47 protein-coding genes and 2 tRNA genes are annotated in these 46,949 nt (G+C 72.1%); 25 read left to right on the top strand and 24 right to left on the bottom strand.

Translation table 11 applies throughout. The annotated features are described in order from the left end of the window. Nucleotides 1-1,181, top strand: a 1,181-nt coding sequence (locus HCN08_RS32995) for an FUSC family protein (RefSeq protein WP_167987004.1), incomplete at its 5' end; no start/stop codon positions are given. A gap of 132 nt (nucleotides 1,182-1,313) precedes the next feature. Continuing rightward, nucleotides 1,314-1,748 carry an aspartate 1-decarboxylase gene (panD, locus tag HCN08_RS32990; RefSeq protein WP_167987003.1) on the top strand — a complete coding sequence of 145 codons (435 nt, stop codon included), beginning with the start codon at nucleotides 1,314-1,316 and terminating at the stop codon, nucleotides 1,746-1,748. A gap of 62 nt (nucleotides 1,749-1,810) precedes the next feature. On the opposite strand, the gene HCN08_RS32985 is transcribed toward panD, so the two are convergent. Continuing rightward, nucleotides 1,811-2,014, bottom strand: coding sequence for a hypothetical protein (locus tag HCN08_RS32985; protein WP_167987002.1), 204 nt, complete (start codon nucleotides 2,012-2,014; stop codon nucleotides 1,811-1,813). A 250-nt stretch (nucleotides 2,015-2,264) separates the two neighbouring features. Here HCN08_RS32985 and HCN08_RS32980 point away from each other — a divergent pair, with 250 nt between their 5' ends. Beyond that, nucleotides 2,265-3,056: a VOC family protein gene (locus HCN08_RS32980; RefSeq protein ID WP_167987001.1), complete on the top strand. Its 792-nt coding sequence runs from the start codon at nucleotides 2,265-2,267 to the stop codon at nucleotides 3,054-3,056. A 15-nt stretch (nucleotides 3,057-3,071) separates the two neighbouring features. Here the strand turns inward: HCN08_RS32980 and HCN08_RS32975 are convergent, their stop codons facing one another. After that, a complete protein-coding gene (locus HCN08_RS32975) occupies nucleotides 3,072-4,031 on the bottom strand; it encodes a pseudouridine synthase (RefSeq protein WP_167987000.1) in 960 nt (319 codons plus the stop codon). Between the two features lie 44 nt (nucleotides 4,032-4,075). Continuing rightward, nucleotides 4,076-4,630, bottom strand: coding sequence for an RBBP9/YdeN family alpha/beta hydrolase (locus HCN08_RS32970; protein WP_167986999.1), 555 nt, complete (start codon nucleotides 4,628-4,630; stop codon nucleotides 4,076-4,078). A gap of 126 nt (nucleotides 4,631-4,756) precedes the next feature. On the opposite strand from HCN08_RS32970, the gene HCN08_RS32965 reads away from it, so the two are divergent. Continuing rightward, the gene (locus HCN08_RS32965; protein ID WP_167986998.1) at nucleotides 4,757-5,203 is read left to right on the top strand and encodes an Lrp/AsnC family transcriptional regulator; all 447 of its coding nucleotides are present in this window, start codon (nucleotides 4,757-4,759) and stop codon (nucleotides 5,201-5,203) included. 60 nt (nucleotides 5,204-5,263) lie between these two features. Here HCN08_RS32965 and HCN08_RS32960 read toward each other — a convergent pair. From HCN08_RS32960 to HCN08_RS32950, 3 genes are all read right to left on the bottom strand, one after another. Beyond that, nucleotides 5,264-5,336, bottom strand: a tRNA-Arg gene (locus tag HCN08_RS32960). Between the two features lie 247 nt (nucleotides 5,337-5,583). Beyond that, complete coding sequence (locus HCN08_RS32955; protein WP_322974827.1) at nucleotides 5,584-6,468, bottom strand: NAD-dependent epimerase/dehydratase family protein; 885 nt, start codon at nucleotides 6,466-6,468, stop codon at nucleotides 5,584-5,586. Continuing rightward, complete coding sequence (locus HCN08_RS32950; protein ID WP_167986997.1) at nucleotides 6,465-7,769, bottom strand: enolase C-terminal domain-like protein; 1,305 nt, start codon at nucleotides 7,767-7,769, stop codon at nucleotides 6,465-6,467. The genes HCN08_RS32955 and HCN08_RS32950 overlap by 4 nt, the downstream gene beginning before the upstream one ends. Before the next feature lie 180 nt (nucleotides 7,770-7,949). Between HCN08_RS32950 and HCN08_RS32945 the strand changes: the two genes are divergently transcribed. Genes HCN08_RS32945 through HCN08_RS32935 form a run of 3 tightly spaced genes read left to right on the top strand, consistent with a single transcriptional unit; the run spans nucleotide 7,950 to nucleotide 10,227 of the window. Next, nucleotides 7,950-8,447 carry a hypothetical protein gene (locus HCN08_RS32945; protein WP_167986996.1) on the top strand — a complete coding sequence of 166 codons (498 nt, stop codon included), beginning with the start codon at nucleotides 7,950-7,952 and terminating at the stop codon, nucleotides 8,445-8,447. A 59-nt stretch (nucleotides 8,448-8,506) separates the two neighbouring features. Continuing rightward, the gene (locus tag HCN08_RS32940; protein ID WP_167986995.1) at nucleotides 8,507-9,601 is read left to right on the top strand and encodes an LLM class flavin-dependent oxidoreductase; all 1,095 of its coding nucleotides are present in this window, start codon (nucleotides 8,507-8,509) and stop codon (nucleotides 9,599-9,601) included. Then, nucleotides 9,598-10,227 carry an FMN reductase gene (locus tag HCN08_RS32935; RefSeq protein WP_167986994.1) on the top strand — a complete coding sequence of 210 codons (630 nt, stop codon included), beginning with the start codon at nucleotides 9,598-9,600 and terminating at the stop codon, nucleotides 10,225-10,227. Before HCN08_RS32940 ends, HCN08_RS32935 begins: the two co-directional genes overlap by 4 nt. Before the next feature lie 102 nt (nucleotides 10,228-10,329). Here the strand turns inward: HCN08_RS32935 and HCN08_RS32930 are convergent, their stop codons facing one another. Continuing rightward, on the bottom strand, nucleotides 10,330-11,658 hold the full coding sequence (locus HCN08_RS32930) for a hypothetical protein (protein ID WP_167986993.1): 1,329 nt from the start codon (nucleotides 11,656-11,658) through the stop codon (nucleotides 10,330-10,332). Nucleotides 11,659-12,114: 456 nt separating this feature from the next. Here HCN08_RS32930 and HCN08_RS32925 point away from each other — a divergent pair, with 456 nt between their 5' ends. Together HCN08_RS32925 and HCN08_RS32920 are read left to right on the top strand one after the other, a co-directional pair. Beyond that, nucleotides 12,115-13,656 carry an MFS transporter gene (locus HCN08_RS32925; protein ID WP_167986992.1) on the top strand — a complete coding sequence of 514 codons (1,542 nt, stop codon included), beginning with the start codon at nucleotides 12,115-12,117 and terminating at the stop codon, nucleotides 13,654-13,656. 99 nt (nucleotides 13,657-13,755) lie between these two features. Next, a complete protein-coding gene (locus tag HCN08_RS32920; protein ID WP_167986991.1) occupies nucleotides 13,756-14,589 on the top strand; it encodes an ABC transporter ATP-binding protein in 834 nt (277 codons plus the stop codon). Between the two features lie 15 nt (nucleotides 14,590-14,604). On the opposite strand, the gene HCN08_RS32915 is transcribed toward HCN08_RS32920, so the two are convergent. Beyond that, a complete protein-coding gene (locus HCN08_RS32915) occupies nucleotides 14,605-15,081 on the bottom strand; it encodes a MarR family winged helix-turn-helix transcriptional regulator (RefSeq protein WP_167986990.1) in 477 nt (158 codons plus the stop codon). Nucleotides 15,082-15,788: 707 nt separating this feature from the next. On the opposite strand from HCN08_RS32915, the gene HCN08_RS32910 reads away from it, so the two are divergent. Then, nucleotides 15,789-17,297 carry an MFS transporter gene (locus HCN08_RS32910; protein ID WP_167986989.1) on the top strand — a complete coding sequence of 503 codons (1,509 nt, stop codon included), beginning with the start codon at nucleotides 15,789-15,791 and terminating at the stop codon, nucleotides 17,295-17,297. Between the two features lie 266 nt (nucleotides 17,298-17,563). Here the strand turns inward: HCN08_RS32910 and HCN08_RS32905 are convergent, their stop codons facing one another. From HCN08_RS32905 to HCN08_RS32895, 3 genes are all read right to left on the bottom strand, one after another. After that, nucleotides 17,564-18,178, bottom strand: a complete 615-nt coding sequence (locus HCN08_RS32905) for a hypothetical protein (RefSeq protein WP_206319531.1) — start codon at nucleotides 18,176-18,178, stop codon at nucleotides 17,564-17,566. A 21-nt stretch (nucleotides 18,179-18,199) separates the two neighbouring features. After that, the gene (locus tag HCN08_RS32900) at nucleotides 18,200-18,985 is read right to left on the bottom strand and encodes a dioxygenase family protein (RefSeq protein WP_167986988.1); all 786 of its coding nucleotides are present in this window, start codon (nucleotides 18,983-18,985) and stop codon (nucleotides 18,200-18,202) included. Nucleotides 18,986-19,115: 130 nt separating this feature from the next. Then, nucleotides 19,116-19,634, bottom strand: a complete 519-nt coding sequence (locus HCN08_RS32895) for a GNAT family N-acetyltransferase (RefSeq protein ID WP_167986987.1) — start codon at nucleotides 19,632-19,634, stop codon at nucleotides 19,116-19,118. Nucleotides 19,635-19,871: 237 nt separating this feature from the next. Here HCN08_RS32895 and HCN08_RS32890 point away from each other — a divergent pair, with 237 nt between their 5' ends. Both HCN08_RS32890 and HCN08_RS32885 read left to right on the top strand, forming a co-directional pair. Continuing rightward, nucleotides 19,872-20,867, top strand: a complete 996-nt coding sequence (locus HCN08_RS32890; RefSeq protein ID WP_167986986.1) for a sigma-70 family RNA polymerase sigma factor — start codon at nucleotides 19,872-19,874, stop codon at nucleotides 20,865-20,867. A 161-nt stretch (nucleotides 20,868-21,028) separates the two neighbouring features. Further along, the gene (locus HCN08_RS32885) at nucleotides 21,029-21,817 is read left to right on the top strand and encodes a VIT1/CCC1 transporter family protein (protein ID WP_167986985.1); all 789 of its coding nucleotides are present in this window, start codon (nucleotides 21,029-21,031) and stop codon (nucleotides 21,815-21,817) included. Nucleotides 21,818-21,830: 13 nt separating this feature from the next. Here HCN08_RS32885 and HCN08_RS32880 read toward each other — a convergent pair whose 3' ends face one another. Continuing rightward, complete coding sequence (locus HCN08_RS32880; protein WP_167986984.1) at nucleotides 21,831-22,982, bottom strand: PLP-dependent cysteine synthase family protein; 1,152 nt, start codon at nucleotides 22,980-22,982, stop codon at nucleotides 21,831-21,833. A gap of 113 nt (nucleotides 22,983-23,095) precedes the next feature. On the opposite strand from HCN08_RS32880, the gene HCN08_RS32875 reads away from it, so the two are divergent. Further along, nucleotides 23,096-23,308 carry a hypothetical protein gene (locus HCN08_RS32875; protein ID WP_167986968.1) on the top strand — a complete coding sequence of 71 codons (213 nt, stop codon included), beginning with the start codon at nucleotides 23,096-23,098 and terminating at the stop codon, nucleotides 23,306-23,308. 19 nt (nucleotides 23,309-23,327) lie between these two features. Here the strand turns inward: HCN08_RS32875 and mscL are convergent, their stop codons facing one another. The 6 genes from mscL to HCN08_RS32845 form a co-directional block, all read right to left on the bottom strand. Then, a complete protein-coding gene (gene mscL, locus HCN08_RS32870; protein ID WP_167986983.1) occupies nucleotides 23,328-23,810 on the bottom strand; it encodes a large conductance mechanosensitive channel protein MscL in 483 nt (160 codons plus the stop codon). Nucleotides 23,811-23,912: 102 nt separating this feature from the next. Continuing rightward, on the bottom strand, nucleotides 23,913-24,596 hold the full coding sequence (locus tag HCN08_RS32865; RefSeq protein ID WP_322974826.1) for a hypothetical protein: 684 nt from the start codon (nucleotides 24,594-24,596) through the stop codon (nucleotides 23,913-23,915). 186 nt (nucleotides 24,597-24,782) lie between these two features. After that, complete coding sequence (locus HCN08_RS32860) at nucleotides 24,783-25,640, bottom strand: S-methyl-5'-thioadenosine phosphorylase (RefSeq protein WP_167986982.1); 858 nt, start codon at nucleotides 25,638-25,640, stop codon at nucleotides 24,783-24,785. 102 nt (nucleotides 25,641-25,742) lie between these two features. Beyond that, on the bottom strand, nucleotides 25,743-26,054 hold the full coding sequence (locus tag HCN08_RS32855) for an FmdB family zinc ribbon protein (protein WP_167986981.1): 312 nt from the start codon (nucleotides 26,052-26,054) through the stop codon (nucleotides 25,743-25,745). A 66-nt stretch (nucleotides 26,055-26,120) separates the two neighbouring features. Beyond that, nucleotides 26,121-27,437 carry an MFS transporter gene (locus HCN08_RS32850; RefSeq protein ID WP_322974825.1) on the bottom strand — a complete coding sequence of 439 codons (1,317 nt, stop codon included), beginning with the start codon at nucleotides 27,435-27,437 and terminating at the stop codon, nucleotides 26,121-26,123. 184 nt (nucleotides 27,438-27,621) lie between these two features. After that, nucleotides 27,622-29,127 carry a potassium/proton antiporter gene (locus HCN08_RS32845; protein ID WP_167987009.1) on the bottom strand — a complete coding sequence of 502 codons (1,506 nt, stop codon included), beginning with the start codon at nucleotides 29,125-29,127 and terminating at the stop codon, nucleotides 27,622-27,624. Nucleotides 29,128-29,340: 213 nt separating this feature from the next. On the opposite strand from HCN08_RS32845, the gene HCN08_RS32840 reads away from it, so the two are divergent. Next, complete coding sequence (locus HCN08_RS32840; protein ID WP_167986980.1) at nucleotides 29,341-32,070, top strand: penicillin acylase family protein; 2,730 nt, start codon at nucleotides 29,341-29,343, stop codon at nucleotides 32,068-32,070. A gap of 70 nt (nucleotides 32,071-32,140) precedes the next feature. Here the strand turns inward: HCN08_RS32840 and HCN08_RS32835 are convergent, their stop codons facing one another. Continuing rightward, nucleotides 32,141-32,743: a 5-formyltetrahydrofolate cyclo-ligase gene (locus tag HCN08_RS32835; RefSeq protein ID WP_407648925.1), complete on the bottom strand. Its 603-nt coding sequence runs from the start codon at nucleotides 32,741-32,743 to the stop codon at nucleotides 32,141-32,143. A gap of 72 nt (nucleotides 32,744-32,815) precedes the next feature. Between HCN08_RS32835 and galU the strand changes: the two genes are divergently transcribed. From galU to HCN08_RS32800, 7 genes are all read left to right on the top strand, one after another. Further along, nucleotides 32,816-33,724 (top strand): UTP--glucose-1-phosphate uridylyltransferase GalU, encoded by a 909-nt coding sequence (gene galU / locus HCN08_RS32830; protein WP_167986979.1) that lies wholly within the window; start codon nucleotides 32,816-32,818, stop codon nucleotides 33,722-33,724. Beyond that, the gene (gene glp / locus HCN08_RS32825) at nucleotides 33,721-35,061 is read left to right on the top strand and encodes a molybdotransferase-like divisome protein Glp (RefSeq protein ID WP_167986978.1); all 1,341 of its coding nucleotides are present in this window, start codon (nucleotides 33,721-33,723) and stop codon (nucleotides 35,059-35,061) included. Before galU ends, glp begins: the two co-directional genes overlap by 4 nt. A 99-nt stretch (nucleotides 35,062-35,160) precedes the next feature. Further along, entirely contained in the window at nucleotides 35,161-35,643 is a 483-nt protein-coding gene (moaC, locus tag HCN08_RS32820) for a cyclic pyranopterin monophosphate synthase MoaC (RefSeq protein ID WP_167986977.1), read from the top strand. Beyond that, a complete protein-coding gene (locus HCN08_RS32815) occupies nucleotides 35,640-36,173 on the top strand; it encodes a MogA/MoaB family molybdenum cofactor biosynthesis protein (protein WP_167986976.1) in 534 nt (177 codons plus the stop codon). The genes moaC and HCN08_RS32815 overlap by 4 nt, the downstream gene beginning before the upstream one ends. Then, nucleotides 36,170-36,790, top strand: a complete 621-nt coding sequence (locus HCN08_RS32810) for a GNAT family N-acetyltransferase (RefSeq protein WP_206319533.1) — start codon at nucleotides 36,170-36,172, stop codon at nucleotides 36,788-36,790. The genes HCN08_RS32815 and HCN08_RS32810 overlap by 4 nt, the downstream gene beginning before the upstream one ends. A gap of 117 nt (nucleotides 36,791-36,907) precedes the next feature. Beyond that, nucleotides 36,908-37,939: a divisome protein SepX/GlpR gene (sepX, locus tag HCN08_RS32805; RefSeq protein ID WP_167986975.1), complete on the top strand. Its 1,032-nt coding sequence runs from the start codon at nucleotides 36,908-36,910 to the stop codon at nucleotides 37,937-37,939. A gap of 68 nt (nucleotides 37,940-38,007) precedes the next feature. Further along, nucleotides 38,008-38,081: transfer RNA gene (locus HCN08_RS32800), tRNA-Ala, on the top strand. Between the two features lie 675 nt (nucleotides 38,082-38,756). On the opposite strand, the gene HCN08_RS32795 is transcribed toward HCN08_RS32800, so the two are convergent. Beyond that, a complete protein-coding gene (locus HCN08_RS32795; protein ID WP_167986974.1) occupies nucleotides 38,757-38,912 on the bottom strand; it encodes a hypothetical protein in 156 nt (51 codons plus the stop codon). A gap of 253 nt (nucleotides 38,913-39,165) precedes the next feature. On the opposite strand from HCN08_RS32795, the gene HCN08_RS32790 reads away from it, so the two are divergent. Then, nucleotides 39,166-40,767, top strand: a complete 1,602-nt coding sequence (locus HCN08_RS32790) for an LAETG motif-containing sortase-dependent surface protein (RefSeq protein ID WP_167986973.1) — start codon at nucleotides 39,166-39,168, stop codon at nucleotides 40,765-40,767. A gap of 713 nt (nucleotides 40,768-41,480) precedes the next feature. Here HCN08_RS32790 and HCN08_RS32785 read toward each other — a convergent pair. The 4 genes from HCN08_RS32785 to HCN08_RS32770 form a co-directional block, all read right to left on the bottom strand. Next, on the bottom strand, nucleotides 41,481-42,161 hold the full coding sequence (locus tag HCN08_RS32785) for a response regulator transcription factor (protein WP_322974823.1): 681 nt from the start codon (nucleotides 42,159-42,161) through the stop codon (nucleotides 41,481-41,483). Continuing rightward, nucleotides 42,158-43,522 carry a sensor histidine kinase gene (locus HCN08_RS32780; RefSeq protein ID WP_167986972.1) on the bottom strand — a complete coding sequence of 455 codons (1,365 nt, stop codon included), beginning with the start codon at nucleotides 43,520-43,522 and terminating at the stop codon, nucleotides 42,158-42,160. The genes HCN08_RS32785 and HCN08_RS32780 overlap by 4 nt, the downstream gene beginning before the upstream one ends. Nucleotides 43,523-43,595: 73 nt before the next feature. Then, nucleotides 43,596-44,393: an ABC transporter permease gene (locus HCN08_RS32775; protein ID WP_206319530.1), complete on the bottom strand. Its 798-nt coding sequence runs from the start codon at nucleotides 44,391-44,393 to the stop codon at nucleotides 43,596-43,598. Nucleotides 44,394-44,505: 112 nt separating this feature from the next. Further along, nucleotides 44,506-45,462 carry an ABC transporter ATP-binding protein gene (locus tag HCN08_RS32770; protein WP_167986971.1) on the bottom strand — a complete coding sequence of 319 codons (957 nt, stop codon included), beginning with the start codon at nucleotides 45,460-45,462 and terminating at the stop codon, nucleotides 44,506-44,508. A gap of 35 nt (nucleotides 45,463-45,497) precedes the next feature. On the opposite strand from HCN08_RS32770, the gene HCN08_RS36325 reads away from it, so the two are divergent. From HCN08_RS36325 to ribA, 3 genes are all read left to right on the top strand, one after another. Further along, nucleotides 45,498-45,623, top strand: coding sequence for a hypothetical protein (locus HCN08_RS36325; RefSeq protein WP_265738304.1), 126 nt, complete (start codon nucleotides 45,498-45,500; stop codon nucleotides 45,621-45,623). A 95-nt stretch (nucleotides 45,624-45,718) separates the two neighbouring features. Then, on the top strand, nucleotides 45,719-46,276 hold the full coding sequence (locus HCN08_RS32765) for an AAA family ATPase (protein ID WP_322974822.1): 558 nt from the start codon (nucleotides 45,719-45,721) through the stop codon (nucleotides 46,274-46,276). A gap of 153 nt (nucleotides 46,277-46,429) precedes the next feature. Next, nucleotides 46,430-46,949, top strand: a 520-nt coding sequence (gene ribA, locus HCN08_RS32760; protein ID WP_167986969.1) for a GTP cyclohydrolase II RibA, incomplete at its 3' end; no start/stop codon positions are given.

The raw sequence follows: 46,949 nt of genomic DNA, 5'->3' as shown, positions 1-46,949 counted from the left end.
ACCCCGCCGACAGCGCCACAGCACCCCCGACGGCGGCCACCCGCTCCCCGGCCCCCGACACCGCACCCCCAAGCGCCGTCCTCACCCGCGCCCTGGACGACCTCACCGCTGCCGCGGCAGCGGTACGCCGCGTCCGGGCCCGGGAAGTGCCCACCCCGGAGGCCCCCCGGGCCGCCCGCAGCGCCCGCAAGGGACCGCAGCCGCAGACGCGCCTGACCGCCCAGCTCGCGGCGGCGATGGGCGCGGCGTTCGCCGCCGGGCACCTGCTCTTCCCGCACCACTGGACCTGGACGGTGATCACCGCCTTCGTCGTGTGCAGCGCAGCCCGCTCCCGCGGCGACGTCGTCCACCGCAGCGGACTGCGCATCGGCGGCGCTTTCGCCGGCGCGGTCACCGGCACCCTCGCCGCGCACCTGGTCGCGGGGAGCCCGCCCCTCGGCGTCGCCGTGATCTTCTGCTACCTCTTCGTCGGCCTATGGCTGCGCGACGTCAACTACGCCGTGTGGGCCTTCTGCGTCACGAGCCTGCTCGCCGTCATGTACTCCCTCAACGGCGAGCACGACACCGCCGCCCTGCTCCTCCAGCGGCCCGAGGGCATCCTCCTCGGCTCGGCCTGCGGCATCCTCGCCGCGTACTTCGTCCTGCCGCTGCGCACGGAGACGGTGATGCGGGGCCGCGCCGCCCGCGCCCTCCAGGTCGTCCAGGACCTGCTCGCCGCCCTGCGCGAACCCACCCCCGACCCGGCCGCCCTGCGCGAACTGGCCCGCGCGGCCGACCTCGCCGCCGGCGACCTCGCCACCGCCGCCTCCTCCGCCCGCGCCCACCGCGCCCTCATCCACCGCCACCGCAGGACCGCCGCCCCGCACGCCGCCGACTGGGCCGACACCCTCGCCCTGTGCGTCCGGGAAGCCCGCGCCCTCGCCGCCCTCCCGCCGGCCGACCTCGCCGCCGCCCGCGCACCCCTCGGCCTGACCGCCCGCAACGTCGCCCAGGTGCGCCGCCGCCTCGGCCACCGCCCTGACGCCCAGCCACCCCGTCCCGTCGCCGCCCCGGCCCTCCTGCGGCCCCTCAACGACGCCCTGGCCACCCTCTACGACCAGCTCCCCGCCCCACCCGCACCGCCGCAAGCCCCCCAGGGCCTGCACCCGGACCCGGCCCCCGCGCCCACCGCCGCACCATAGGCGCAGCCCGCCCTGAGATCTTCCGCACTCCGCCCGACCGCCCCGACGCACCCCCGGCGCGGGGCTCTACCCTGGTGACGTCGGCGCGTACCCCTCGCGGGACGCGACCTTCCCACCTCAGGAGGCGGCACCGTGCTGCGCACCATGTTCAAGTCCAAGATCCACCGTGCCACCGTGACCCAGGCAGACCTGCACTACGTCGGTTCCGTGACGGTCGACGCGGACCTGATGGACGCCGCCGACCTGCTCCCCGGCGAACTGGTGCACATCGTCGACATCACCAACGGCGCCCGCCTGGAGACCTACGTCATCGAGGGCGAGCGCGGCTCCGGCGTCATCGGCATCAACGGCGCCGCCGCCCACCTCGTCCACCCCGGCGACCTGGTGATCCTCATCAGCTACGCCCAGGTCGACGATGCCGAGGCCCGCGCGCTGCGGCCCGCCGTCGTCCATGTCGACGCCGCCAACCGCATCGTCGCCCTCGGCGCGGACACCGCGGAACCGGTCCCCGGCAGCGACTCCGTGCGCCCCCCGCACGCCGCCGCCCCTGCCCCAGCGGGCGTCTGACACCCCGTCGACCCCGGGGAGGACCCGCAGGCCCCGCCGACCCCGTCCACCGGGGGAACGGGCTACGCCGCGGTCATCACCGCGGCGCCGTTCACCCGCGTGGACACCGGGCGTATCCCGACGCGTGAGCCGCGCGCGGCGGCCGTCCAGCGGGCGCGCAACCGCGCCAGCTCCGCGAGCTCCTCGGCCGTCCACGGCCGGTCGCCGTGCTCCTGCACGTACGCGCGCAGTGCGGCATTCGCCTGATCGAGACTTCCCCCGTACATGCGAACCACCCTAGACGGGGGCACTGACAATCCCCGAATCGGTTTGCTACCCCGCGTGCCCGGCGCCGCACGGTCCGCCGTCGCCCGCCCGACCCCGCTGACCAGCCATGAGCCCGCCCGGCCCGCGTCAGAAGCCGGATTGCCGGCGGACCCTGCCATGCTGAGTGTGAGAGAGGACACAGCGTCCAAAAACGACAGATCGTTCGGATCGGCCGCCCCACCGATCCCGCACCCCACGGAGGTCCCGCGCATGCTCACCGACGACTACGTCCCGGGCGCCCCCAACTGGGTCGACCTCGGCAGCCGCGACGTCCCGGCGGCAGCGGCCTTCTACGGCGACCTGCTGGGCTGGCAGTTCCGGTCCACCGGCCCCGAAGCGGGCGACTACGGCATGTTCCGGACGGACGGCCAGGTCGTCGCCGCCCTCGGCCCGCTCCAGGACGCCGGCGCCCAGCCGGCGTGGACGATCTACTTCCACACCGCCGACGCCGACGCGACGACCAAGGCCGTCGAACAGGCCGGCGGCGCCGTCCGCTTCCCCCCGATGGCCGTCGCCGACCAGGGTCGCCTCGCCGGCTACAGCGACCCCAGCGGCGCCGAGTTCGCCGTCTGGGAGCCCGGCGCGACCAAGGGCCTGGACAGGGTCGGCGCGCACGGCCTGTGCTGGACGGAGCTCTACACGACGGACGCGGCCAGGGCCAAGGAGTTCTACGGCACCGTCTTCGCCTGGGATTTCGAGGAGGTCCCGCTCCCCGGCGACGCGGGCGCGTACGTCATCGCGTCCCGCGCCGGCGGCGGCCAGGAGGGCTCGCACAGCGGCATCATGCAGCTCGGCACGGACATGCTGCCCGAGGGCACCAGCTACTGGCAGCCGTACTTCTCCGTGGACGACGTGGACGCGACGGTGGCCAGGGCCGTCGAGCGCGGCGGCGCGATCCTGATGCCCGGCACGGACATGGAGGGCGTCGGCCGGCTGGCGCTGCTGCGTGACCCGGAAGGCGCGTTCTTCGCCCTGCTGCACCCGAGCACCCCGGCGTCCTGAGGCCGCGCCGCCCGCTCAGGAGCCCGCGTCGCCGCCCGGCCACCGCGCCAATTGCCGCGTGCTCTCGAAGCGCACCGCCCGCCCGGTGACCGGGTCGGTGAACTCCAGGGCCCGGGCCAGCAGTTGCAGCGGCCGGGACCAGTCGTCCGCGGCCTCCTCCGGCAGCACCCGGGGATACAGCGGGTCGTCCAGCAGCGGCAGGCCCAACCCGGCCATGTGCAGGCGCAACTGGTGCGTGCGGCCCGTCGCGGGCAGCAGCCGGTAGCGGCCGAGCCCGGCGCGATGTGCCAGCAGTTCCACGCGGGTCTCCGCGTTGGGCGGCCCGTCGGCACGCTCCTCGGCTGCCATCGACCCGCGCTCCTTGACGATCCGGCTGACGACGGTCCGCGGCAGCTCCACCGCCGGGTCGTGGACGGCGACGGCCTCGTACTCCTTGCGCACCCGCCGGTCCCGGAAGAGGTTCTGGTACGCGCCCCGGTCCTCGGGCCGGACGACGAAGAGCACCAGCCCCGCCGTCAGCCGGTCCAGCCGGTGCGCGGGAGTCAGTTGCGGCAGCGCCAGGGCGTGCCGCAGCCGGCTCAGCGCGGTCTGCGTGACGTGCCGGCCGCGCGGGGTGGTGGCCAGGAAGTGCGGCTTGTCCGCGACGACGATGCGCTCGTCGCGATGCACCACGCCGACCTCGAAGGGCACCTCGGGCTCCGCGACCCGGTCGCGGTGGAACCACACCCAGCCGCCCGGCACATAGGGCGTCGCCGCCCCCACCGGCCCGTCCAGCGTCACGAAGCGCCCCTCGGCGAGCATGGCCTCGACCCGCGCGGCGCCGACCACCGGACCGTACCGGCCCAGCAGGTGCTCGCGCACGGTCGCCCAGCGCCCGGCCTGCGCGCCGCCCGGCAGCCGCACCCGCACCGGGTCGACACCCGCCTGCTGCGGCAGCGGTGACGGCGGCGGCCTGCGCCCTGCCCTGCCCGCCACGTTCCCGCACCTCGCCCCGCTCGACCCGCCCGTTCGCCCCCAGGCTACGCGGCGCCCCCGGCGGCCGTCCGCAGCAGTCGCAGCCCCTCCGGCCAGCTCCCGAGCCCGCTCGCGGCGTTCAGGTGCCCGTGCCGCCCCGCGTCGTGCCACCGCAGCCCCCACGCCGACGCGAACCCGGCGCAGACGCCGGCGTCGCAATAGGCGTCGTCCGCACTGGCCACCACCAGCCCGGGGCACCCCAGCGTCCGCGCCCGCAGCCCCGCGAAACCCGGTGCGGCCTCCCGCGGGAAATCCGCCCCGCGCGGATCGGGCGGCGCGACCAGGAACACCGCCGCATTGCCCGGCCGCTCCCGCTCCACCCAGTGCGCCACCGCCCAGCACCCGAGGCTGTGCGCGACGAACACCACGCCCTCGGCCGCACCCCCGCCGACCGCCGCGTATGCGCGCCCCACCGCGCCCGTCCAGTCCGCCAGGTCCGGCGCCGACCAGGAATCCGGCGCAATACGCACAGCCGCCGGGCCCCACTCCCGCTCCCACAGGCTCTGCCAGTGCTCCTCGCCCGAGCCGTCGATCCCGGGGACGACGACATATGCGACCATCACCTACCGCCCTTCCGCGGACAAACCCGCCGCCCATTGCCGGGCGGCCGTCGGGCCGATTGTCGGCGGGCGGGCGCGGCCGGCGGCGTGCCGCAAGCGATCTCCAGGGAAGTGGGCCCGACAACGATGGATTCACTCGACGACATCGACCTGGCCATCGTCGGCCTGCTCCAGGCGGACGGCCGCCTCACCGGCGCCGAGATAGGCCGCCGCGTCGGCCTGTCCCAGCCCGCCGCCGCGGCCCGTATCCAGCGCCTGGAGAAGAGCGGCGTCATCACCGGCTACCGCGCGGTCGTCGCCCCCGCCGCGCTCGGCCTGAACATCCACGCCGTCGTCCGGCTGCGCACCACCCACGCCCGGCTCGCCGACGCCCTCACCCTCGCCGCCCGCCTCCCCGAGGTCACCGGCACCCTCCGCGTCACCGGCGAGGACTGCCTCCTGCTCGACGTCCACTGCACCCACGCCGAGCGCCTTGAGGAGATCGTCGACTCCCTGGCCCGCCACGGCCCCGTCACGACGTCCCTCGTCCTGCGCACCTACCCGCCCAAGCCCCTCCCGGCCGCCCGTCCCTGAAACGCCGACCGCCCCTTCCGTACATGTACGGAAGGGGCGATCGGCGCACTCGACGGGCTGTGCCCCAGGCAGGATTCGAACCTGCGACACCGGCTTTAGGAGAGCCGTGCTCTATCCCCTGAGCTACTGGGGCGGGGCGTGGGAACCGCCCTCGCGGGCGCCCCGGACAGCGTAGCGGATGGGCCCCCGGCGCGCCGCCACCGGACGGGGTCGTCGCACGTCGGATGGTCGTACCGTCACCAGGGGCCCGGTCGGAAGATCGGCCTGTCCGACCGCGCGCCCGCCGATCGTCGGACCGTCGGGCCGGACTATGCGCGCCCACCGGAACCCGCGGCACATGTACCGAGCGAAACCACCCCGCCCGCGGACCGGGCCGGCGCTCACGGCGGCGGCAAGGGCCGCTCCTCGATCTCCCTGCGGTGCAGCGCGGTGAAGCCCAGCAGCCGCTCCGCGGCCCCCAGGTCGATCGGGACCTCGCGCCCCCGCAACGGCCGGCGCAGTTCGCTGCCCGGGTGGTAACGGGCCACCAGGTCGCCCGTCGGGTACGGCGCCAGCGTCTCGGGCGCGGCGACGAACACGGCATGGAAGCCCTCCACGGGCCGGGTCAGCCCCAGCCACGCCGCACGCGCGGCGTCCGACACGTCCAGGTGCGCCCACAACTCCCGGGCCCCCGACGCCGGATCGGCCGCCAGGTCCGCACGCCGCTGCTCCTCGCGCCGCGCGTCGGCCACGAACGGATACCGCAGCGCCACCACCGCGAGCCCGTGCTGCCGCGCATATGTACCGGCGATCTGCTCGTCGACCGCCTTCGACAGCCCGTAGGGGTCCTCGATCTGCAGCGGCAGCCGCTCGTCCACCGGTACATACGCCGGGTGCAGCGGACGCTCGGCAAAGGGCAGGCCGAGGATCGACAGGCTGCTGGCGATCACCGCCCGCCGCACCCCGGCGCGTACCGCCTCGTCCAGGACGGTGAACGTCGCCCCGGTGTTGCCGAGGTACACCTCCCGGGCCGTGCCGTGCGCCGGCGACGCCAGCGCCGCCAGGTGCACCACCGCGTCCACTCCGGCCAGCGCGTCCCGCACCGCCCGGGGGTCGCCTGCGTCGCCCACGACGACCCGGTCGGCGGCCAGGCCGCCCGGGTCGTCGAGGACCAGCGCGGTCACGGCGGCGCCCTCACGCCCCAGCAGCGCCGTCACCTCCCGCCCGATGAGCCCGGCCGCGCCGGTGACCAGCACCCGCCCAGGGGCCGGGGAAGGGCCGCTCACGGCGCCTCCAGCCCGCCGTCGGGGCGGCGCACCCGCGCCGCCCACCGCTCGTGCAGGTGCTTGACCGGCGGGAAGCGGCGCGCCGCCTTCTCGTCCAGGTCCACGCCCCACCCGGGCAGTTCCGACGGGTACAGGTAGCCGTCGCGCACGACGGGCGTGCCGCTGAAGACCTCGTGCGTGGCGTCGTTGTACTCGTGCGACTCCTGGTAGCCGAAGGCCGGCGTGGAGATGTCCACCGCCAGGTTCGCGGCGACGCCGACCGGCGAGATGTCGCCGGGGGAGTGGAACGCGGTGCGCACACCGGTCAGTTCGGCGAGCGCCACGAGCTTGCGGGTCGGCGTGAGGCCGCCGACCGCCGAGGTGTGCAGCCGCAGCAGGTCGATCCCGCCGTCCCGGATCAGCCGCACCGCCTCCGGGACGCTGCCGATCTGCTCGCCCACCGCAATGGGCACGGGCGAGGCCGCCCGCACCTCCGGCAGCCGGTCGTAGTGCTCCGGCGCGACCACGTCCTCCAGGAACGACAGCCGGTAGGGCTCCAACGCCCGTGCCAGCACCACCGCCTGCTTGGGCGTCAGCCGGCTGTGCACATCGTGCATCAGGCTGACCTCGGGCCCGAGCCGGGCGCGGGCCGCCGCGAAGAGCGCGGCCGTCGCCGTCAGGTACTGGTCGACGGACCACCCGTCCGGGTGCGGGGAGCGAGGGTACCCGCCGGGCGTGCCCGGCGCCCCGTACGTCCCCAGGCCCGGGCCGCCCACCTGCAGCCGCACATGCCGGTAGCCGGCCGCGACCAGCGCCTCGGCCTGCTCCAGGGTCTGCCCGACGTCCGCGCCCGCGGCGTGCGAGTACACCTCGACGCCCGCCCGGCTGCGCCCGCCGAGCAGTTCATGGACGGGCATCCCGGCACGCTTGCCGGCGATGTCCCACAGCGCCTGGTCGACGCCCGACAGCGCGTTGTTCAGCACCGGCCCGCCACGCCAGTACGACGAGTAGTGCACCAGGCGGGTGATGTCCTCGATGTCGGCGGGGTGCCGGCCCACCACCAGCGGGCCGACGTGCTCCTCGACGGCCGCGACGACGGCCGCGTACCGCTGCGTGAACGTCGCGCACCCGAGCCCGTACAGGCCGTCGTCGGAGGTGTCGACGCGCACCACGACCAGCGGGATGCCCTCGGGCGCGGTGACCACCGCCCGCACCCCGGTGACGCGCAGCCCGTCGCGCGACGGCCACGGCGGCAGGGCCTCCGGGAGTCCGTAGGAGGCCGCGAGCGGCCCGATCGGGGACGGGGTGGACGGATCGGTCATCGGCGGGCTCCCGGGAGGCTGACGGGCGGCTGCGGGCATTCTCCCACCGCGCCTCCCGGGTGGCCGGGAGGCGGTCGTGCCGCGGGGGCGCGGTGGGAGCGCCCGGGCCCCTACCGTGGAAGGAGGCGGGGGCGGCGGGGGCCGCCGGGAGGCAAGTCGCCGGGAGGAGGGCGGGCGGGCATGGAGGCGGAGCTGGCACAGCTGGCGGCGTCGGGGGCGACGTCGCTGGTGGGCCTGATGGTCACGGACGCCTGGACGCAGGTGCGCGGGCGGCTCGCGCGGTTCTTCGCGCGGGGCGGCGCGGACGGCGGGGAGGAGGCGGCGAGCGCCGACCTGGAGCGCTCCAGGGACGAGCTGGCCGCGGCGCGGCAGGCGGGCGACACGGCGACGGCGGAGGACGTGCGGGCCGAATGGCGGCTGCGGCTGCGCCGGGCCCTGCAGGCCGACCCCGAGGCCGCGGGGGAGCTGCGCAGGCTGCTGGCGGAGCTGGAGCCGGCCGGGCGGGACGGGCGCGTCGTGGTCGTCAACACCATCAACGACGGCACGTTCCACCAGCCCGTGATCCAGTCCGGCTTCACCTACTACGGCCCAGGTGCCGCCCCTCAGGCGCCGGCCGCGCCGCCTGCTCCGGAACCAGGTCCGGGCCCGGGACCCGGCCCGTACGCGAGCGGGGAATAGGCCGGGAAGGCCATCCGTTCGTGTGGTTGAATGGTCAACCAATTGGACGGTGGATTGAGATGCAGTTCGGGATCTTCACGGTCGGCGACGTCACCATGGACCCGACGAACGGTCGGACGCCGAGCGAGCACGAGCGGATCAAGGCGATGGTCACCATCGCGCAGAAGGCCGAGGAGGTCGGCCTGGACGTCTTCGCGACCGGCGAGCACCACAACCCGCCCTTCGTGCCGTCCTCGCCGACCACCATGCTCGGCTACGTCGCCGCGCGGACCGACCACCTGATCCTCTCCACGTCGACGACCCTCATCACCACGAACGACCCGGTCAAGATCGCCGAGGACTTCGCGATGCTCCAGCACCTGGCCGACGGCCGCGTCGACCTCATGCTGGGCCGCGGCAACACCGGCCCGGTCTACCCGTGGTTCGGCAAGGACATCCGGCAGGGCATCCCGCTGGCCGTCGAGAACTACGCGCTGCTGCACAAACTGTGGCGCGAGGACACCGTCGACTGGGCCGGCAAGTTCCGCACCCCGCTGCAGTCCTTCACCTCCACCCCGCGCCCCCTCGACGACGTCCCGCCGTTCGTGTGGCACGGCTCCATCCGCAGCCCGGAGATCGCCGAACAGGCCGCCTACTACGGTGACGGCTTCTTCGCCAACAACATCTTCTGGCCCAAGGAGCACTTCAAGCAGCTCATCGGCCTGTACCGCGAGCGCTACGCCTACTACGGGCACGGATCAGCCGACCAGGCAATCGTCGGACTGGGCGGTCAGGTGTTCATGCGGAAGAACTCCCAGGACGCGGTCCGCGAGTTCCGCCCCTACTTCGACAACGCACCCGTCTACGGCCACGGCCCCTCGCTGGAGGAGTTCACCGAGCAGACCCCGCTGACCGTCGGCTCCCCGCAGGAGGTCATCGACAAGACCCTGACCTTCCGCGACACCTTCGGCGACTACCAGCGGCAGCTGTTCCTCATGGACCACGCCGGGCTGCCGCTCAAGACCGTCCTTGAACAGCTCGACATCCTCGGCGAGGAGGTCGTCCCGGTGCTGCGCCGCGAGTTCGCCGCCGGCCGCCCCGCCCACGTGCCCGACGGGCCCACCCACCAGGCGCTGGTCGCCCGCCGCGACAACCAGGAGGTCTCCCCCGCATGACCAGGCACCTCGTCGTGATCACCGCCGGCCTCGGCCGGCCCTCCTCCACCCGCCTGCTCGCCGACCGCCTCACCGCGGCCACCCGCGAGCAGGTCGCGGCCCAGGGCGCCACCGACGACCTGGACGTCCAGGTCGTCGAGCTGCGCGACCTCGCCAACGAGATCGCGCAGAACATGGTCACCGGCTTCCCCGGCCCGCAGCTGCGCGCCGCCATCGACGCCACCACCGGCGCCGACGCCCTGATCGCGGTCACCCCCGTCTTCACCGGCTCCTACAGCGGGCTGTTCAAGTCGTTCTTCGACGTCATCGACAAGGACGCCCTCACCGGCACCCCGGTCCTGATCGCCGCCACCGGTGGCACACCCCGCCACTCCCTCGTCCTCGAACACGCCATGCGCCCGCTGTTCACCTACCTCAGGGCCGTCGTCATGCCCACCGCCGTGTACGCGGCCACCGCAGACTGGGGCACCGTCCCCGCCGACGGCGACGCCCCCCTGGCCACCCGCATCACCCGCGCCGCCACCGAGCTCACCCCGTACCTGACCGCCCCCGCCCCCCGCCCCGCCCCCGCCGAAACGCTCACCCCCTTCGCCGACCAGCTCGCCGCGCTGGCCCCGCAGGAGTGACCCCCGGGGGCCGGCCACCCGCACGGGTGACCGGCCCCCGCAGCCACCCGTACCGGTGACGCGACGACGAGGTCACCCGCCCGGAGTGACGCGCCGGCCCGGTCACCCGCCGGAGTGACGCGCCGGCCCGGTCACCCCCGCGGAGCCGGCAGCCGCGTCCTGATCGTCGAGAAATTCGACAACCGCCAGTACGACCACCGCCACCACCGCGATCCAGAACACCACCCTCCCGGTCGGATAAGACCACAGCAGCACCGCGAGCACCGCCCCCGCGACGACCGCCCACCGCAGCACGTACCGGTACCGGTGCGCCCACGGCCCGACCGGCCCCGTCGTCGCGAGCCCCACCGCCCGCCGCACCGCCGCGATACCCGACTCCCACGCGTCCCTCACCCGCACCGCCCACCGCCCGCGGCCACTCAGCCACGCCCCGAGCGCGACCACCACCCCCAGTACGATCACCAGCCGTACGGTCGCCCGCACAAATCGCACGATCTGGTCGTACGCCGTACCGGCCGCCGGCTGGCTCACCTGCGCCGGCAAGTGGTTCAGGTAGACGACCCGGAAAACCGACAGTCCGATCCACAGCGCCGCCGCCCCTGCCGCAATACCCAGCGCCGCCGCCACCAGCGCCCGCCTCCTGCGTGCCGCGAGCCACACCCCGACGGCCGCCAGCGCGACTGTCACCACCGGCAGCCAGTTCCCGAGGACCTCCAGCACCCGGAAAGCCGTCTGCGCCCGCCGCACGTCCCGCGACTCGACCAGCGTGAAGTCCGTCCGCACCTCCGGGATGGCCGACGCCGCACCCAGCCCCCGGCCCAGCAGCCGCTCCTTCACCTGCGCCACGACAGGCTCCAGGTCCAGCACCACGGCGTCGCCCTTCACCCGCACCGCCGAGTCGCCGCTGCCGGTCAGCGCCCCGGTGAACGCCGCGTGCGCCTGCCGGTTCAGCTGCTCCCACAGCGCGGCGAAGGCGTCACTGGCCACGAAGCCCGCCACCGTCTGCCGCACGAAATCCCTGATCCCGCTGGTGATCGGCCCCCGCAGCCCGCCGAGCGCCCGCTCCAGCCGCGGACGGTCACCGGGCGCGACCTGCGACAGCAGCGCATCGAGGTCGATCTTCGCCATCGCCGCATCGGTCACCCGGTCGGTCACCGCGTCCTGGATGTCGGGATGCCGCGCCAGCGGCGCGACCGTCGCCACATAGCGGTCGGTGTCCGCCATCTCATCGGCAATCCACACCGCGACCGCGCTGAGCGGGGTGAGCACCGCCGCCAATGTGATCAGCAGCGCGGACAGCGCCGCCCGCCATCTCCGCCGCGCCGGGAACCGCCTGCGCAACGCCTCCAGCTCCGCGCGTTCGTCCGCGCCGAGCGGCCCGCCACCCGGACCGGTGCCACCTCCGCCCGGGACGTCCGCGCTCGTGGCCATGTGCGTACTCCCTCGCCGGAGCCCGGGGCGACGGCGGCCCCGCCCGCTCCGCCCCTCACCGCCAGCCAACGGCCCCGCGGCCCGTCCCGCGCGCCCGGCTGCTGCGTACGGGTGGCAGCGGCACTCACCCCCCCCGTGCGGTCCGATGAGCACACCGCCGGTTACACCCACCGCCGCCGGTGCGCTCATCGGACCGGGCGAACGGGTGAGCGCGCGTTATCCGTCCCGGGCCCGCGGTAGTGATCGTTGTGCACGAGCCACCACCACTCCGCGTGGCCGTCATCACCACCAGGGACGGTCGTCCGATGGCGGTCGCGGTGGAATCCCGGGCCGCCCGCCCGGGAACCGCCGCACCCGCGCACAGGGGCCGCGACGCCTCACATGGCGGGGTCGCCGAGCTGCGCCTAGCGTGGAAATTCCGGGGGGACGCGCGCATGCGCAAAGGAGACCCACGTCATGGCACGAAGCTCCTCGGAATCCTCTGCGGCTGCCCGCCGGGAGGGCGCGCCCGGCGGGCAGCCCGGCAAGGGCGGCGCCGACGAGTCCCCCGCCAACCGCTGGTGGGTCCTGGTCGTCATCGGCGTCGCCCAGCTGATGGTCATCCTGGACGCCACGATCGTGAACATCGCCCTGCCCTCGGCGCAGCAGGCCCTCGGCTTCAGCGACGGGGACCGGCAGTGGGTCGTCACCGCCTACGCGCTGGCCTTCGGCTCCCTGCTGCTCTTCGGCGGTCGCCTCGCCGACCTCGTCGGCCGCAAGCGGATCTTCCTGATCGGCCTGGTCGGCTTCGCCGCCGCGTCGGCCATCGGCGGCGCGGCCCCGAGCTTCGAGATCCTCATCATGGCCCGCGCCCTCCAGGGCGCCTTCGGCGCCATCCTCGCCCCCGCCGCGCTCTCCCTGCTCACGACGACCTTCACCGACGCCAAGGAGCGCGCCAAGGCCTTCGGCATCTACGGCGCCATCGCCGGCGCGGGCGCCGCGGTCGGCCTGCTGCTCGGCGGCATCCTCACCGAATACCTGGATTGGCGCTGGTGCCTGTACGTCAACCTGCTCTTCGCCGTCGTCGCCTTCCTCGGCGGCATGCGCCTGCTGCGCCCGGGCGCCCCGGCGGACCGCCCGAGCCTGGACATCCCCGGCACATTGCTGGTCTCCGGCGGGCTGTTCTGCGTCGTCTACGGCTTCTCCAACGCCGAACGGCACCAGTGGGGAGCCACCAGCACATGGGGCTTCCTGCTGGCCAGCGCGGTCCTCCTGGCGGCCTTCGTGTGGTGGCAGCGGCGCGCCGAGCACCCACTGCTGCCGATGCGGGTCGTCGGCGACCGCGACCGCGGCGCCTCGTTCCTGGCGATGTTCCTGTCCGGCGCGGGAATGTTCGGCGTCTTCCTGTTCCTGACCTACTACCTGCAGCGCACGCTGGGGTATTCGCCGGTGAAGACCGGCCTGGCCTTCCTGCCGATGGTGGCACTACTGGTGTGCGCCTCCGTGATCACCACCAATGTGCTGGTGCCGCGACTGGGCGCCAAGCCCATCGTGCCGACCGGCATGCTGCTGGCCGGCGGCGCCATGGCGTGGCTGACCGCGCTGGACGCCCACAGCACCTACGCCGCGCACGTCATGCCGCCGCTCCTGCTGCTGGGCCTCGGACTCGGCCTCATCTTCGCCACGGCGATGAACATCGCCACCGCGGGCGTCAGGGCGCACGACGCCGGCGTCGCCTCGGCCATGGTCAACACCAGCCAGCAGGTCGGCGGATCCGTCGGCACCTCGCTGCTGAACACCCTCGCCACCAGCGCCGCCACCCACTACCTCGTCGGCCGCCGCCCGAGCCCCGCCGCGGTGTCCCAGGCGCAGCTGCACAGCTACTCCGTCGCCTACTGGTGGGCGGCCGGCTTCTTCGCCTTCGGCTTCGTCGTCACCTTCCTGCTGTTCCGGCCGGGACCGCCGCGTATCGCCGAGGCACCCGGCACCGAGGAGAGCCCCTCGCCCGCGGTCCCGTGAGCCCCGCGGCGACGCAATAGGCGCAGCCGAACCCTGCCCGCGCATCCACATCGCGGAAACGCCCCGCATAAAGGTGCCGGGTACAGCTAACGTTCGGGCATGACAGCCAACGCGACCAGCGGCGCGCCGCAGGCGGTCGCCGCACTCGACGCCGTCAGCGTCCGCCGCTACACCACCGGGCAGGTCATCCTCGACGACATCACCTGGAATGTGTACGCGGGCCAGCACTGGGCCCTGCTCGGCGCTAATGGCGCGGGGAAGACCACCGTCCTGCGGCTCATCGGCGCCCTCATGCATCCCACCACCGGCACCGTCGACGTACTCGGCCACCGCCTCGGCCGCGTCGACATGCGCGAGCTGCGCGCCCACATCGGCCTGGTCTCCTCCGCGCAGAAGGTGCCGCTCGACGCGACCGCCCACACCGTCGTCCTCACCGGCCACACCGGCACCGTCCAGCCGCTGTGGCGCAAGTACGACGCCGAGGTGCGCGAGCGCGCGGACGCCCTCCTCGCCGAGCTGGAGATCAAGGAGCTCGCCGAGCGGCCCTACGGCGTCTGCTCCGGCGGCCAGCGCGCCCGCATCCTGGTCGCCCGGGCCCTGATGGCCGACCCGTCGCTGCTGCTGCTCGACGAGCCCTTCAACGCCCTCGACCTACCCTCCCGCGAGGACCTGATCGACGCCCTGCACCGGCTCGCCACCACCCGGCCGGCGCTCACCACCATCACCGTCACCCACCACCTGGAGGAGCTGTCGCCGGCCATCGGCCACGTCCTGCTGCTCAAGGAGGGCCGCGTGCTGACCTCCGGCGCCGCCGAGGATGTCCTCACCGCCGAGCAGATGACCCGTTGCTTCGGCCGGCCCATCGAGGTCAGCCGCCACGAGGGCCGCTGGCTCGCCCGCTCGGGGCGCGGCACGCCCACGGCGGCGCAATAGGCACAGGCGCCGCCCTCAGCGCTGCCAGGGCACGTCCGCGCTTGCGGGATGGTGGAGGCCCTCGGCGATGACCCGCGAGATCTCCTCCAGCTGCCGGGTCTGCTCGGGCGAGAGCCGGTCGAAGATCGCCGCCCGCACCGCCGTGACGTGACCGGGCGCCGTACGCTCCACCTCCGCGAAGCCCTCGTCCGTCAGCACGCACACCTGGCCGCGCCGGTCGGTCGGACAGTTCTCCCGGCGCACCCAGCCGTTGCCCTCCAGCCGCGCGACGGCGTGCGACAGCCGCGACCGGGTGATCTTGGTCTGCTCGGCCAGCTCCGTCATCCGCATACTGCGGCCAGGTGTCTCCGACAGTGTGCTGAGCAGGGCGTAATACATGTGCGGAATGCCGGCGTCACGCTGCAGCTGACGGTCGAGGTGGTCCTCCAGCAGCGTGGTGGCGTGCAGGAACGCCCGCCACGCGGACTGCTCCTCATCGGTCAGCCATTTCATGCGTTCATGGTAACGAATTTCTTGAATATTCAATAAATCACACCGGTGGTCCGCCCCGCCGTATGCCGCGCCCGACGCATACCGGCTCGTCAACCGCGGTGTGGCACAGCTCACCCCGCGCCCGAGAAATATCCGGGGATCGGATCCCCGTTTGATCTTCTGATCGCAAACGGGGACCGATTATCCGCTTGCAGGACCGGAAAGCCGCCCCAGCGCCCAGCCTCACCGCCCCGCGAGAACGGAAGGAGCAGCCCGTGCCCTTCGACACGGACCCCGCCGTCCGCCCGCGAGGCATACGGCCGCGCGCGGGCGACCGTACGCCGTGGTTACCCGCCGCGTCGTCGCGTTGTCAGTGGTGGCCCTTACAGTGAAACCGCCGAGAACGCGCCGGCTGACGAGCCGGACGCGTCCCCTCACGCTGCGCCGATTCACCGCCGAAGCGGCGCGACCGCGTGTCGGCACCCCGTGTCTTCCGCCCTCCCGCACCGCCGGCCACCGGGCCCCGCGGCCCCGGGCAGGAGCAGGCGGGCACCCTCCCCAGCCGCTCCCGTAAGCCGTAAACCGTTCGCAACAACCGTCAACCGGTCCATACCGTAGCCGGGTTCACCCGGCCGGCCGACCCGCACCACCCGCTCGCACCGGCTCCACCGCTCCACCGACACACGTCCCCACGTCCTGTCACTCCGCACCAAGTAGTGAGACCAGTAATGCCTGAAACACACCAGCCGGATCCCAAGCGCTGGACAGCGCTCATATTCATCGCGATAGCCCAGCTGATGGTCGTGCTCGACTCGACCGTCGTGAACATCGCGCTGCCGTCCGCCCAGCGCGACCTGGGCATCTCCGACGGCGACAAGCAGTGGGTCATCACCGCGTACACCCTCGCCTTCGGCGGCCTGCTGCTGTTCGGCGGCCGGGTGTCCGACCTGTGGGGACGCAAGAACACCTTCATCGTCGGCCTGCTCGGCTTCGCCCTCGCCTCGGCACTGGGCGGCGCCGCCGTCAACGCGCCGATGCTGCTCGGCGCCCGCGCCCTCCAGGGCGTCTTCGGCGCCCTGCTCGCGCCGGCCGCGCTGTCGCTGCTCGCCGTGACCTTCACCGACGCCAAGGAGCGCGCCAAGGCCTTCGGCATCTACGGCGCCATCGCCGGCGCCGGCGCCGCGGTCGGCCTGATCCTCGGCGGCGTGCTCACCCAGTACCTCAACTGGCGGTGGGCGCTGTTCGTGAACATCTTCTTCGCGATCGCCGCCGTCATCGGCGCCGTCCTCGTCATCCACGAGCCCGCCCAGGGCCGCAACCGCAACCGCCTGGACGTCCCCGGCGTGGTCCTCGCCAGCAGCGGCCTGGTGGCCCTGGTGTACGGCTTCAGCCGCGCCGAGTCGGACGGCTGGACGGCCGGTGTGACCCTCGGCCTGTTCGCGGCTGCCGTGGTCCTCCTCGCGGCCTTCTCGTTCGTCGAGAGCCGCGTGTCCGCCCCGCTGCTGCCGCTGCGCGTGGTCACCGACCGCAACCGCGGCGGCGTCTACCTCTCCCTGGGCCTCGCCGTCATCGGCATGTTCGGCCTCTTCCTGTTCCTGACCTACTACCTGCAGCAGGTCATGGGCTACACGGCCCTGAAGTCCGGCTTCGCCTTCCTGCCCATGGTCGGCGGCATGATCATCGGCTCCACCCAGATCAGCACCCGCCTGATGCTGCGGGTCCGCCCGCGGTACCTGATGGCGCCCGGCTTCCTCGTCGCGTCCGTCGGCATGCTCATCCTGGCGCAGATCAAGGTCGACTCCTCGTACGCGGAGGTGCTGCTGCCCGGCCTGATCCTCATGGGCCTCGGCATGGGCACGGCCTTCATGCCGGCGATGAGCCTGGCCACCTACGGGGTGCGCCCGGAGGACGCCGGTGTGGCCTCCGCCATGATCAACACCTCGCAGCAGGTCGGCGGCTCCATCGGCACCGCGCTGCTGAACACCCTGGCCACCAGCGCCACGGCCACGTGGGTGTCCTCGCACCTGACCTCCAAGGCCGACCTGAAGAGCAAGCTGTTCATCAACGAGTCGGCGGTGCACGGCTACTCCGTCGCCATCTACTGGGCCACGGGCATCCTCGTCCTGTCCGCCCTGATCGCCTTCGTGCTGGTCAGCGCCGACGGCCAGGGCGGTCGCCAGCAGGTCAGCGGCGACAAGGCGGCCGACGACCTCGCGATCCCGGTCATCGCCCACTGACCGACCGCCCGCACCGACCGCGGCGGTGACGGCCGCACGGCGGCCATACGTACGACACATAACGACACGTACGACAGGTGCGACACGTACGACCAACGGCAGGTCCCCGCTCTCCCGGTTCACCCCGGGACGGCGGGGACCTGCCGTTCGTCGTACATATGCCCGCCCGCGCGGACGTACGGCGGTCGTACGGTCATACGTGGGTCACGGGTCATGCGTGAGTCATACGTATACGTGCAGCGCCGCGACCTGACGGAACGCTCGTCCTACAAGCCCTCCGGCCACGCATACGTCGACGGCACCTGCACCTTGTCGCCCGCCGCCCCGTAGACCACGGCGATCTCGTCGTGCGCGGCCAGCTTGATCGACGCAGGATCGCCGGCCTGCTCCTTGCCGTTGACGTAGACGTGGAGCTCCTTGCCGCCGCCCGCCTTGTACGTGCCGATCCCGTCCTTGCTCAGCGGCACGCTCCACTCGGTCATGAACTGCCCGAGGGTGAAGTCGGCCTTGACCGGCGACTCGATGTGGACGACACCCGAGGTGTCATGGGTGTGCAGCGGGCTGATCTGCTGCCTGGTGAGGTCGATCCCGATCTCGGCCGGCACCGTCACCGGCCGGCCGTCGACGTACACGTCCAGGTGGCTGTGGATGTGCAGCACCTGCCCCTCCGCCCCGAGCATCGGCAGCCCGGCCGCCTTCGCCTGCGCGGTGGCGTCGGCGGGCGCGGGCCAGCTCACCGACGCCGCGGCCGGCTTGTCGTCGGCGCCGCCCGTGGCGCCCGGCGTACCGGCCGCGTCCTTCTTGCCGTCGGAGCCGCACGCGGCCAAGGTCAGGGCGCCGGCCACGACGGCCGCACCGATCACGATGCGTCGCATCTGCATGGGAGGGGGATCTCTTCCTGTTCAGCCGAACTGCACGGAGCGCTTGGCGAGCCCCATCCAGAATCCGTCGATGACGCTGCGCTGGCTGCCGAGCTCGGACTCGGCGGCGCCGAGCGTAACGAACAGCGGGGCGAAGTGCTCTGTGCGCGGGTGCGCCAGCCGCCCCGCGGGCGACGTCCGCTCGAAGTCCAGGAGCGCGTCCACGTCCCGCGCCTCCAGCGCCCGCCGGCCCCAGTCGTCGAACTCCGCCGACCACGAGGGCGGCTGGGGTCCGGCGTGCCGCAGCGCGGCGAGGTTGTGCGTGAAGAAGCCGCTGCCGACGATCAGCACGCCCTCGTCCCGCAGCGGAGCCAGCCGCCGCCCGACCGCCATCAGGCCGGCCGGATCCAGCGTCGGCAGGGACACCTGCAGCACGGGGACGTCCGCGTCCGGGAACATCTCCACCAGTGGTACGTACGCCCCGTGGTCCAGGCCCCGATCCGGCACGTCCTGGACGGGGCTGCCGGCCCGCCGCAGCAGCTTGCGTACGTCCTCGGCAAGCGCGGGCGCGCCCGGCGCCGGATACGTCACCTTGTAGTAGTGCTCGGGGAAGCCCCAGAAGTCGTAGACGAGCGGCACCGTCGCCGTCGCGCCGATGGCCAGCGGAGCGTCCTCCCAGTGCGCCGACACCACCAGTACGGCCTTGGGTCGCGGCAGCCCTGCCGCCCACGCGGCGAGCTGGCCGGGCCACGTCGGATCGTCCGCCAGCGGCGGGGCGCCGTGCGAGAGGTAGAGCGCGGGCATGCGCTCGGGAGCAGACGCGGTCATGGCGCACCCTCCTTGAATCTTCAAGCGTATGAGACGACGGTAACCCGATCTGCTTGAAGCTTCAAATACCAATGGTCATGCCCATTGCCGAGCCGGCACGCCGCCCCGCCGGCCTCCCTCCCCGGCGCCCTCAGTCCAGCCGCTTCTCCAGCCACACCACGTCGTGGTACTCCCCGAACTTCCGCCCCACCTCCTGGTACAGCCCCACCTGCCGGAAGCCGAACCGCTCGTGGATCCGTACCGACGCCTCGTTCGGCAGCGTCACCCCCGCGTACGCGCGGTGCACGTCCTCACTGGCCAGCGCCTCGAACAGCGCCGCGTACAGTAGCGTGCCGACGCCCCGCCCGCCGGCGCCCGGCGCGAGATAGATGCTCGTCTCCACCGACGTCGCGTACGCGGCCTTCGGGCGGAACGGACTGCTTGTCGCATAACCCATGATCGGACCGCCGTCCGCCGGCCGGGCAACCAACAAGCGGTGGGGGCCGTCTTCCGGGTGGGAGAGCAACCAGGGGCGGCGCTCGTCGGGGGTGATGGGGTCGATGTCGAAAGTGACGGCCGTCTCACGGACGTAGTGGTTGTAAATGTCGGTGAGCGCCCCCAGATCGCCCTCCGCACCCGCTGTGACCTGGACATCCATACGTTCCGGCATGACATGGCCTCTCAATGCGGCGGACAGGGTACTGCATGATCATAAAAAACAGGTCACGACATGGGAATTGTGTCCGGATTCCAGTCGTTATCCCGATCGGATGGGGCAAGCGCACAGCAAGGCCGAAGGGACCGCGGCAGCCGCCCACCCGGCTCCGGCAGAGGTTCGCCACGGCGTCCGCTGCCACCGCTCGCCCGACCCGACCGAGACCGACCGCACCTTCGTAAGGGAGCACGCATGGCAACCCGTGCCGTCGCCCGTCGTAACGCAGGCGGGACCAGCAGCGTTCGCGCCGCAGGCGGGGAAGTGGCCGACCGCGACCTCGTCGGCATGTACCTGGACGAGATCGCGCGTACGCCGCTGCTCGACGCCGCCCGTGAGGTGGAGCTTTCCCGAGACATTGAAGCAGGTGTCTACGCCGAGCGTATCCTCGCCTCCGACCCGGACCTTCCGCCGGGCGCGGGCGGTGACGTCCAGCGCGAGGAGCTGGAGGCCCTGGTGGCCGCGGGCGAACGCGCCAAGGACATCTTCATCCGCTCCAACCTGCGGCTCGTCGTCGCAGTGGCCCGGCGCTACCCGCGCAGCGGCCTGCCCCTGCTCGACCTGATCCAGGAGGGCAACGCGGGCCTGGTGCGCGCCGTCGAGAAGTTCGACTACGCCAAGGGCTTCAAGTTCTCCACGTATGCGACCTGGTGGATCCGGCAGGCCATCACCCGGTCCATCGCCGACCAGTCCCGCACCATCCGCCTCCCCGTCCACCTCGTCGAGGAACTGGGGCGGATCCGGCGGGTGCAGCGGGAGTTCAACCGCGAGCACGGCCGTGACGCCGAGCCCGCGGAGATCGCCGCGGAGCTGGCCACCACCCCCGAGCGCGTCGCCGACGTCCTGGACTGGGCGCGCGACCCGGTGTCGCTGAACATGTCGGTCGACGCCGAGGGCGAGACCGAGTTCGGCGACCTCGTCGAGGACGGCGCCGCGCCGTCCCCGGAGGACTCCGTCCTGGTCATGCTGCGCCGTGAGGAACTGGACAGCCTCATCGACCGGCTCGACGACCGCACCGCGTCGATCATCCGCGCCCGTTACGGCATCGTGGACGGCCGCGAGCGGACGCTCACCGAGGTCGGCAAGGAGCACGGCCTGACGCGCGAGCGCATCCGGCAGATCGAGAAGCACGCGCTGGCCGACCTCAAGCGCATGGCCCGGGCGACCGGCCTGGACTACGAAGCCGCCTGACAACCCCACCGCCGGCCCTCCGGGGCCGGCCCCACAGACCCGGACCCCGGCGCCACCCCCCCGCGTCGGGGTTCGGCATGCCGTCACGCCCCGCCCGAGGCCGCCCACCACACGGCCGCCGCTGTGCCCCGCCGGCGACCGGGGGTGAGAACCTTCGTGGCATGACCGATCACACCGGCGGCGACTCTCCTGACGACCCGCACGCGGACGCCCCCCAGCCGGACGACCCGCGCCCGGACGGCACCGCCCCGCACCCCGGCGAGCCCCACCACGGCGGGCTGAGCACCCGGCTGAACTGGCTGCGCGCCGCCGTCCTCGGCGCCAACGACGGCATCGTCTCCACCGCCGGCCTGGTCGTCGGCGTCGCCGGCGCCACCTCCTCGCGCTCCGCGCTGCTCACCGCGGGCCTCGCCGGGCTGCTGGCCGGCTCGCTGTCGATGGCCGCCGGCGAGTACGTCTCGGTCAGCACCCAGCGCGACTCCGAGCAGGCCGCCCTCGCCCTCGAACGCGAGGAGCTCGCCACCACCCCGCAGGCCGAACTCGACGAGCTCACCGGCCTCCTCGGAGACCTCGGCATCACCCACGACCTCGCCCGCGAAGTCGCCGTGCAGCTCACCGCCCGCGACGCCCTCGGCGCCCACGCCCGCGTCGAGCTGGGCATCGACCCCGACGAACTCGCCAACCCCTGGCACGCCGCCTGGGCCAGTTTCGTCTCCTTCACCGCCGGCTCGCTCCTTCCGCTGCTGGCCATCGTGCTGCCGCCGCACGCCTGGCGGCTGCCCGTCACCGTCGTGTCCGTGCTGATCGCCCTGACCGGCTGCGGCTGGGCCAGCGCCCGCCTCGGCAGCGCACCCGTGCGCCCCGCCGTACTGCGCAATGCCGCAGGCGGCGCCGTCGCCATGGCCGTGACCTACGCCGTCGGCCTGCTGCTCGGCGCAGCCGGCGTCTGACCCGCCCCTCGGGTCACCCGACCGGTTCCAGCTCCCCGGTCACGAGGAACCGCTCGACACGCCGCATGTACGGTGCGATGTCGATGCCCTGCGCGGTGAGCCACGCGTCCGCGTAGTACTTCTCCAGGTAGCGCTCGCCCGGGTCGCACAGCAGCCCGACGACGCTGCCGCGTTCACCGCGCGAGCGCATCTCGGCGACGATGCGGAACGCCGCCCACAGCCCCGTACCGGTGGACGCCCCGGCCCGGCGGCCCAGCAGCCGTTCAAGGACGCGTACGCAGGCGATCGACGCCGCGTCCGGGACCCGCATCATCCGGTCGATCGCCCCGGGGACGAAGCTGGGCTCCACGCGCTGCCGGCCGATCCCTTCGATCCGGGAGCCGGTAGGGGTGGTGGCCGTCGGATCGTGGTCCCGCCAGCTCGGGAAGAACGCCGAGTTCTCCGGATCCGCCACGCAGATTCCGGTGGTCGCCTGCGCATAGCGGACATACCTTGCGATCGTCGCGGACGTCCCGCCGGTCCCCGCCGTCGCCACGATCCAGGTCGGCACCGGGTGCCGCTCGGCCGCCAGCTGCCGGAAGATCGACTCCGCGATGTTGTTGTTGCCCCGCCAGTCCGTCGCCCGCTCCGCGTAGGTGAACTGGTCCATGTAGTGGCCGCCGGTCTCCGCCGCCAGCCGTGTCGCCGCCTCGTACACCTGGCCGGGGTCCTCCACCAGATGGCATCGGCCGCCGTGCAGCTCGATCAGGTCGATCTTCGCCCGCACCGTCCCACGGGCCATCACGGCCACAAACGGGACACCGATCAGTCGGGCGAAGTAGGCCTCCGACACCGCCGTCGAGCCGCTCGACGCCTCGATCACCGGGCGCCCGGGGCGGATCCATCCGTTGCACAAGGCGTACAGGAACAGTGACCGGGCCAGCCGGTGCTTCAGCGACCCGGTCGGGTGGGTGGACTCGTCCTTCAGATAGAGGTCGACGCCCCAGTCCGCGGGGAGTGGGATCGACAGCAAATGGGTATCGGCGGACCGGTTCGCGTCCGCCTGGACCTGGCCGACCGCCTGGCGCAACCAGAGACGGTACGCGGGGTCGCTGCGATCGACGTCCGTTTCCGGCGCCCGAACGGGAGCGCGGTTCGCCTGCGGTTTCGGTTGTGGTTCGTGCATGCGGCCAGGTATATCCGTCTGCGGGGGGCAAACGGACACTTGGGGTATCTCCCCCCACCCGCTTGGGTGCCGGGGCCGGCCGGCGGACCGCCCCGGCGCCGTACCCTGGATCCATGGACACCGCGGCACACTCCGAGCGCCCCCCCTCCACGGCCGGTGCGGCGGGCTCCGGTACGGGCGACGGCCCGGCCGGCCTGGTATTCGACGACCCCTTCGACCGCCCGTCCTCCGACGACACCGACCGCGGCTGGGGCGACCTGCCCTCCGGCTCGGCGGACGACGACTTCACGCGCTTCCTCAACGAGAAGCCGCCGCACCACCTCTGAACCTGCTCGGCCCTGGCGGTCAGCCAGCCCCGCCCGAGCGCGGCGCCACCAGTGCGTCGCGGATGTCCCGCAGCAGCGTGATCTCGTCCGTCACCGCTTCCTCCTTCACCACCGTCTCCTCGGCCGGTGCCGACTGCTGCTTGGCTGCCCGCCGCGCCAGGTAGCGGGCCATCGGCAGGACCATGAGGAAGTACACGACCGCCGCGGTGATCAGGAACGTGAGCGTCGCGCTCAGCACCGATCCCCACAGGATGTGGATCCCGCTGACGGTCTCTCCCTTGCTGTCCACCCGGCACGGGCCCTTGAGACAGGACGAATAGCCAGCGAGGTCCTTCGTACCGAAGGCACCGACCAGCGGGTTGATGATCCCGTTGACGACGGAGTTCACGATGCTGCTGAACGCCGCCCCGATGACCACCGCCACCGCGAGGTCGATCACGTTCCCCCGCATGACGAATTCCTTGAAGCCTGCCAGCAGGCTCGGCTGGTCCGTACGGCTCATCGATGTGCCTCTTCCTTGGTGCGGGTCCGGCGGAACGACTGGTTCCGCCATAGAAGGCAATCCGGAGGCTCACTGTCCAATTGCCTTGCACGATCGGGTGATTCAGCACAGCGTCACCGCCAGCGCGGACGTGGCGGCAGCACCGGACAGGGCGGCGGCGACACGACGCGGCACGGCCAGCACGACCAGCGCGCCACCCGTCCCGCCCGTGTCGGCGGTGCCCGTCGGCAGCCCGCCTTCCGGGATGCCGGCGGGGCTCGTTCCGGCGGGATTCGTTCCGGCAGGCGAGCCGGCCGGCTGCCCGGGGACCGCCACGACGGTCACCGCGGAGGCCACCACGCGCGCCGCCGCCAGCACGTCCACCCGGTCGCCGGGCCGCAGCAGCCGCACCGCAGCGGCGTCCGCGATCCGCACCGGCGCCTTCACCACGTCTTCCGCCCTGTCGTGGACGGGGCGGACCGCCGCGGACGCGCTCGGGGCGCTTCGTACGGCCGCGGTCCTTCCGGGCGGGGGTCTGTAGCCGGCCGACACGGCCAGCACGGCAGCGGAGACCACGACGCCGAGGGCGAGCGACCCGCGCCTGAGCTGCGGCGCCGGCGGGAGCAGGCGGCGCGCGCCGCGCCTTCCGACCCGAATCGGCGCGAAGTCCGGCACCACGCGCGACGGCGGGGCGTACGGCTCGGGCACGGCGAAGTCCGCCGCGCGCGAGGGCATGCCCGGCGCCGGCGGCGCGGACGGAGAAGGGGCGACGTACGGGGGGAAGGGGGTCGAGAGGGATGTGGACACGAAGATCACCACCGTTCACGAGGAGTAGTCGACCGGTCGCATCCGGTCGATGCCTCCACGATCCCGCATTTCCGCAACCCGCCCGCCAGGCCCTGTGGATAACTCGACGCCTGTGGATAACCCGGGCCCTCCCCGGGGTGGCGATCTCGCGCGGGCCGACGGCACGCCGCCCCGCACCGAGGACCGCTACGGCAGCGGGATGCCCGGGTCCTGCCCGCCGATCCCGTCGACGCACAGGCACGTGCGCTCCTCGTTGCCGGGCAGCGCGGCGATGACGTCGAAGAGCACGTCCCGCATCCGCCCGACATTCGCCGCGAAGACCGCCAGGACCTCCTCGTGGGCGACGCCCTCGCCGGTGTCCGCGCCGGCGTCGAGGTCGGTGACGAGGTTCACGGAGGTGTAGCACAGGCCCAGCTCGCGGGCCAGCACGGCCTCCGGGTGCCCGGTCATCCCGACCACCGACCAGCCCTGCGCGGCGTGCCAGAGCGATTCCGCACGCGTGGAGAACCGCGGGCCCTCCACGACGACGAGCGTCCCGCCGTCCACAGGCTCCCACCCGCTCGCCCGCGCCGTGTCCACCGCCGCCTTCCGGCCTACCGGGCAGTAGGGGTCCGCGAAGGTCACGTGCACCACGTTCGGCACCAGCCCGTCCGCCCTCGCCTCCCCGTCGAAGTACGACTGGGCCCGCGATTTCGTGCGGTCCACCAGCTGGTCGGGTACGAGCAGCGTCCCGGGCCCGTACTCGACGCGCAGCCCGCCGACCGCGCAGGGTCCGAGGACCTGGCGCACGCCCGCGGCGCCCAGCGCCCACAGGTTCGCCCGATAGTTGATCTTGTGCGGCGGCAGGTGGTGGGAGCGGCCGTGCCGCGGCAGGAACGCGACGCGGCGGCCCGCGACGTCACCGATGAAGAGCGAGTCGCTGGGCCGCCCGTAGGGGGTGTCGACGGTGACCTCGGTCACGTCGTCGAGGAACGAGTAGAAGCCGGATCCGCCGATCACGCCGATCTCGGCCCGCGTGTGTGTCGTGTCGCCGCTCTGCACCATGAGCGTCACCCTAAGCGGCGCGGGACAAGCGCGACGAACCCCCGCCGGGCGAACGGCGGAGGCTCGTGGGTACTGCGGGGACGCCGGGCCGGCGCGCGTCCGTCAGGCCGCGGACGAGCTGCTCGACGTGGTCGACGGGCTGGACGACGACGTCGAGGACGAAGCCGACGACGAGCTGTCGCTCGACTTGGTGTCCGAGCTGCTGCTCTTGGCAGCGGGCGCGCTGCTCGACGAGGAGCCGCGGCTGTCGGTCCGGTAGAAGCCGGAGCCCTTGAAGACCACGCCAACCGCGGAGAACACCTTGCGCAGCCGTCCGCCGCAGTTGGGGCACACGGTCAGTGCGTCGTCGCTGAACTTCTGCACCGCCTCAAGGCCCTCGCCGCACTCGGTGCACTGGTACTGATACGTCGGCACTAGCTCCTCCTGGCACTCTCACTCAATGAGTGCTAACGACGCTCCATAGTGCAGCATTTCCGCGGCTCAGTCCACCGTGACCGCCGTACGGTGACCGATCACACCCGGCGTGCCGCCGTTGCGCGGATCCGGCACCAGATGCCGGCGCAGGCCCACGAGCAGCATCAAAGCCGCCGCCGTGCCGGTCAGCGGCACGGTGAAGGCGGCGTGCGGGCCCGCGTGGTCGGCCAGCAGGCCCGCGGCGGTGACCGCCGCCGCCTGGCCGAGCGCGACCGCGCCGGTGAGCCAGGTGAAGGCCTCCGTCCGTGTCGCGGGCGGCACCAGCGCCTCCACCAGCGTGTAGCCGGTGATCAGCGCGGGAGCGATGCACAGCCCCACCACCAGTCCGAGCCCGCCGAGCAGCAGCAGGGGCCGTACGGCCCACAGCGGGACGCAGGCGACCGTCAGCGCCGCGTACGCCGTCAGCAGCCGCCACCCCTGGGTGCGCCGCCACGTGACGGCGCCATAGGCGACGCCGGAGAGCATGTTGCCGGCGGCGAAGGTCCCGTAGAGCAGACCGTTGAGCCCCGGATGCCCCGCCTCCTGGGTGAAGGCCGTGATCGACACCTGCATGCCGCCGAAGACGGTGCCGATGCCGAGGAAGGCGATCACCAGCGCACGCACTCCGGGCACCGACAGCGCCGACACATGCCGGCGGTCCCCGCCCTTCGCCGCCCGGTGCGGGGCCGGGGCGGTCCTGCGCTGGGCCGCGAACAGCCAGCCGCCCGCCACCGTGAGCGTCGCCTCGGCAATGAGCCCGGCCGCCGGATGGATCCCCGTGCACAGCGCGGTCGCGACGACCGGCCCGATGACGAACGTGAACTCGTCGGTCACCGACTCGAACGCCGCCGCCGTCTGCAGCAGCGGCGACGGCGCCGCCGACGGGCGACCCGCCAGGGCGACGGCCCAGCGCGACCGCACCATGGGGCCCACCTGCGGCACCGTCGCACCCGTAGGCACCGCCGCCGCGAAAAGCGCCCAGGCGGGCGCATGCGCCAGGGCCAGCGCCACGAGGGCGGCGGCGGACGCCGCGTGCAGCGCAGCGCCCGGCACCAGGACCGCGCGCTGCCCGTACCGGTCGGCGAGCCGGCCACCGCGGGGCGCGCACAGCGCCAGCGCGACCCCCGTGACGGCCGCGACCGCGCCCGCCATCCCGTACGAGCCGGTGGTGTGCTCCACGAGCAGCACCAAGCTGATGGTGAGCATCGCGAACGGCTGCCGCGCCGCGAACCCGGGAAGAACGAAGGCCCACGCGCCCGGAGTGCTCAGCAACTGCCGGTAACCCGGCCTGGGGGCGGCGGCGCCATCTGCCGACGACGGGGGAGTGGGCACCGTGGATGCCACTGACTGGTCCTTCTGCCGCCTGGTAGCGCGTCCGCCGCGGTGTGCCGCAGCATCACGCCGAAAGCCGTCCGCTCAGCGCGCGTCCACGCGCCCGGCCCTGCATCAGGCAGAGATCGCACTCGACAAATACCGCACCATCATACGGAAACACGCGCTCGCCGCCCTGCGACCGGCCGCGCGGGGCTCACTTCTGGCGCGGTGTCCCGCGCTCCTCGAGCCAGCCGGCCAGCTTGCCGCCACGCCCGACGGCCCGCAGGCGCTCCTCCGCGGCGTCGCGCACCGGGTCGGTGGTGACCACCAGCAGCTCGTCGCCGCGCCGCAGGCTCGTCGAGGGCAGCGGGACAAAACTCGCGCCGTCACGGACGACGAGCGTCACCGCGGCCCCTGTCGGCAGCCGTAGCTCGTTGACCTCCACGCCGTGCATCCGTGAGCCCTCGGGGATGGCGACGGACAGCAGGTGGCCGCGCAGCCGCTCCAGCGGTGCCGACTCGATGCCCAGGTCCGACGGGCCGCTGCCGTCGCCGAGCCGCAGCCGCCGCGCGAGCCACGGAAGCGTTGGACCCTGCACCAGGGTGTAGAAGATCACCAGTACGAAGACGATATTGAAGATCCTGCGACTTTCGGACACGCCGGCCACCATCGGGATCGTGGCGAGCACGATCGGCACCGCCCCGCGCAGCCCCGCCCATGACATCAGCGCCTGCTCACGCCAGGGGACACGGAAGGGCAGCAGGCTGATCACCACCTCGGCGGGCCGGGCGAGCACCGTCAGGAACAGGCCGATGATCAGTGCGGGCACGATGTCGTCGCCCAGTTCGTGCGGGGTCACCAGAAGGCCCAGCAGGACGAACAGCCCGATCTGGGCGATCCAGCCCAGCCCTTCGGCGAAGCCGCGGGTGGCGGGCCGGTGCGGAAGCTTGGCGTTGCCGAGGACGAGCGCGGCGGTGTAGACGGCCAGGAATCCCGACCCGTGCGCCATGGCGCCGGCCGCGTAGGCCGCGACGGCGATGGCCATCACGGCGATCGGGTACAGGCCGGAGGCGGGCAGGGCGACGTGCTTGAGGCCGTACGCGCCGAGCCATCCCACCGCCAGCCCGATCGCGGCCCCGATCGCCAGTTCCAGCAGCGTCTCGCCCAGCAGGTGGTACCACGGGTCTATGGGGCCGTTCGCCGAGAACGCCACCACCATGATCACCACAGGCGCGTCGTTGAACCCCGACTCGGCTTCGAGGACGCCGGTTATGCGCTTGGGCAGCGGCACATTGCGCAGCACCGAGAACACTGCGGCGGCGTCCGTCGACGACACCACCGCGCCGATGATCAGCGACTGCCGCCAGTCGAGCCCGACCGCGTAATGTGCCGCGGCTGCCGTGATGACCACGCTCACCACCACGCCGATCGTCGACAGTACGGCCGCGATCGGCATGACCGGCTTGATCTCATGCCATTTGGTGCCGAGTCCACCTTCGGCGAGGATCACCACAAGTGCCGCGTAACCCAGCACCTGTGTCAGCTCGACGTTGTCAAAGGTGAAGCCGAACAGGCCGTCCTGGCCGATGGCGACGCCGATGCCGAGGTAGATCAGCAGGGTCGGCAGTCCGCTGCGGGACGCCAGGCGCACGGCGACGACGGCGACGAGCAGGACGGCCGCGCCGATGAGCAGGATCTCGTTCAGGTGGTGGACAGTCAGGGCACCGGTCCTTTCAACTTTGTTGCCGAGGCTAATATTTTACCCTCCCTTGATGTTGCATGGTCCACTTCCCGCAGGCTTCCTGGAAGCTTCCCGGCAGTTGCGGCAGCGGCCCCCACTCCGCGTCCTGCGCGCACAAGGCATGCGCCTATGGTTGCCCTTGCACAAGGAGCACCTTGATCATCTGATCCGCCCTGCCCTCGAAGGACAGCGATGCCCGCACGGAAGAAGTCCCGCCGCGTACGCTTCATCGTGATCACGCTCGCGTTGGTGCTGGTGGCGGGCCTCGGATTCGCGTCGTACTGGAGCGTCAGCACGGTGCGCGCCTCGTTCCCGCAGACCTCGGGCTCGCTCAAGCTGGCCGGCCTGTCCGCGCCCGTCGACGTCAAGCGCGACGCGTACGGCATCCCGCAGATCTACGCGGACACCCCGGACGACCTCTTCCGCGCCCAGGGCTACGTCCAGGCGCAGGACCGCTTCTACGAGATGGACGTACGCCGCCACCTGACCGCCGGGCGGCTGTCGGAGATGTTCGGCAAGGGGCAGGTCGAGACGGACGCCTTCCTGCGCACACTGAACTGGCACGGCATCGCGCAGGAGGAGTACGACACCAAGCTCGACGCGACCACCAAGTCCTACCTCCAGGCCTACAGCGACGGCGTCAACGCCTACCTCAAGGACCACAGCGGCGCGGCGCTGTCCGTCGAGTACGCGGCGCTGAAGCTCAGCAACGGCTACAAGCCGGAGAAGTGGACGCCCGTCGACTCCGTGGCGTGGCTCAAGGCGATGGCATGGGATCTGCGCAGCAATATGCAGGACGAGATCGACCGCGCCCTCATGACGAGCCGGCTCAGCCAGGCGCAGATCAAGCAGCTCTACCCCGCCTACCCGTACGACGAGAACCCGCCCATCCTCGACGCGGGGTCCGTCGACGCGAAGACCGGCGACTACGAGCCCACCGGGGCCTCCTCGGGGCCGCACGGCCTCAACAACACCGTCGACAGCCAGCTCGCCGGCATCTCCCAGATAATCGACCAGATGCCCGCGCTGCTCGGCCCGAGCGGCAGCGGCATCGGCTCCAACTCCTGGGTCGTCTCCGGCCAGTACACGACCACCGGCAAGCCGCTCCTGGCCAACGACCCGCACCTCGCGCCGCAGCTGCCGTCGCTCTGGTACCAGATGGGCCTGCACTGCCGCACCGTGAGCAGCGCCTGCCCGTACGACGTGGCCGGTTACACCTTCTCCGGCATGCCCGGTGTGATAATCGGCCATAACCAGGACATTGCGTGGGGTATGACCAACCTCGGCGCGGACGTCACCGACCTGTACCTGGAGAAGGTCACGGCGACCACGTACCTGCACGACGGCAAGCAGGTGCCGTTCACGCTGCGCCACGAGGAGATCAAGGTCGCGGGCGGCAAGCCCCGCGAGATCACCGTACGGGTGACCAACAACGGTCCGCTGATCTCCGACCGCAGCGACGAGCTGCGCGAGGTCGGGCAGACCGCGCCGGTCAACGACCCGCCCGGCGGCGTCAACTCGGGGTACGGCGTCGCCCTCAAGTGGACCGCCCTCATTCCTTCGAAGACGATGGACGCCGTCTTCGAGCTCGACCGCGCGACCGACTTCGATCAGTTCCGGACCGCCGCCGCCGACTTCGCGGTGCCCTCGCAGAACCTGATCTACGCCGACAGCAAGGGCCCCCACGGCCACATCGGCTACCAGGCCCCGGGGCAGGTGCCGATCCGCCCGGACGGGGACGACGGCACGTACCCGGTGCCCGGCTGGGACTCGCACTACGACTGGGGGAAGGACATCCCCTTCAAGTCCATGCCGTACGAGTACGACCCCGAGCGCGGGTACATCGTGACGGCGAACCAGGCGGTCATCGACCAGAGCAAGTACCCGTTCATGCTCACCCAGGACTGGGGTTACGGCACCCGCAGCCACCGCATCTCCGACCTCATCGAGTCGAAGGTCAAGGACGGCGGCAAGATCTCCATGGACGACATGCAGTCCATGCAGGCGGACGACAGCAGCTCCATCGCCAAGCTGCTTGTTCCCTATCTTCTGAAAGTCGACATAACCGACGACAAGAACGACTACGTGCGTAACGCACAAAAGCTGCTGGAAGGATGGGACTACAACCAGGACGCCGACTCCGCGGCGGCGGCGTACTTCAACGCCGTATGGCGCAACGTCCTCAAGCTCGCCTTCGGCAACAAGCTCCCCAAGGAACTGCGGCCCGAGGGCCAGTGCCTGCGCGTCCCGCCCGCCGGCCAGACCGGACCGGTGGACAACCTCGACGGCAAGGGCGTCACCACCGTGGAGGAATGCGGTGAGCGCGACCCGTCCGAGGCGCAGCCGGACGGCGGCGACCGCTGGTTCGAGGTGGTCCGCCAGATCCTTCCCGACGCGACCGACTCCTGGTGGACCATGTCCACCACCGCCTTCTACGGCACCGACACCGACAAGGCGCACCGCAGCACCCGCGACCAGCTGCTCGAACAGGCCATGAAGGACGCCCGCTACGAGCTGACCGCGAAGCTCGGCAAGGACATAAACACCTGGAGCTGGGGCCGGCTGCACAAGCTGGAGCTGAAGAACCAGACCCTCGGCACCGACGGGCCCGGCGTCCTGAAGTGGCTGCTGAACCGCGGCCCCTGGCAGCTCAGCGGCGGCGAGGCGGCCGTCGACGCCACCGGGTGGAACGCCGCCGGCGGTTACGACGTCATCTGGGTGCCGTCGATGCGGATGATCGTCAACCTCCAGGACTTCGACAAGTCCCGGTGGATCAACCTCACCGGAGCCTCGGGCCACGCATACAACGCGCACTACACCGACCAGACCGACAAGTGGGCCGACAACGAGCTGCTGCCCTGGTACTTCTCCGACGAGCAGGTGGACAAGGCGGCCCAGGCGAAGATGGCGCTCACGCCGTAATCCGCGGCAATGGGCAGCGGTTCCGGCGCCGGGCCGTGAACCGCTGCCTTTCGCGTACCGGCGCGCGGCGTCAGCCGCGGAAGCGGCGGACACCCGAGGGCGTGAGCGCGGCATCCACCGGCCCGTCGTGCGGCTCGGCCGGCACGACGTCCAGAACCTCGTGCGCGTAGAGCACCACGACCAGAGCCGGACGCGCCCCCGCCCGGCCGATACGGCTCAGCGCCCGGTCGTACGAGCCGCCGCCGCGGCCCAGCCGCACGCCGCGGGCGTCCACCGCGAGGCCGGGCAGCAGGACCGCCTGCGCGCCCGTGACGGCATCGGGACCCAGCCGGGGCCCCGCCGGCTCCAGGAGGCCTCGCTCGGTGCGTACGAGGGCGTCCGGGCCGTCGTACGCGGCCCAGTCCAGATCGTTGTCCGGCAGCAGGACCGGCAGCAGCACCCGCGCACCGCGCTCCCGCAGCACGTCGATCAGCGGACCGGTGCCCGGCTCGGAGCCCATGGACACGTAAGCGGCGACGACTTTGCTGTCAGTGCACTCAGGAACGCCCCGTACCGTTCTCGCGAGTGCCGCTGCCGCCGCCTCGCGCTCCTGTGCGCTTAGAGCCCGACGGGCGCGCAATAGGCGGGCGCGAAGCTCCGCCTTCTGTGCGCGGATCTCGTTCACGCCTTCCACAACCGCTGTATATCAGCCGCAATGAACCGTTTCTTCATCTTCTGCACATTCACGAACGCTATGGTGCACGCCATGACGCACTCACGTACCCGGATCAGCAAGGCTGTCATTCCCGCGGCCGGCCTCGGCACACGCTTCCTCCCGGCGACGAAGGCCACGCCCAAGGAGATGCTCCCGGTGGTCGACAAACCCGCGATCCAGTACGTGGTCGAGGAGGCGGTCTCCGCGCACCTGTCCGATGTGCTGATGATCACCGGCCGCAACAAGCGCCCTCTCGAAGACCACTTCGACCGCAACTACGAGCTGGAGGAGACACTCACCCGCAAGGGTGACGACTCCCGGCTGGCGCGGGTACGCGAGTCCAGCGACCTGGCCACCATGCACTATGTGCGGCAGGGCGACCCCAGGGGCCTCGGCCACGCGGTGCTGTGCGCGGAACCGCACGTGGGCGACCAGCCGTTCGCGGTACTGCTCGGCGACGACCTCATCGACCCCCGCGATCCGCTGCTGCCCCGCATGATCGACGTCCAGGCGCGCTACGGCGGCAGCGTCATCGCCCTGATGGAGGTGGCGCCCGAGCAGATCCACCTCTACGGCGCCGCCGCCATAAGGCACACCGACGACGCCGACGTCGTACGCGTCACCGACCTGGTGGAGAAGCCCGACATCGGCCAGGCGCCGTCCCATTACGCGGTCATCGGCCGATACGTCCTCGACCCCGCCGTCTTCGACGCCATCAAGAAGACCGAGCCCGGCCGGGGCGGCGAGATCCAGCTGACCGACGCGCTGCGGGAACTGTCCCACCGCGACGACGCCGGCGGCCCCGTCCACGGCGTCCTGTTCACCGGCCGCCGCTACGACACCGGCGATCGCGGCGACTACCTGCGTGCGATTGTCCGACTGGCATGCGAGCGTGAAGACCTGGGACCGGATTTCCGGAACTGGCTGCGTTCGTACGTCACGGAGGAGATGCAAGAGTGAGCCACGGCGCCGACCGCGTATGGTCCGTCACCGAGCACCTGGACAGCGTCCTGGGGCAGTTGTCCCCGCTGGAGCCCATCGAGCTGCAACTGCTCGACGCGCAGGGCTGCGTGCTGGTCGAGGACGTCACCGTGCCCGTGGCGCTGCCGCCCTTCGAGAACAGCTCCATGGACGGCTACGCCGTACGCGTCGCCGACACGCAGGCCGCGACCCTCGAACACCCCGCCGTACTCGAAGTCGTCGGCGACGTCGCGGCCGGCAGCGGCGAACTGCCCGCGGTGGGCCCGGGGCAGGCGGCCCGGATCATGACCGGCGCGCCGCTGCCGCCCGGCGCGGAGGCCGTCGTGCCCGTGGAATGGACCGACGGCGGAACTGGCGGCGGACCGGCCACCACGATGGCCGCGCACAGCCTCGACCCGGCAGGAGCCGCAGGAGAGGTACGCGTGCACCGCGGCCCGTCCCGCGGGCAGTTCGTACGGGCCCGCGGCAGCGACGTCTCGGCGGGCGAGCTGGCACTCGCCGCCGGAACCGTGCTCGGGCCCCCGCAGATCGGCCTGCTGGCCGCCATCGGCCGCGGCAGCGTCACCGTCCGCCCGCGCCCGCGCGTCGTCGTGGTGTCCACCGGCAGCGAACTGGTCCAGCCGGGTGACACGCTCGGACCCGGCCTCATCCACGACTCCAACAGCTTCGCCCTCACCGCGGCGGCCCGCGCCGCCGGAGCCATCGCCTATCGCGTCGGCGCGGTCGTCGACGAGGTCGAGACACTGCGCGCCACCATCGAGGACCAGCTGATCCGCGCCGACATCATCGTCACCACCGGCGGCGTCAGCGTCGGCGCGTACGACGTCGTGAAGGAAGCACTCTCCTCGCTCGGCGGCGCAATGGACGAAGCCGACGGCACCGGACCCGGCACCGGGCTCGGCAATGGGCACGTGGAATTCCGCACCCTCGCCATGCAGCCGGGCAAACCGCAGGGCTTCGGCCGGATCGGCCCCGGCCGCATCCCGCTGCTCGCACTGCCCGGCAACCCCGTCAGCGCCTACGTGTCCTTCGAGCTGTTCGTGCGGCCCGCCATCCGTACGCTCATGGGCGTCGAGCCCGTGCACCGCGAGGTCGTACGCGCCGCCTGCGTGGCCGCGATCGAGGAGTCGCCGAAGGGGCGGCGGCAGTTCCTGCGGGGCCATTACGACAGTGTCTCGGGCGCCGTGACACCCGTCGGCGGCGCGGGGTCCCACCTGGTCGCGGCCCTCGCCCAGGCCGACGCGCTCATCGTCGTCCCCGAGGAGGTCACCTCGCTGGAAGCGGGTTCGGAGGTCGACGTGGTGGTGCTGGACTAGCCCACTCACCGGCGCTCCCGCCGCGGCGCGCAGGGTCCCGGGGCGGGGACGGGCGGCTGCGGGTACGGTGTCTGCCCTACAGACCGCATCGGGAGAACGATGAGCAGCGCTCAGCACCACCTCACCCACATCGACGAGGCCGGCGCGGCACATATGGTCGACGTCTCCGCCAAGGACGTGACGGCCCGCACCGCGCGTGCCACCGGGCGCGTCCTGGTCAGCGCCGGCGTCGTGGAACTGCTGCGCGGCGAGGGCGTCCCCAAGGGCGACGCCCTGGCCACGGCGCGTATCGCGGGGATCATGGGCGCCAAGCGGACTGCCGACCTCATCCCGCTGTGCCACCCGCTGGCCGTCGCGGGCGTCACCGTGGACCTGGCGGTCGCCGACGGCGCCGTGGAGATCGCCGCCACCGTGAAGACCACCGACCGCACGGGCGTGGAGATGGAAGCCCTGACCGCGGTCAGCGTGGCGGCGCTCACCGTCGTCGACATGGTGAAGGCCGTGGACAAGTCGGCCGTCATCACCGACGTGCGGGTCGAGGACAAGACCGGCGGCAAGTCCGGCGACTGGCACCGGCCGTGACGGGCCGTGGCGCCCCGCTGCGGGCCCTCGCCGTCACCGCGTCGACCCGGGCGTCCTCCGGGGCCTACGAGGACCGCGGAGGGCCGCTCGTGGCCGCCGCGCTGGGCGAGATCGGCTTCACCGTCGACGGCCCGCAGGTCGTACCCGACGGCGAGCCGGTCAGGCAGGCCCTGCGCGCCGCCGCCGACGCCGGTTACGACGTCGTGGTCACCACCGGCGGGACCGGCATCTCGCCGACCGACCGCACGCCGGAGGCGACCCGGCAGGTCCTCGACTACGAGATTCCCGGTATCGCGGAGGCGATCCGCGCGGCCGGCCGCGAGAAGGTGCCGACCGCGGTACTTTCCCGCGGTGTCGCCGGTGTCGCAGGCCGCACACTGGTGGTGAACCTCCCCGGGTCGACCGGCGGCGTCAAGGACGGGCTCGCGGTGATCACCCCGCTGCTCCGCCACGCGGTCGACCAGATCCGGGGCGGCGATCATCCGGCTTCCGCATCATCGGAAACCTCAGCGCCCGGGAGACCAAGCTGAACGGCGTCTGGCCGACGGAACTGGTGGACGGTGACATCACCCTCCGCCCGATCAGGATGCGCGACCAGCGTGCGTGGCGCGAGGTCAACCGGCGCAACCGGGACTGGCTGCGCCCATGGGAGGCGACGGTGCCGCCGGCGCCGCCCGGGCACGTCGCCCAACGACCCACGTACCGGCAGATGGTGCGCCATTTGCGCAGCGAGGCCGGCGCCGGCCGGATGCTGCCGTTCGTCATCGACTACCAGGGCCGGCTCGCCGGTCAGCTCACCGTCGCCGGGATCACCTGGGGGTCGATGTGCTCGGCGCACATCGGGTACTGGGTGGACGAGGCGATCGCCGGCCGCGGGGTGATGCCGACGGCCGTCGCCATGGCCGTCGACCATTGCTTCCGGCGTGTCGGGCTGCACCGGGTGGAGGTGTGCATTCGCCCCGAGAACGGGCCGAGCCGCCGGGTCGCGGAAAAGCTCGGCTTCCGGGAGGAGGGCCTTCGGCCGCGCTATCTGCATATCGACGGCGGCTGGCGCGACCACATGGTGTACGCGCTGACCGCCGAGGAAGTGCCCGAGGGCCTGCTCGACCGCTGGCACCGGGCGCGACCCAGCGCATCCCAGAAATAAGACAATCGTTCGAATATGAAGTCAATCGCAAAAAAATCTCGGCCTATCAGCCAGATCGTGCGACACACCGGGCCAAATTCCGTATGGCGTGTCTCGATTCCCCCTACCGTGTAGCGCGTGAGCAGTAGTGGCCTCATCTACGCAGTCATCGTCGGGGCCTGGGCTGCCTACCTGGTGCCGATGTGGCTCCGTAGGCAGGACGAGCTCAACGAAGCGCGCCCGACGGAACGCTTCAGCACCGCCATCCGGCTGCTGTCCGGGCGGGCGGCGATGGAGCGGCGCGTCGCGAAGGCGCGGGGTGAGCGCGTCGAGCCCGAACCCGGGGCCGACGACGTCGAGGACGACCTCGACCCGGCGGACGTCGTCGACGTCCGCGGACTCGCCGTGCCCGCGACCCAGATCCGTCCCGCCGCCGGCACCACCCCCGCCCGTACGCCCTCCGTCGCCGCCCGCGCCAAGGTGCTGGCGCGCCGCCGGCGTACCACCACACTGCTCTTCCTCGCCTTCACCGTCGGCGCCGTCGCCGCGGCGGTAGGCGGCGTCGCGCTGCTCTGGGTCCCCGCCGTCCCGGCCGTACTGCTCACCGTGTACATCGGCCAGATGCGCCGCCAGGAGCGCCGCCGCTACGAGGTGCGGATCGACCAGCGCCAGGCGGCCGAGGCCGCACGACGCCTGCGCGCCCGGCCCGAGCGCCCCCAGCCCGGCCGTGCCCGGGCCGAGCGCGTACGCCCCGAGCGGGCCCGTCCCGAGCAGCCCGCCCCGCCCGCGGACAAGCCCGCACCGGCCCCTCCCGCCGCCCCCGCGCCCTCCCCCCGCAGCGCCGACCGGCGTGCCCTGGTCGAGCAGACCGACCACGCGGAATGGGTCGACCAGCAGCGCGCCCAGCAGAGCGGTGACGACGGCTGGGACCCCGTACCGGTCCCGCTGCCCACATACGTCACCGCGCCGGTCGCCCCCCGCACCACCGGCAGCGTCGACCTCGGCGCGCCCGACACGTGGAGCTCCGCGCGGTCCGGCACCACCCCCGCGGCTCCCGAGCCCCCCGCGCCCCCCGCCGCCGCGCCGGGACGCGGACGCCCGCGCTCGGCCCGCACCCCGCTCTTCGACCAGTACGCCGACCCCGACCGGCCGCGTGCGGCAAACGAGTAGCGCTCCCGCCAGGCGATATCCCGTTCACGAGCACCCGTGTGGGGATGCTAGAGTTTTCCTCGTTGCAAGGGCCTGTGGCGCAGTCCGGTAGCGCACCTCGTTCGCATCGAGGGGGTCAGGGGTTCGAATCCCCTCAGGTCCACAACAACGACTGTTCTTGAGTTAGCTCGAGAAGAGTTCACGAGATCTCGTCCGATCTGATTGATCGGGCGGGATCTCGGCGTTTCCGGGGCTTGTTCGAGACCTGTCCGAACGTGGTCGGCGCCGGAGGCGATTGCCTTGCGGTTCTAGGCCTGAGGTTCCGGGGTGGTCCGGTACGTGTGGCGGTCCGGGGCCGTCGGCGGGCGGGCGTGATCCCGGCTGGTGGTGCTGGTGTCTCAGATGGTCATGCGAATCTCGGGGCTCTCGGGCGGTGGCAGGCCGGCCTCGCAGGGCGTCTGGGATACCGATCCAGTGATGGTGACGACGTCCGCTGTGGTTGCGGTCGCTCGGCCTCTGTTCGTTGTTGCCAGGCAAAGAGGATGTGCAGGTTGATGGTGCGGATCATCAGTGCGAGCAGGATGGTCTGCGCGACTCGTCCGTGGGCGAGCCGCTTGGTGGGGTCGGAAATGTCGATGCCGTGGCTCCTGAATCTGCCGTTGAGGCCCTCGATATTCGCCCGCTTGGGTCGGTAGGCGTCCTGCCAGGTGGGGTGGAGGTAGTGGCGGTCCTGGCGGAACTTGTCGAGCGTGCCGAGAGCGCCGGGCTGGACGGTGATCGTGGGCTTCTGGCGGATCCGTGGCAGCGCGCCCTTGGGCAGGGGCCGCAGCCGTTCGCCTTACGGGATCGAGACGGTGGGCTTGGCCGCGCTGTGTGCAGCGGTGGCCCGCTTGTTGGTGAGGTCCACCATGGTCGGCCGCGGTGCCGGGACGAGGTGGACCTGGTTGAAGCGGGGCACGACACGGCGGGCGAGGGGGCAGTTCCACCGCCGCACGAGACTCAGCAACTCCTCTGGGAAACGATCACTCGCCAACTGGGCAGCGATCTTCAGCAGCGCTTGGCGCCACTGATAAGACCCACTCGTGAACACCTGTCGTGCGTGTGGTGGGCTCCCGCGGTGTGCCTCGGCCTGGCGGTGTCCGATCGCGCGCCGGCTGACGCCCTCGCTCCAGGGGAGGACCCGCAGGTGAGCGCTGTCCGGGGCGGGTACTAGTGTTCGCCTCTCCGAATTGATGGGGAGGGACCGTATGGGTTTTCGCAGATCGAGGGGAATCCGGGGCCTGGTCGCAGCCACGGGCGCGGTGTGCGTGGCGGGATCGGGGATGCTGGTCGGCGCGACGGAGGCTTCCGCCGCCGACTCTCTGTGGATCAACGTCAAGGAGTACAACCTGACGCTGCCGACCGGGCACAGCGATCCCGCCGGCGCCAAGCAGCTGCACATCCAGGTGACCCACCAGCTTCAAGGACACCTGCCGCCGGCCACCGTGACGGTTGACACCGCAGGCCTGGCGGGCCTCGCCGACGTCGTCTGGCCGTCGGGGTGCACGCACACCGGTGCGGTAGGCACCTGCACCGTCAAAGTCACCGACTTCGGCCCGGGGGTTCCCGACAGCGCGGACAACTACCTGACGCTCGGCCTGAACGCCGTGCCGGGGGCGAAGGACGGATCGCACGGCACTGTCCAGCTCAAGGCGACGGCGCCAGGCGTCGACCCGGGCGAGGAGAGCGCCGAGGTCTTTGTCGGGTCCGGCGTCGATCTGGTCGTCCACCCGCTGACGTCGGTCACCGGCGCGAAGGTCGGCTCGACCTTGACCGCGCCGATCCGCTGGGCGAACGCCGGCGACCAGACCGCGCAGCAGACCGTGCTGACCTTCCACACCGTGGCAGGGCTGGAGTTCACCGAGCACTACTCCAACTGCACCTACGGCAAGCCGACGGGCGCCGAGGAGGACGTCCAGGTGGTGTGCACCATCGACACCCCCCTCGCTCCCGGCCACGCCCTGCAGCTGTCACCGGACCTGAAGGTCAAGGTCACCAGCAAGGCATGGCAGACGTACCTGTCGGCCAGTGTCCTGGCCCCCGGCGCGCAGGCAGACTCCCTGCGCGCCGCGGCCGGCACACCGGGCGACGGGCCCCGCCTGACGGCGACGCCGGTGTCCGCGGCGAAGGTTGCGGCCAAGTCGGACGACCTCAACCAGGGGGACAACTACACCGAGATGGGCGTCGGGGCCGACAACCACGCCCACTTCTCCGCGATCGGCGCGCAGGCCAAGGGCGCCGAGGGTCAGACCGTCCCGGTCACGGTGGGCATGCGCAACGCCGGCCCGGCCACTGTCATCGACCGCAGCGGCGGCGACGGTGTCGATGCGCTGAAGGTGACCTTCCCCAAGGGCACCACGGTGACGACCGTGCCTGCGGGGTGCGGCACCGACGACGGCGGTTCGAAAGCCCACGGCCCCTACCGGTGCAGCAGCAACTACATCCAGCCCGACGGCTACCAGCGCACCTTCACCTTCCAGGTCCGCCTCGACGAGCAACTGGTCAACGCGCGCGGCCAGGCGGCGCTGACCAACGAGATCAGCGACTACGAGCACATCCCGGTCAGCTTCCCGTGGGACGACAGCACCGACGGCTACACCCAGCCGATCGTCTTCAACGGCCCGGCACCGTCCACTACCCCGGACGGCGGAACGACCAACGCCCCCGGAACCGACGGACAGCCGTCCTCCCTGGCCGCCACCGGCGGCGGTGGCAGCACCCCGCTCATCGCCGGCACCGCGACAGCCCTCCTTGCCGCCGGCGCCGCTGGCCTCATGGTCTCCCGGCGCCGCAAGACCGCACAGCGCTAACCGCCGAACCCCGCGGCCCCAGGCGACCTTCGGGGGGCCGCGGGGCGGGGGTCGGCCCGTTCACCGGACTGGCCCCCAGCCGATCCCGCTCCGTGCCGCCCCGCACCGAGCCCCGCACCGCGCGGCTCGACGGCTTCCACGCGGTATACAACCGCGGTGCGCTCGTCGGCCGAGGCCCGCGAGGTATGCCACTGCCTGGGCGGGGACGCGTTTACGGCCTGGCTGGGACACCAGCGGGCGCAGCGCCGTTCTTGGGATAGCTCGGGAGCGGTTGACGAGATCCCGCCGATCATGACGATCGGTCGGGATCTTTGTCGTTCCGGGACTTGTTCGAGGGCGTTCGGGGAGGTGGATGGCAGTGAGGTGCAGCAGGAGGCGTACTCCTCTGTCATCGGGTGGGTATGCAGGCATGACGGCCGGCCCCGGGGTTCCGGGGCCGGCCGTCATGGGGTTGTGTGGCTGTTGCGCGAGTGGATCGGACTGCGGGTGGGTGGCCGTGGATGCCTTCGTCGTGGGAGCGGATCGGCTTGTAGGTCGCGGTCCAGGGTGTGCTCAGGTAATGGTTGCCCTGCCGGAACTTTGCGATCTTCCGGTCCGCGCCGGCATCGGCGGGGACGGTTCAGACCGCACCGCTGGGACGGCAACCGGGTATCGCGGGCCCGCCGGCACCACGTGGCCGTGTACGGGCCGAAAACGGATCAGGTGCCCACTGCTCAGGATTCCGATGCCCGACGGGGCGTGAGCAGGCCGCGGTTGAACGCCTCGGCCACGGCCGCCGCACGGTCGCCGACGCCGAGTTTGCCGTAGACGTTCAGCAGATGCGTCTTGACCGTGGCCTCGCTGATCAGCAGCCGCGCGGCCACCTCACGATTGGTGGCGCCGGCCGCCACCCATGTCAGGACCTCGTGCTCGCGCGGGCTGAGCAACGCCGGCGCGGCAGGCCGCACCTGGTCCATCAGGCGGGCGGCCACCGCGGGCGAGAGCACCGCTTCGCCATGTGCGGCGGCGCGTACCGCCCGCAGCAACTCGGCGCGCGGCGCGTCCTTCAGCAGATAGCCGGTCGCGCCCGCCGCGATGGCCGGCAGGACGTAGCTGTCGGCGTCGTAGGTGGTCAGGACCAGCACACGGGCCGGGCTGCCCGCCTCGGCCAACCGGGCGATCGCCGTGGCGCCGTCCACGCCCGGCATCCGCAGGTCCATGAGCACCACGTCCGGCGCGAGGCTCATGGTCAGCCGTACGGCCTCGGCCCCGTCCGCCGCCTCGCCCACCACCTCGAACGCCGGATCGGCGGCGAACATGCCGCTCAGGCCGTCCCGGACGACGGGGTGGTCGTCGGCGACGACCAGCCGGATCGGCGCCGGGGGCTCGGCGGGCGTGGGCCCTTCGGCGCTCACCGGGCCACCTCGGCAGCCGCCTCGTGCGGTACGCGGGCCGAGACGGCCGTGCCGGCCCCCGGCGCCGAACGGACCCGCAGCGTCCCGCGCACGCCCTCGATCCGATCCCGCATCGCCTCCAGGCCGAACCCGCCGCCGCAGGCGCTCCCAGGGCCCTCCAGGGCCCCCTTCGGGCCGCTTCCGGCGTCACCGTCCGCAGCCGAGCCCGCGTCCGGTGCAGCCGGCTCCCGCGCCGTGACGTGCGCCGGCGACGCCTCGAACCCGCGCCCGTCGTCCGTCACGTCCAGGACCACGTCGTGCTCCAGATATCCCAGGGTGACGGTGACGGTCCCGGCGCCCGCATGCCGCGCCACGTTGGCCAGCGCCTCCTGCGTCGCCCGCAGCAGCGCCAGTTCGGCCTCCGGGCGCATGGGCCGGGCCGTTCCGGTGCAGGTGAAGCGCACGGTGACGCCGTGCAGGGCCGACCAGCGGTCGGCGACGCCGGCGAGCGCCTCGCTCAACCCGGCGCTCTCCAGCGGCTGCGGACGCAGCGCGTCCACCGACCGCCGCGCCTCGGCCAGGCTCTCCCGGGCCAGCCGGGTCGCCGCCGCGAAGTGCCGCCGCCACCGGTCCGGAGAGCCGGTGACCTGCTCGGCGGCCTGCAACTGGGTGACGATGCCGGTCAGGCCCTGGGCGAGGGTGTCGTGGATCTCGCGTGCCATGCGCTGCCGTTCGTCGAGCACCCCCGCCTCACGGGCCTGGACGAGCAGTTGACGGTGCAGGGCCGCGTTCTCGGCAAGTGTCGCCTGAAGGCGGCGGTTCGCCTCCCGGACCTGTCCGAGAGCCGACTCCCGCTGCTGGTCCTTCTGCTCGGCGTCCCACTCCCACCACGAGAGTCCGCACATACAGATGATGTTGACGGCCAGCACCGCGACGAAGGCGATCAGCCCCACGGCGTCGTCCTTGGGGACCCCGTAGGACTGCGCGACCCCCGACTCGAAGGCCACGACGGCGACCCCCGGCAGCCGCCAGGGCCACGGCAGCAGAGCGAAGGCGTAGAAGTAGCAGGCCGGCGTCAGGAGCCCGAACCACGGGTCGCGGGCGACGAGGACGCCGGTCAGCACCACCAGCCCGGCGAAGAACACGCCCATGGGCGCGGGCTGTTCCCACCGGTCACGGCGCAGGGTGAACATGCACAGCATCCACAGCGCGGTCGCCGCGCACAGCCCGAGATCGATCAGGAGCGACCTGCGCGCCCCGTGCTCGGCGACGGTGGTCACGACGGTGAGGGCGGCCAGGATCACATAGGGCACGACGGAGATCAGCGGAAGCAGCCGCGGGTCCTGCCTGTTCTCCCGGGCGAGCGGTACGTGCCTGCTCATAGGTGCACCGCGCCTTCCGGATCGCTCTGCATATGGGTCAGCGCCGTCGTCCGCCGCACGTCGTGGCCCGGTCTCACTCCCAGCGGAACAATCTAACCGCGCCCGCTCCGAAGACGACCGCGTAGGCGGCGAGGGTGAGCAACTGGAGGAGGTGGGGCATGTGTCCGTCGGTCGCGTCGCTGAGCGCCTGCACGGCGGCGCCCAGGGGCGAGGCTCGGCATATGTGCCGCAGGAGGGGCGGCATGGCATCGAGCGGGAGGAACAGCCCGGCGGAGAACATCATGACGTAGAACAGCGTCGCGCCGGCGGCGTTGGCGACTCGGCCATTGGGCGCGGCTGCGGCGATGAACAGGCCGATCGCAAGGAGCGCGAGCGCGGCCAGCAGGAAGCCGACGACGTATCCGCCCGCCTGGCGCGGCAGCGCCACCGCGAAGGCGAGACGGGCCACGAGCAGCACCGTGGCCACGGAGACGGCCGCGGTCGCCGCGGTGACCAGCAGATGGGCGGCGAGTACGCGCGCCGGGCCGACCGGGGTCGTACGCAGGCGGCGCAGGACGCCCTTCTCGCGGTACCCGGCGAGCACCGCGGGCACGACGTTGAAGGACAGCGCCGCCAGGGCGAAGGCGGCCAGGACGGGCAGGTAGACGCCGAGCAGGGTGCGGCCGGCGAAGCTCCCGCTCGTGTGGTGCGCCGTGTAGAAGGGGATGTTGCCGAAGACGATGAGCAGCGCGAGCGGCAGTCCGATCGCGTAGACCGGGCCTACCCGTTCCCGTACGAGCAGCTTCAGCTCGGTAAGGGCGAGGAGTTTCAGCGCCGAGGCGGGAAGCTGGGCAATGGGCGGGGTCGTTCCGGGTGAGGCGGGGGCCGGCATCGGTGCTTCTCCTGTTGCGGGCTCGGACGGTCGAGGGCGCGACGCCGGTACGTGGACACCAGTGGCGCCGGCTGTTCGGTGGATCGGCCGTACGTAACGGTCGGTTCATGTATTACGGCGCTACGTTTACGGCGGATCCTCCGGTGGTATCGGGCCGGGCGGCGTGGTCGCCGGTGAGTGCCACGAAGGCGTCCTCCAGGCTGGGCTGCTCAAGCCGCAGGTGCTCGGCGACGATGCCGTTGCGGGCCAGCACGGAGGCGACGGCGGTGAGGACGTCGGCGTTGCCGGTGACCACCATGAGGTCGCCCTGGTGGGTGACGGCGGTGACGTCCGGCAGGGTGGCCAGCAGGCTGTCCTCGAACGGGGTGGACGGCCGGAACCTGATCTGCGTACGCCGGCCGCCCTGGACGCGTTCGGCGAGGCCGGTGGGGCTGTCGACCGCGACGACACGGCCACGGTCGATCACCGCCACCCGGTCACACAATCGCTCGGCTTCCTCCATGAAATGGGTGACCAGCACGATGGTCACCCCGCGCGAGCGCACCTCCCGGATCAGCTCCCAGGTGTCGCGGCGGGCCTGCGGGTCCAGGCCGGTGGTGAGCTCGTCCAGGACGGCCACCTCGGGGCTCCCGATCAGCGCCAGGGCGATCGACAGCCGCTGCTTCTGCCCGCCGGAGAGCCGCCCGTACGGGGTCCTGTGCGCCCCGCTGAGACCGAGCACGTCCAGCAGGGCCCGAGGGTCGGCCGGCTTCCGGTAGAACGACGCGTAGAGGCGCAGCGCCTCACCGACCGTCAGCCGTCCGGGCAGTTGGCCTTCCTGGAGTTGCACGCCGAGCCGCTGGGTGAGTTCCGCGCGATCGCGCCGGGGATCGAGCCCGAGCACTCCGATCTCGCCGCGGTCGGCGGTCCGCAGACCCTCGACGCACTCCACCGTGGTGGTCTTGCCCGCGCCGTTGGGGCCGAGGATCCCGAAGATCTCACCTTCCTCGACGCGGAAAGAGACGTCGTCGACGGCCACGGCTGTTCCGTAGCGCTTGTGCAGGTGCCGCACCTCGATGACCGCCGGCATATGGTGCGTCCTTTCCGTTTCCGGAGGGGATGGGAATGCCTTCCGGGCTGTGCGTACGAGCCTGGCGGTGCCCGGCCCGCGGCGGCATCGACCGCCCGGCCCTGTTCGGCGGGCATCTGCTGACCCTCCGGGCGGTCGAGCCGTATCAGCCGATCGGCTGATACGGCGCTTTGTGCCGCGCTCTTGGCAGCGTCGGGGCGGCGGCACGGGAACCCGGTTGACGCCGCAGCCGGCTACCGGCCCTGCTATTGGTGGAGTGGTGAACCCGCTTCCCGTACTCGTGGTCGTCAGCGGTCCTCCCGGCACTGGCAAGACGACCCTCGCGCACGAGATCGCCCGCCTGGTGGGATGCCCGGCAATATGCCGCGACGAGATCAAGGAGGGCATGGTGCACGCGACGCGGGACTATGTGCCGGCCCTTGGCGGCGAGTTGAACCTGCGCACACTGCGGGTGTTCTTCGCCGCGGTGGAGACGCTGCTGAGGGCCGGCGTGACGACAGTGGCCGAGGCGGCGTTCCAGGACCGCCTCTGGCGTCCTGGCCTGGAACCCTTTCGTGCACTGGCGCGGATCCGTATCGTCCACTGCACCGTGGACGCGGCTGTGGCGCTGGAGCGAAGACGCCGCCGTATTGCCGACAATCCCGTCCGCGCCGCTCACGACGACCTCCGGACCGTCGATTCCGCCGCCCACACGCTGGCCCATGACGCGTTCCGGCGGGTGTCGGTGGACGCGCCATGGATGGAGGTCGACACAACGGACGGGTACAAGCCGGGGCTCCAGGACATTGCGGCCTTCGCCGCCGCTCGCGACTGACGTCGTGGTGACTTGTCCGATGATCATGTCGGCGGGAATGCCAGCCGGCCAGCAGTGTGTTGAGTCGCTGATGTGACGTGCGTTACGGCGCGGTGGGGAAATATTCCGGCTTCCCGAAGAGCTTGAGGTTTCAAGATCTACGAGGGAGTCGATATGTCGGCAGATGCGCGTCCGTTGACCGCCGTGGTGGAGCCCGTGGCCTTGCCGCCCGCCGCCGTGCGTACCAAGGTGCGTGTGCCGCTGCGGTTTCCCGACGGATGGGGGACCGTCGCGGACGTGTTCACCTTCACCGGTCTCGTCGACGGCAAGGAGCACCTCGCGCTGGGGATCGGCGACTACGAGAACGTGCCTGTGCCGCTCGTGCGCCCGCATTCGGAGTGCCTGACGGGCGATGTCTTCGGCTCCCAGCGCTGCGACTGCGGCCCGCAGTTGCGTGAGGCGGTGGAGCGGATCGGGGAGCGCGGCGGCTATCTGCTCTATCTGCGGCAGGAGGGCCGCGGTATCGGCCTGTACGCCAAGCTGGACGCCTACGCGCTGCAGGACGGCGGACTGGACACGTACGAGGCGAACCTGGCCCTGGGGCGCGGGGAGGACGAGCGCGACTACAGCGCCGCCGCGCAGATGCTGGGCGCGCTCGGGGCCGGCCGGATCCGGCTGCTGAGCAACAATCCCG

This window comes from Actinacidiphila epipremni, assembly GCF_012034175.1.
Taxonomy (GTDB): domain Bacteria; phylum Actinomycetota; class Actinomycetes; order Streptomycetales; family Streptomycetaceae; genus Actinacidiphila; species Actinacidiphila epipremni.
Note: the sequence above shows the minus strand (reverse complement) of the source record. Positions and strands in the feature narration are given on the sequence as shown.

Coding starts and splice junctions, on each gene's coding strand:
- HCN08_RS32985 (WP_167987002.1), bottom strand. CDS start 2,014: ATGTACGGGGGAAGTCTCGATCAGGCGAATGCCGCACTGCGCGCGTAC.
- HCN08_RS32970 (WP_167986999.1), bottom strand. CDS start 4,630: ATGGTCGCATATGTCGTCGTCCCCGGGATCGACGGCTCGGGCGAGGAG.
- HCN08_RS32925 (WP_167986992.1), top strand. CDS start 12,115: ATGGCACGAAGCTCCTCGGAATCCTCTGCGGCTGCCCGCCGGGAGGGC.
- HCN08_RS32770 (WP_167986971.1), bottom strand. CDS start 45,462: ATGCCGGCGGTCATCGAGGTGCGGCACCTGCACAAGCGCTACGGAACA.
- HCN08_RS32950 (WP_167986997.1), bottom strand. CDS start 7,769: ATGACCGATCCGTCCACCCCGTCCCCGATCGGGCCGCTCGCGGCCTCC.
- HCN08_RS32840 (WP_167986980.1), top strand. CDS start 29,341: ATGCCCGCACGGAAGAAGTCCCGCCGCGTACGCTTCATCGTGATCACG.
- HCN08_RS32940 (WP_167986995.1), top strand. CDS start 8,507: ATGCAGTTCGGGATCTTCACGGTCGGCGACGTCACCATGGACCCGACG.
- mscL (WP_167986983.1), bottom strand. CDS start 23,810: ATGAGCCGTACGGACCAGCCGAGCCTGCTGGCAGGCTTCAAGGAATTC.
- HCN08_RS36325 (WP_265738304.1), top strand. CDS start 45,498: ATGCCTTCCGGGCTGTGCGTACGAGCCTGGCGGTGCCCGGCCCGCGGC.
- HCN08_RS32935 (WP_167986994.1), top strand. CDS start 9,598: ATGACCAGGCACCTCGTCGTGATCACCGCCGGCCTCGGCCGGCCCTCC.
- HCN08_RS32880 (WP_167986984.1), bottom strand. CDS start 22,982: ATGCACGAACCACAACCGAAACCGCAGGCGAACCGCGCTCCCGTTCGG.
- HCN08_RS32860 (WP_167986982.1), bottom strand. CDS start 25,640: ATGGTGCAGAGCGGCGACACGACACACACGCGGGCCGAGATCGGCGTG.
- HCN08_RS32965 (WP_167986998.1), top strand. CDS start 4,757: ATGGATTCACTCGACGACATCGACCTGGCCATCGTCGGCCTGCTCCAG.
- HCN08_RS32915 (WP_167986990.1), bottom strand. CDS start 15,081: ATGAAATGGCTGACCGATGAGGAGCAGTCCGCGTGGCGGGCGTTCCTG.
- HCN08_RS32900 (WP_167986988.1), bottom strand. CDS start 18,985: ATGACCGCGTCTGCTCCCGAGCGCATGCCCGCGCTCTACCTCTCGCAC.
- HCN08_RS32780 (WP_167986972.1), bottom strand. CDS start 43,522: ATGAGCAGGCACGTACCGCTCGCCCGGGAGAACAGGCAGGACCCGCGG.
- HCN08_RS32775 (WP_206319530.1), bottom strand. CDS start 44,393: ATGCCGGCCCCCGCCTCACCCGGAACGACCCCGCCCATTGCCCAGCTT.
- HCN08_RS32980 (WP_167987001.1), top strand. CDS start 2,265: ATGCTCACCGACGACTACGTCCCGGGCGCCCCCAACTGGGTCGACCTC.
- galU (WP_167986979.1), top strand. CDS start 32,816: ATGACGCACTCACGTACCCGGATCAGCAAGGCTGTCATTCCCGCGGCC.
- HCN08_RS32790 (WP_167986973.1), top strand. CDS start 39,166: ATGGGTTTTCGCAGATCGAGGGGAATCCGGGGCCTGGTCGCAGCCACG.
- HCN08_RS32905 (WP_206319531.1), bottom strand. CDS start 18,178: ATGCAGATGCGACGCATCGTGATCGGTGCGGCCGTCGTGGCCGGCGCC.
- moaC (WP_167986977.1), top strand. CDS start 35,161: ATGAGCAGCGCTCAGCACCACCTCACCCACATCGACGAGGCCGGCGCG.
- HCN08_RS32945 (WP_167986996.1), top strand. CDS start 7,950: ATGGAGGCGGAGCTGGCACAGCTGGCGGCGTCGGGGGCGACGTCGCTG.
- HCN08_RS32930 (WP_167986993.1), bottom strand. CDS start 11,658: ATGGCCACGAGCGCGGACGTCCCGGGCGGAGGTGGCACCGGTCCGGGT.
- HCN08_RS32890 (WP_167986986.1), top strand. CDS start 19,872: ATGGCAACCCGTGCCGTCGCCCGTCGTAACGCAGGCGGGACCAGCAGC.
- HCN08_RS32910 (WP_167986989.1), top strand. CDS start 15,789: ATGCCTGAAACACACCAGCCGGATCCCAAGCGCTGGACAGCGCTCATA.
- HCN08_RS32875 (WP_167986968.1), top strand. CDS start 23,096: ATGGACACCGCGGCACACTCCGAGCGCCCCCCCTCCACGGCCGGTGCG.
- HCN08_RS32920 (WP_167986991.1), top strand. CDS start 13,756: ATGACAGCCAACGCGACCAGCGGCGCGCCGCAGGCGGTCGCCGCACTC.
- HCN08_RS32885 (WP_167986985.1), top strand. CDS start 21,029: ATGACCGATCACACCGGCGGCGACTCTCCTGACGACCCGCACGCGGAC.
- HCN08_RS32895 (WP_167986987.1), bottom strand. CDS start 19,634: ATGCCGGAACGTATGGATGTCCAGGTCACAGCGGGTGCGGAGGGCGAT.